This window comes from Allosphingosinicella sp. (assembly GCF_036402135.1).
In the GTDB taxonomy this organism is placed as follows: Bacteria; Pseudomonadota; Alphaproteobacteria; order Sphingomonadales; family Sphingomonadaceae; genus Allosphingosinicella.
Window position 1 is genome coordinate 1 of the sequence record NZ_DASWTN010000003.1, and the last position, 56,249, is coordinate 56,249.

The 56,249-nt window shown below is 63.7% G+C and carries 53 protein-coding genes; 25 read left to right on the forward strand and 28 right to left on the reverse strand.

Going from position 1 to position 56,249, the window contains the following annotated elements:
- On the forward strand, positions 1 to 1,485 hold a 1,485-nt coding region (locus tag VGD10_RS00945; RefSeq protein WP_331038914.1), incomplete at its 5' end, for an AAA family ATPase.
- On the opposite strand, the gene VGD10_RS00950 is transcribed toward VGD10_RS00945, so the two are convergent.
- Positions 1,448 to 2,782 (reverse strand): MFS transporter, encoded by a 1,335-nt coding sequence (locus VGD10_RS00950; protein WP_331038915.1) that lies wholly within the window; start codon positions 2,780 to 2,782, stop codon positions 1,448 to 1,450. The genes VGD10_RS00945 and VGD10_RS00950 overlap by 38 nt on opposite strands.
- A 98-nt stretch (positions 2,783 to 2,880) precedes the next feature.
- Between VGD10_RS00950 and VGD10_RS00955 the strand changes: the two genes are divergently transcribed.
- A complete protein-coding gene (locus VGD10_RS00955; protein ID WP_331038916.1) occupies positions 2,881 to 3,498 on the forward strand; it encodes a methyltransferase in 618 nt (205 codons plus the stop codon).
- Between the two features lie 3 nt (positions 3,499 to 3,501).
- Here the strand turns inward: VGD10_RS00955 and VGD10_RS00960 are convergent, their stop codons facing one another.
- Complete coding sequence (locus VGD10_RS00960) at positions 3,502 to 4,677, reverse strand: phosphatidylserine/phosphatidylglycerophosphate/cardiolipin synthase family protein (protein ID WP_331038917.1); 1,176 nt, start codon at positions 4,675 to 4,677, stop codon at positions 3,502 to 3,504.
- Between the two features lie 120 nt (positions 4,678 to 4,797).
- On the opposite strand from VGD10_RS00960, the gene rpoZ reads away from it, so the two are divergent.
- On the forward strand, positions 4,798 to 5,139 hold the full coding sequence (rpoZ, locus tag VGD10_RS00965; protein ID WP_331038918.1) for a DNA-directed RNA polymerase subunit omega: 342 nt from the start codon (positions 4,798 to 4,800) through the stop codon (positions 5,137 to 5,139).
- 18 nt (positions 5,140 to 5,157) lie between these two features.
- Positions 5,158 to 5,733: a methylated-DNA--[protein]-cysteine S-methyltransferase gene (locus VGD10_RS00970; RefSeq protein WP_331038919.1), complete on the forward strand. Its 576-nt coding sequence runs from the start codon at positions 5,158 to 5,160 to the stop codon at positions 5,731 to 5,733.
- Here the strand turns inward: VGD10_RS00970 and VGD10_RS00975 are convergent.
- Complete coding sequence (locus tag VGD10_RS00975; protein ID WP_331038920.1) at positions 5,730 to 6,191, reverse strand: helix-turn-helix domain-containing protein; 462 nt, start codon at positions 6,189 to 6,191, stop codon at positions 5,730 to 5,732. The two genes, VGD10_RS00970 and VGD10_RS00975, sit on opposite strands and share 4 nt — an antisense overlap.
- Positions 6,192 to 6,309: 118 nt before the next feature.
- Here VGD10_RS00975 and VGD10_RS00980 point away from each other — a divergent pair, with 118 nt between their 5' ends.
- The 3 genes from VGD10_RS00980 to VGD10_RS00990 are packed head-to-tail and all read left to right on the forward strand — an operon-like array spanning position 6,310 to position 9,554.
- On the forward strand, positions 6,310 to 6,597 hold the full coding sequence (locus VGD10_RS00980) for a CC_3452 family protein (RefSeq protein ID WP_331038921.1): 288 nt from the start codon (positions 6,310 to 6,312) through the stop codon (positions 6,595 to 6,597).
- Positions 6,598 to 6,646: 49 nt separating this feature from the next.
- Positions 6,647 to 8,737, forward strand: a complete 2,091-nt coding sequence (locus VGD10_RS00985; RefSeq protein ID WP_331038966.1) for a bifunctional (p)ppGpp synthetase/guanosine-3',5'-bis(diphosphate) 3'-pyrophosphohydrolase — start codon at positions 6,647 to 6,649, stop codon at positions 8,735 to 8,737.
- Between the two features lie 16 nt (positions 8,738 to 8,753).
- Positions 8,754 to 9,554: a tryptophan 2,3-dioxygenase gene (locus VGD10_RS00990; RefSeq protein WP_331038922.1), complete on the forward strand. Its 801-nt coding sequence runs from the start codon at positions 8,754 to 8,756 to the stop codon at positions 9,552 to 9,554.
- Here the strand turns inward: VGD10_RS00990 and VGD10_RS00995 are convergent.
- Positions 9,551 to 10,381 carry a class I mannose-6-phosphate isomerase gene (locus tag VGD10_RS00995; RefSeq protein WP_331038923.1) on the reverse strand — a complete coding sequence of 277 codons (831 nt, stop codon included), beginning with the start codon at positions 10,379 to 10,381 and terminating at the stop codon, positions 9,551 to 9,553. The genes VGD10_RS00990 and VGD10_RS00995 overlap by 4 nt on opposite strands.
- A gap of 291 nt (positions 10,382 to 10,672) precedes the next feature.
- Here VGD10_RS00995 and VGD10_RS01000 point away from each other — a divergent pair, with 291 nt between their 5' ends.
- Entirely contained in the window at positions 10,673 to 10,921 is a 249-nt protein-coding gene (locus tag VGD10_RS01000) for a hypothetical protein (protein ID WP_331038924.1), read from the forward strand.
- A 51-nt stretch (positions 10,922 to 10,972) separates the two neighbouring features.
- On the opposite strand, the gene VGD10_RS01005 is transcribed toward VGD10_RS01000, so the two are convergent.
- Positions 10,973 to 11,239, reverse strand: a complete 267-nt coding sequence (locus VGD10_RS01005) for a hypothetical protein (RefSeq protein WP_331038925.1) — start codon at positions 11,237 to 11,239, stop codon at positions 10,973 to 10,975.
- A gap of 170 nt (positions 11,240 to 11,409) precedes the next feature.
- Between VGD10_RS01005 and VGD10_RS01010 the strand changes: the two genes are divergently transcribed.
- The 9 genes from VGD10_RS01010 to VGD10_RS01050 are packed head-to-tail and all read left to right on the forward strand — an operon-like array spanning position 11,410 to position 21,567.
- Positions 11,410 to 12,513, forward strand: a complete 1,104-nt coding sequence (locus tag VGD10_RS01010) for a hypothetical protein (protein ID WP_331038926.1) — start codon at positions 11,410 to 11,412, stop codon at positions 12,511 to 12,513.
- A 6-nt stretch (positions 12,514 to 12,519) separates the two neighbouring features.
- Positions 12,520 to 13,842 carry a hypothetical protein gene (locus VGD10_RS01015; protein ID WP_331038927.1) on the forward strand — a complete coding sequence of 441 codons (1,323 nt, stop codon included), beginning with the start codon at positions 12,520 to 12,522 and terminating at the stop codon, positions 13,840 to 13,842.
- A gap of 19 nt (positions 13,843 to 13,861) precedes the next feature.
- The gene (locus VGD10_RS01020; RefSeq protein WP_331038928.1) at positions 13,862 to 15,829 is read left to right on the forward strand and encodes an acyltransferase family protein; all 1,968 of its coding nucleotides are present in this window, start codon (positions 13,862 to 13,864) and stop codon (positions 15,827 to 15,829) included.
- Positions 15,826 to 16,737 carry an NAD-dependent epimerase/dehydratase family protein gene (locus tag VGD10_RS01025; protein WP_331038929.1) on the forward strand — a complete coding sequence of 304 codons (912 nt, stop codon included), beginning with the start codon at positions 15,826 to 15,828 and terminating at the stop codon, positions 16,735 to 16,737. Before VGD10_RS01020 ends, VGD10_RS01025 begins: the two co-directional genes overlap by 4 nt.
- A 3-nt stretch (positions 16,738 to 16,740) precedes the next feature.
- Entirely contained in the window at positions 16,741 to 17,766 is a 1,026-nt protein-coding gene (neuB, locus tag VGD10_RS01030; RefSeq protein WP_331038930.1) for an N-acetylneuraminate synthase, read from the forward strand.
- Positions 17,693 to 18,901: a UDP-N-acetylglucosamine 2-epimerase gene (gene neuC, locus VGD10_RS01035; RefSeq protein WP_331038931.1), complete on the forward strand. Its 1,209-nt coding sequence runs from the start codon at positions 17,693 to 17,695 to the stop codon at positions 18,899 to 18,901. Before neuB ends, neuC begins: the two co-directional genes overlap by 74 nt.
- A 1-nt stretch (position 18,902) precedes the next feature.
- Complete coding sequence (locus VGD10_RS01040; RefSeq protein WP_331038932.1) at positions 18,903 to 19,532, forward strand: NeuD/PglB/VioB family sugar acetyltransferase; 630 nt, start codon at positions 18,903 to 18,905, stop codon at positions 19,530 to 19,532.
- The gene (locus VGD10_RS01045; protein WP_331038933.1) at positions 19,529 to 21,010 is read left to right on the forward strand and encodes an aminotransferase class I/II-fold pyridoxal phosphate-dependent enzyme; all 1,482 of its coding nucleotides are present in this window, start codon (positions 19,529 to 19,531) and stop codon (positions 21,008 to 21,010) included. Before VGD10_RS01040 ends, VGD10_RS01045 begins: the two co-directional genes overlap by 4 nt.
- Complete coding sequence (locus tag VGD10_RS01050) at positions 21,007 to 21,567, forward strand: sugar transferase (RefSeq protein WP_331038934.1); 561 nt, start codon at positions 21,007 to 21,009, stop codon at positions 21,565 to 21,567. Before VGD10_RS01045 ends, VGD10_RS01050 begins: the two co-directional genes overlap by 4 nt.
- 1 nt (position 21,568) lies before the next feature.
- On the opposite strand, the gene VGD10_RS01055 is transcribed toward VGD10_RS01050, so the two are convergent.
- Genes VGD10_RS01055 through hisH form a run of 10 tightly spaced genes read right to left on the reverse strand, consistent with a single transcriptional unit; the run spans position 21,569 to position 31,638 of the window.
- Complete coding sequence (locus tag VGD10_RS01055) at positions 21,569 to 22,993, reverse strand: hypothetical protein (RefSeq protein ID WP_331038935.1); 1,425 nt, start codon at positions 22,991 to 22,993, stop codon at positions 21,569 to 21,571.
- On the reverse strand, positions 22,990 to 23,961 hold the full coding sequence (locus VGD10_RS01060; RefSeq protein ID WP_331038936.1) for an NAD(P)-dependent oxidoreductase: 972 nt from the start codon (positions 23,959 to 23,961) through the stop codon (positions 22,990 to 22,992). The genes VGD10_RS01055 and VGD10_RS01060 overlap by 4 nt, the downstream gene beginning before the upstream one ends.
- Entirely contained in the window at positions 23,958 to 25,199 is a 1,242-nt protein-coding gene (locus VGD10_RS01065; RefSeq protein ID WP_331038937.1) for a hypothetical protein, read from the reverse strand. Before VGD10_RS01065 ends, VGD10_RS01060 begins: the two co-directional genes overlap by 4 nt.
- A gap of 10 nt (positions 25,200 to 25,209) precedes the next feature.
- A complete protein-coding gene (locus VGD10_RS01070; protein ID WP_331038938.1) occupies positions 25,210 to 26,010 on the reverse strand; it encodes an SDR family oxidoreductase in 801 nt (266 codons plus the stop codon).
- On the reverse strand, positions 26,010 to 27,419 hold the full coding sequence (locus VGD10_RS01075) for a glutamate-1-semialdehyde 2,1-aminomutase (protein ID WP_331038939.1): 1,410 nt from the start codon (positions 27,417 to 27,419) through the stop codon (positions 26,010 to 26,012). The genes VGD10_RS01070 and VGD10_RS01075 overlap by 1 nt, the downstream gene beginning before the upstream one ends.
- Positions 27,420 to 27,477: 58 nt before the next feature.
- A complete protein-coding gene (locus VGD10_RS01080; RefSeq protein WP_331038940.1) occupies positions 27,478 to 28,467 on the reverse strand; it encodes a polysaccharide deacetylase family protein in 990 nt (329 codons plus the stop codon).
- Complete coding sequence (locus tag VGD10_RS01085) at positions 28,464 to 29,555, reverse strand: GNAT family N-acetyltransferase (RefSeq protein ID WP_331038941.1); 1,092 nt, start codon at positions 29,553 to 29,555, stop codon at positions 28,464 to 28,466. The genes VGD10_RS01080 and VGD10_RS01085 overlap by 4 nt, the downstream gene beginning before the upstream one ends.
- 24 nt (positions 29,556 to 29,579) lie before the next feature.
- The gene (locus VGD10_RS01090; RefSeq protein WP_331038942.1) at positions 29,580 to 30,206 is read right to left on the reverse strand and encodes a hypothetical protein; all 627 of its coding nucleotides are present in this window, start codon (positions 30,204 to 30,206) and stop codon (positions 29,580 to 29,582) included.
- 35 nt (positions 30,207 to 30,241) lie between these two features.
- A complete protein-coding gene (locus tag VGD10_RS01095; protein WP_331038943.1) occupies positions 30,242 to 31,018 on the reverse strand; it encodes an imidazole glycerol phosphate synthase cyclase subunit in 777 nt (258 codons plus the stop codon).
- A complete protein-coding gene (hisH, locus tag VGD10_RS01100) occupies positions 31,012 to 31,638 on the reverse strand; it encodes an imidazole glycerol phosphate synthase subunit HisH (protein ID WP_331038944.1) in 627 nt (208 codons plus the stop codon). The genes VGD10_RS01095 and hisH overlap by 7 nt, the downstream gene beginning before the upstream one ends.
- A 215-nt stretch (positions 31,639 to 31,853) precedes the next feature.
- Between hisH and VGD10_RS01105 the strand changes: the two genes are divergently transcribed.
- Positions 31,854 to 33,368 carry a calcium-binding protein gene (locus tag VGD10_RS01105; RefSeq protein ID WP_331038945.1) on the forward strand — a complete coding sequence of 505 codons (1,515 nt, stop codon included), beginning with the start codon at positions 31,854 to 31,856 and terminating at the stop codon, positions 33,366 to 33,368.
- A 67-nt stretch (positions 33,369 to 33,435) separates the two neighbouring features.
- Here VGD10_RS01105 and VGD10_RS01110 read toward each other — a convergent pair whose 3' ends face one another.
- The 5 genes from VGD10_RS01110 to VGD10_RS01130 form a co-directional block, all read right to left on the reverse strand.
- Positions 33,436 to 34,926, reverse strand: a complete 1,491-nt coding sequence (locus tag VGD10_RS01110; protein ID WP_331038946.1) for a calcium-binding protein — start codon at positions 34,924 to 34,926, stop codon at positions 33,436 to 33,438.
- Positions 34,927 to 35,064: 138 nt separating this feature from the next.
- Positions 35,065 to 36,231, reverse strand: a complete 1,167-nt coding sequence (locus tag VGD10_RS01115; protein WP_331038947.1) for an N-acetyl sugar amidotransferase — start codon at positions 36,229 to 36,231, stop codon at positions 35,065 to 35,067.
- Between the two features lie 17 nt (positions 36,232 to 36,248).
- Positions 36,249 to 36,995, reverse strand: coding sequence for an acylneuraminate cytidylyltransferase family protein (locus VGD10_RS01120; RefSeq protein WP_331038948.1), 747 nt, complete (start codon positions 36,993 to 36,995; stop codon positions 36,249 to 36,251).
- A 12-nt stretch (positions 36,996 to 37,007) separates the two neighbouring features.
- Positions 37,008 to 37,784: a glycosyltransferase family 2 protein gene (locus VGD10_RS01125; RefSeq protein WP_331038949.1), complete on the reverse strand. Its 777-nt coding sequence runs from the start codon at positions 37,782 to 37,784 to the stop codon at positions 37,008 to 37,010.
- Positions 37,781 to 38,275, reverse strand: coding sequence for a dTDP-4-dehydrorhamnose 3,5-epimerase family protein (locus tag VGD10_RS01130; RefSeq protein ID WP_331038950.1), 495 nt, complete (start codon positions 38,273 to 38,275; stop codon positions 37,781 to 37,783). The genes VGD10_RS01125 and VGD10_RS01130 overlap by 4 nt, the downstream gene beginning before the upstream one ends.
- Positions 38,276 to 38,525: 250 nt before the next feature.
- Here VGD10_RS01130 and VGD10_RS01135 point away from each other — a divergent pair, with 250 nt between their 5' ends.
- Genes VGD10_RS01135 through VGD10_RS01145 form a run of 3 tightly spaced genes read left to right on the forward strand, consistent with a single transcriptional unit; the run spans position 38,526 to position 41,912 of the window.
- Positions 38,526 to 39,869 (forward strand): nucleotide sugar dehydrogenase, encoded by a 1,344-nt coding sequence (locus VGD10_RS01135; RefSeq protein ID WP_331038951.1) that lies wholly within the window; start codon positions 38,526 to 38,528, stop codon positions 39,867 to 39,869.
- The gene (locus VGD10_RS01140; protein WP_331038952.1) at positions 39,870 to 40,853 is read left to right on the forward strand and encodes an NAD-dependent epimerase/dehydratase family protein; all 984 of its coding nucleotides are present in this window, start codon (positions 39,870 to 39,872) and stop codon (positions 40,851 to 40,853) included.
- A gap of 33 nt (positions 40,854 to 40,886) precedes the next feature.
- The gene (locus VGD10_RS01145) at positions 40,887 to 41,912 is read left to right on the forward strand and encodes a Gfo/Idh/MocA family oxidoreductase (protein ID WP_331038953.1); all 1,026 of its coding nucleotides are present in this window, start codon (positions 40,887 to 40,889) and stop codon (positions 41,910 to 41,912) included.
- Between the two features lie 3 nt (positions 41,913 to 41,915).
- Here the strand turns inward: VGD10_RS01145 and VGD10_RS01150 are convergent, their stop codons facing one another.
- Positions 41,916 to 42,743, reverse strand: coding sequence for a carbon-nitrogen hydrolase family protein (locus VGD10_RS01150; RefSeq protein WP_331038954.1), 828 nt, complete (start codon positions 42,741 to 42,743; stop codon positions 41,916 to 41,918).
- Between the two features lie 90 nt (positions 42,744 to 42,833).
- Between VGD10_RS01150 and VGD10_RS01155 the strand changes: the two genes are divergently transcribed.
- Together VGD10_RS01155 and VGD10_RS01160 are read left to right on the forward strand one after the other, a co-directional pair.
- Positions 42,834 to 43,883: a mannose-1-phosphate guanylyltransferase gene (locus tag VGD10_RS01155; protein ID WP_331038955.1), complete on the forward strand. Its 1,050-nt coding sequence runs from the start codon at positions 42,834 to 42,836 to the stop codon at positions 43,881 to 43,883.
- A gap of 43 nt (positions 43,884 to 43,926) precedes the next feature.
- Positions 43,927 to 45,471, forward strand: a complete 1,545-nt coding sequence (locus VGD10_RS01160) for a glycosyl hydrolase family 28-related protein (protein ID WP_331038956.1) — start codon at positions 43,927 to 43,929, stop codon at positions 45,469 to 45,471.
- Between the two features lie 191 nt (positions 45,472 to 45,662).
- Here VGD10_RS01160 and VGD10_RS01165 read toward each other — a convergent pair whose 3' ends face one another.
- From VGD10_RS01165 to VGD10_RS01185, 5 genes are all read right to left on the reverse strand, one after another.
- Positions 45,663 to 45,932, reverse strand: coding sequence for a hypothetical protein (locus tag VGD10_RS01165; RefSeq protein ID WP_331038957.1), 270 nt, complete (start codon positions 45,930 to 45,932; stop codon positions 45,663 to 45,665).
- 63 nt (positions 45,933 to 45,995) lie between these two features.
- Complete coding sequence (locus tag VGD10_RS01170; RefSeq protein WP_331038958.1) at positions 45,996 to 47,213, reverse strand: hypothetical protein; 1,218 nt, start codon at positions 47,211 to 47,213, stop codon at positions 45,996 to 45,998.
- Positions 47,214 to 47,216: 3 nt separating this feature from the next.
- Positions 47,217 to 49,415, reverse strand: a complete 2,199-nt coding sequence (locus VGD10_RS01175; RefSeq protein WP_331038959.1) for a polysaccharide biosynthesis tyrosine autokinase — start codon at positions 49,413 to 49,415, stop codon at positions 47,217 to 47,219.
- 30 nt (positions 49,416 to 49,445) lie between these two features.
- The gene (locus tag VGD10_RS01180) at positions 49,446 to 50,066 is read right to left on the reverse strand and encodes a polysaccharide biosynthesis/export family protein (protein WP_331038960.1); all 621 of its coding nucleotides are present in this window, start codon (positions 50,064 to 50,066) and stop codon (positions 49,446 to 49,448) included.
- Between the two features lie 188 nt (positions 50,067 to 50,254).
- A complete protein-coding gene (locus VGD10_RS01185) occupies positions 50,255 to 51,658 on the reverse strand; it encodes an O-antigen ligase family protein (protein ID WP_331038961.1) in 1,404 nt (467 codons plus the stop codon).
- 212 nt (positions 51,659 to 51,870) lie between these two features.
- Between VGD10_RS01185 and VGD10_RS01190 the strand changes: the two genes are divergently transcribed.
- On the forward strand, positions 51,871 to 53,793 hold the full coding sequence (locus VGD10_RS01190) for a nucleoside-diphosphate sugar epimerase/dehydratase (protein ID WP_331038962.1): 1,923 nt from the start codon (positions 51,871 to 51,873) through the stop codon (positions 53,791 to 53,793).
- 7 nt (positions 53,794 to 53,800) lie between these two features.
- Here the strand turns inward: VGD10_RS01190 and VGD10_RS01195 are convergent, their stop codons facing one another.
- Both VGD10_RS01195 and VGD10_RS01200 read right to left on the reverse strand, forming a co-directional pair.
- Complete coding sequence (locus VGD10_RS01195; RefSeq protein ID WP_331038963.1) at positions 53,801 to 54,604, reverse strand: metallophosphoesterase family protein; 804 nt, start codon at positions 54,602 to 54,604, stop codon at positions 53,801 to 53,803.
- Between the two features lie 50 nt (positions 54,605 to 54,654).
- Positions 54,655 to 55,644 (reverse strand): NAD-dependent epimerase/dehydratase family protein, encoded by a 990-nt coding sequence (locus tag VGD10_RS01200; RefSeq protein ID WP_331038964.1) that lies wholly within the window; start codon positions 55,642 to 55,644, stop codon positions 54,655 to 54,657.
- A 224-nt stretch (positions 55,645 to 55,868) separates the two neighbouring features.
- On the opposite strand from VGD10_RS01200, the gene VGD10_RS01205 reads away from it, so the two are divergent.
- A complete protein-coding gene (locus VGD10_RS01205) occupies positions 55,869 to 56,117 on the forward strand; it encodes a hypothetical protein (protein WP_331038965.1) in 249 nt (82 codons plus the stop codon).
- Positions 56,118 to 56,249: the final 132 nt, after the last annotated feature.

The window sequence follows — 56,249 nt, forward strand, 5'->3', positions numbered from 1 at the left end:
ATGGGCTCTGCCTATGGCGAGAGCGAAAAGGCGCTTCGCGAAGTGTTCGAGAACGCGACTCAGAGTGCGCCCTCGATCATCTTCATCGACGAGGTGGACTCGATTGCGCCCAAACGAGGCCAGGTTTCGGGCGAAGCGGAAAAGCGCCTTGTCGCGCAGCTGCTGACCCTGATGGACGGGCTGGAACCTCGCGCGAACCTGGTCGTGATCGCCGCTACCAACCGGCCGGAGGCGATCGACGAGGCGCTGCGTCGACCGGGCCGCTTCGACCGGGAGATTGTGATCGGCGTTCCGGACGAGAATGGCCGGCGCGAGATCCTCGCCATCCACACACGCGGCATGCCGCTGGACGGCGGCGTCAGCCTGCCCGAGCTTGCTCGGCGGACCTACGGCTTCGTCGGCGCGGACCTTGCAGCGCTGACGCGTGAGGCGGCGATCGAAGCGGTGCGGCGCATCATGCCGAAGATCAACCTCGAAGAGGGAACCATCCCGCCGGAGGTGCTGGAGACACTGTCCGTCACCGGCGCCGATTTCGAGGAGGCGCTGAAGCGGGTGCAGCCGTCCGCCATGCGCGAAGTGATGGTGCAGGCTCCGAACGTTCGCTGGGAAGATGTGGGCGGCCTCGACGATGCGGCCGAGCGCCTGCGCGAAGGCGTCGAGCTGCCGCTGAAGGACCCGGACGCGTTCAAGCGGCTCGGCATCCGGCCCGCCAAGGGTTTCCTGCTCTACGGTCCGCCGGGGACGGGTAAGACCCTGCTCGCCAAGGCGACGGCGCGGGAGGCGGAGGCCAATTTCATCGCCACCAAATCATCCGACCTTTTGTCGAAGTGGTATGGGGAATCGGAGCAGCAGATTGCCCGCCTCTTCGCCCGCGCGCGTCAGGTGGCGCCGACCGTGATCTTCATCGACGAGCTGGACAGCCTCGTCCCAGCCCGCGGCGGCGGCATGGGCGAACCGCAGGTGACCGAACGGGTGGTGAACACCATCCTTGCGGAGATGGATGGGTTGGAAGAGCTCGGATCGGTGGTGGTGATCGGCGCCACCAACCGTCCGAACCTGATCGATCCCGCTCTGCTTCGGCCCGGCCGGTTCGACGAGCTCATCTACGTGTCCGTTCCCAATGCGGCCGGGCGGCGACGCATTCTCGATATCCAGACGCAGAAGATGCCGCTTGCCGAGGGTGTCGATCTGGATTCCCTTGCCGAGCGAACCCAGCGCTTCACGGGCGCGGACCTCGAGGATCTGGTCCGGCGGGCCGGCCTGTTCGCGCTACGGGACTCGCTAAGTGCCCAGACCGTCACTGCCGATCATTTCGAGCGGGCATTGAAGGAAACGCGCGCTTCGGTGACGGAGGAGATGGAGCGCGAATATGAGGCCATCCAGGCCCACATAAAGCAGGATGCGCGGGCAGCGAATGCCGGCATCGGCTTCATATCGCCCGGAATGCTTACGCCGCGGGGGACGAAGGGCGGAAGCGAAGACTGACCCAGAAAGCGAGCGCGACCATCAACGCGCCGGTCAGGAGAAACGGCAGCGGCATCCAGAGCCCGTAGAGCGCCACGCCTACGGCCGGCCCAACAATGTACGGGAGGCCGTTCACCGATGTGACCATTCCCGCGGCGGCATTCTGCTCGTGCGGAGCGACCGACAGCGACGCCCCGCCAGTAAATCCGGGCCGATAGAGGCCGAAGCCGAGCGACGCCAAGGCGAAGCTCATGGTGATACCGTAGACGCCGTCCACGACGCCCGTAAGCGCCGAGCCGACGGCCGCCAGCAGCGATCCCCAAAGCACGAGCGACGCCGGCGAGAGATGAAGCTGCGGGATCAGCCACCATTGAGCGAGCAGGGTAGCGACGGCGCCGGCCATCAGCACGATGGCGATCGACTGCTGCGCATGTTCGGGCTGCAGGGAAAGGCGGTCGATCACCAAGAAGCCGATCACGCCGAGTAATGCCGCGTAGCCATGCCCGCCGACGACGCCGATGATGTTCCAGGGAAGGATACGTCGGTCGTTCCAGCTAAGCTTGGCGGAGGCTTGCACCTCTTCCACGAGCGGCGCCTGCGTGTTGACGCCGCCCATCGTAGGATAGTCGACCACCTGTCCCCGGGCGGGGCGTTTCGGCGTGTCGTCCGGCAGATGGAGGATGAGGGCGGCGAGAACGACCATCCCGATGAGAGCGAAGACGATCAAAGGCCCGGCAAGTCCTAGCGGCTCGAACACGAACAGGGGAGCGATGGCCGGACCGATGATCGTTCCCAGCCCGAACGAGGAAGCGATCGCCGCCAGCGCATTCGTGCGCTGCTCGCCCTCCGTGCGGGCGGCGACATAGGCCTGGACGCCGGGTGGCGAGGCCGATCCCCACCAGCCGTAGATGCCGCGGCCGAGGCTGAAGATGATGAAGACGATACCGGGTGCCAGCCAGCCGTGAAGGCCCGCCGCCGCGACGATGCCGCAGATCAGCATCGAGGCGATAAAGCCGTAGAGACCCAGCCGCATCAGTGCGCGGCGGCCGCGATGATCTGCGCGGCGCGCCCAGTGCGGCGCCGCCACCACCCAGAGGACGGCGGAAAGGCTGAAGGCGACCGCGACCCAAAGGTCGGCAATGCCGAGATTGCGGCCGATGCTGGGCATCAGCGACTGCATGGCGGTATTGCCTGCCGCCGCCACCAGCATGACCGCGAAGAGCAGGGCGAAGCGATCCCGCGGCAGCGCGGACGCCGCTTCGTTGCTGCTTTTGTTCGCCTCGGCCATGGGAAAGGTCCCGGAAAAGATGCGGTCCATCCCGAAACTGCTGAGCCCCGGATGAACGCATGCCCCGCCCTTGCCATCGGGGCGTTGATTTGCCAACGCAGCTCAAACCTATTTTCACGGGATCGATAATGACCTTTTCGGCCGATCAAGCGCGACAGGACAGGGGATTCAGCCGCCGGTCCGCGGGCGGACCCGCCTGGCAGTTCCTTCGGGGCTTCATCAAACATCCAGTCATGGTCGGCTCGGTCATCCCGTCGTCGAAGATCCTGATCGATAAGATGCTCGCCCCGGTAGACTGGGCGAATTGCAAGCTCTTCGTCGAATATGGCCCGGGTGTCGGCACCTTCACGCAGCATATCCTGGAGCGGCTGGCGCCGGACGCGACCTTGCTGACCATCGATACCAATGCCGACTTCACCGATTATCTGAACAGCAAATTCCGGGATTCGCGCCTGATCGCGGTGACCGGATCGGCGGCCGACGTCGGCGAGATCATGGAGGCGGCCGGGCATCCGCAGGCGGATTACATCCTGTCGGGCCTGCCTTTCTCGACCCTGCCGCCGGGCGTAGGCCCGCGGATCGCGGAAGCGACGGCGGACACGCTCCGGCCGGGCGGCGCCTTCCTTGTCTATCAATTCTCGCCCAAGGTGCGGGACTTCATCGCGCCTCATTTCGAGCGAATCGACAAGGGCTTCGAGTGGCGGAATGTGCCGCCGGCGACGCTTTTCTGGGCCTGGAAGGACTAGCCGCTACCGGCCCTCGAGGCCGAAGTTGAGGCGGCGGGAGACGTTGTAGTCGAGCGTCGTCACAAGGAAGTGGGCGACGCTCCATTTCAACCGGTTGAACCAGCTTCTGTGCCGCGCATGTTCTTCGCGGCTTATCCGCCTGCTCTCGGCGATCTCGCCGTCGATGAAGCGGCGCATTTCGTCCGCGAAGGCGGCATCCTCGACGCGGAGCATCATTTCTAGGTTGAGATAGAGGCTCCGCATGTCGAAATTCGCTGACCCGATATGGACGACGTCGTCGATGACGATAAGTTTCGTGTGGAGCTTGGTCGGCTGATATTCGTAGACCTCCACCCGCCGCTTCAGGAGCCGCCAATAGGTATGGCGGGCGGCGCCGATCGTCGTGTTGTTGTCGGATTTAGAGGCGGTGACGATCCGCGCCCGGCCGCGGCTGGCGATGCCGTAGATGCGGCGGAGCATAGTACGGCTCGGTGAGAAGTAAGCGGCGATCATGTCGAGGCGCTTTGCGCGGAGCATGTCGCGCTTCACCGATTTCGCCCAAGGGCTGAGGCGGCGGGTCGGGCCGCCGAACAGCCAGCGCAGCGGCCCCGTATCCTCGCTATGGGTGCTCAGCATGCGGCGGAGTTCGCGGATGCGGGCATTCTTCTTTTTGGCCCAGCCGAACAGAGCGTCGAAATAGCCGGCGAGGCACTTAACGCTCGGCCCCTCGACCAGGAGGCCGAGATCTCGCCAGGCGCCGCTTTCGGCGGTGCCGAAATAATCGTCCTCGACATTGAAGCCGCCGGTCAGCACTGCCCGCTCGTCGGCGAGCGCAAGCTTCTGGTGGTTGCGGAGTAGATAACGCCGGCCGAGCTTCGGTTCGAAGCGGCAGAAGCCGCAATCGCTGTCGATCAGCGGCTGGAAGAAGCTGTCCTTGGCGGCGTCGCTGCCGAAGCCATCCACTAGGATGTCGACTTTCACGCCGCGCGCGCAGGCGGCGAGCATCGCGTCACGAACGCGGCGGCCGGAGGCGTCGTCCTTGAAGATATAATAGAGGACGCGGAGGCTTTCCTTGGCACTCTCAATCAGGTTGATCAGCGCCTCGAGCCGCTCTGGGCCGTCAGCGAAAAGCGTGAGGCGGTTTCCCGCCACGTCCGCCGTAACGGCGGGGGCTTTCTGGGGAGGGCTCGCGTCCGCCATCGGCACTGCATGTATGGCGGTGGCAGGCAAGCGCAACCCCTCGGAAAGATTGACATCGGGGGACCTAACGCTTAGGTGCCTCGCTCTTTCCCAAAGCTTTTAGCTCAAGCGGAGTGCTCCATGGCGCGCGTAACCGTCGAAGATTGCGTCGACAAGATCCCGAACCGGTTCGATCTGGTGCTGCTCGCGGCCCAGCGTGCGCGTCAGATCTCGGGCGGCGCCGACCTCACAATTGACCGTGATCGCGACAAGAACCCGGTCGTTGCGCTCCGCGAGATCGCCGAAGAGACGGTGCGTCCGAAGCATCTCGAAGAAGCCCTGGTCACCAATTTGCAGCGCGTCCAGCAGGACGACGATGACGAGGTGGATGAAGTGGGCAGCCTCAGCGCATCGGCCGAGGCGCTTCGCCTCACCGCCGCCGCGCCGCCGCGGAACACCAATCTCGCAGGCGACTACGAATAAGCTTTTAGATGAGGTAAGGTGGCAGGAGTGATCCAAGCCGCCTTTTCCTTGTTCGATACGCCGATCGGCCGCTGCGCCATTGTGTGGCGCGGCACGGCCGTGATCGGCAGCGCGCTTTCGGAGGTTTCGAATGAGCGGCTGCGCGCCTCTCTGCAGCGGCGGTTCCCGGAGGCGGAAGAAGCGCCGCCTCCTCCCGAGATCGAAGCCGTCATAGAAGCCGTTCGTCGCCTCCTTAACGGGGTGGCGGAGGATTTCGCAGGCATTGTGCTTCAGCTGGACGGCCTCAGCGACTTCGAGCGCGCAGTTCTGGAGGAGACGTTCCGCATCCCCGCCGGCGAGACCCGAACGTATGGGGAAATCGCGGCTGCCTTGGAGGCACCCGGCGCGGCGCGTGCCGTCGGCGCGGCATTGGGTCGCAATCCTATTCCGATCATCATCCCCTGCCACCGCGTGCTCGGCTCGAACGGGAAGAGCGGCGGCTTCTCCGCTCCGGGCGGCGCATCGACGAAGCTGAAGATGCTGGAGATAGAGCGGGCGAAACGCGGGAGCCAGCCGGAGCTGTTCGAGCACCTGCCTTGGCAGGCTAAGGCCTAGGCGGGCCGCACCTCGGAGCGGTCCACCCATTCCAGTTCCGGCAGCGACAGCAGCCGGCCCTCGGCGGAGCGGACGGCGATCGGCGCGATCGGGCGGCGATTCTCCCGGTCGACGAGAACCGGATTGCTTGGAACGCCGGACACCCAGCGCTCGCCCCATTGGCGGAGCGCTATGAGAACGGGGAGGAGCTCGCGGCCCTTGTCGGTCAGGCGATAGGCGATCTTTCGCCGGTCGCCGGGGTCGGGCTCGCGCTGGAGGATGTCGTGCTCGACGAGGCGCGCAAGCCGGTTCGACAGGATGTTCCGGGCGATGCCGAGCGTCGACTGGAATTCCTCGAAATGGGCGAGGCCGTTGAAGGCGGCGCGAAGGATCAGGAAGGACCAGCGCTCCCCTACCGCCTCCAGCGCCGCTGGGATCGCGCAGTCGGCAAGGAGCGCCTTCTTGAAATCGTTCTTCATCGAGGTCTGACCCTACGCCTATTTTCAAGAAACGCACAACGGCGGACAAAACATAGTTGCAAACAAAAACTGAACTGGATATAGGTTGCAATCAGAAACTGGATCAAGGAGGAAGATCATGTTTCGTGCAGCTATCGTTTCGCTCATCTTTGTCGCGACGCCTGCTCTTGCGACTTCTCACTATCATGCGCAGCCCATCGCCAAGCGGACCTCCGATCGGCTGATCGTTCGCGACATGCTGTGGAACTGTGATGATGCCGGATGTTCGGCAGCCAAGAATCACAGCCGTCCAGGCATCGTGTGCTCCGCACTCGCGAGGAAGGTCGGGCCGCTCGCCAGCTTCTCGGCTGGTGGAACTGCCTTGCCGCCGGACGAATTGCAAAAGTGCAACGCTCGCGCAGGCTGACACCCTTTTTGCATTGCAACGCCGCAGCACCGCACCCAATGTTGGTGCGGTGCTGAGGCAATATGAACTTCTGGAGAAGGTAAGGGCCTACGATCCGGACGCGGACGAGGCGATGATAAATCGCGCCTACGTCTTCTCAATGAAGGCGCATGGCGGCCAGAAGCGGGCATCGGGCGATCCTTATTACAGCCATCCGATCGAGGTGGCCGGCATCCTGACCGACCTCCGGCTCGACGACGAGACCATCGTCACCGCCATCCTCCACGACACCATCGAGGATACGGTCGCGACGCCGGAGGAGATCGAGAAGCATTTCGGCCCCAACGTCGCGCGCCTGGTCGACGGCGTCACCAAGCTGTCGAAGATCGAGGCCCAGTCCGAAAGTCAGCGTGCGGCGGAGAATCTCCGCAAATTCCTGCTCGCCATGTCGGGCGACATCCGCGTGCTGCTGGTGAAGCTTGCCGACCGGCTCCACAATATGCGGACGCTTCATTTCATCAAGAATGAGGAGAAGCGCCGCCGCATCGCGCGCGAGACAATGGATATCTACGCGCCGCTCGCCGAGCGGATCGGCATGTACGAGTTCATGACGGAGATGCAGACGCTCGCCTTCCGCGTGCTGGAACCCGACGCCTATGCGTCCATATCCAAACGGCTCGACCAGCTTCACAAAGGCGGCGGCGATGATCTGATCGAACGGATCGGCCGCGGGCTGAAGGCGCATCTGGAGGCGAACGGCATCGAAGCGCAGGTGCAGGGCCGCGAGAAGCATCCCTATTCGATCTGGCGCAAGATGGCGGAACGCCATGTGAGCTTCGAACAATTGTCGGATGTGATGGCGTTCCGCGCCGTCGTCGACTCAATCGAGGAATGCTACCGAACGCTCGGCATCATCCATCAGCGCTGGCCGATGGTGCCAGGCCGGTTCAAGGATTTCATCTCCACGCCGAAGCGGAACGGGTATCGCTCGCTCCACACCACCGTCATCCACGACGAGCAGATGCGAATTGAAATTCAGATCCGCACGAAAGAAATGCATGCGCAGGCCGAGCACGGCCTTGCAGCCCACTGGGCTTATAAGGAGGGCAAGGACGAGGCCGAGGACCAGCATCCCTGGATCAGCGACCTTGTCGAAATCCTCGACCATGCCGGGAGCGCGGAGGAGCTGCTCGAGCATACGCGCATGGCGATGTACCAGGACCGGATCTTCGCCTTCACGCCGAAGGGCGAGCTGATCCAGCTGCCTAAAGGCGCAACGCCGGTCGATTTCGCTTATGCGGTGCACACCGATCTTGGCGACCAGACGGTGGGGGCGAAGGTCAACGGCCGAGTGATGCCGCTCCGGACGCCGCTTGAGAATGGCGATCAGGTGGAGATTTTGGTTTCAAAGGCGCAGCATCCGCAACCGGCTTGGCTGAACTTCGTCGTCACCGGGAAGGCCCGGGCGAAGATCCGGCGCTTCGTGAAGTCGAAGGAGCGGGAGGAGACGATCGCGCTCGGCCGCAAAATTTACGACGAGATCGTCGCGCGGCTTCCGGCTCCGCTCGGGTGGGAGGCGATGGCCGAGGCGTTGCGACGCCTCAACCTCCATGATGACGATGCCCTGATGGAAGCGATCGCGCTGAAGCGGGTGGACGATGTCGCGGTCATGGAAGCGCTGATGCCCGGCTCCGCAATCAAGGAAGGCGTGAAGCCGCCGCCGCAGCGGCAGGCCATCTCCATTAAAGGACTCACGCCCGGCGTCGCATTCCAGCTTGCCGATTGTTGCCTGCCGATCCCGGGCGACCGAATCGTCGGCCTCCGCCGCGAGGGCGAAGGGATCGAGGTACACACGATCGGCTGCGAGCAGTTGGCGAGCGGCCAGGATGCCGACTGGGTGGACCTCGCCTGGGGCGACGAATCGGACGGCGGCGCGGCCCGGCTTTGCGTCGTCATCAAGAATCAGCCCGGCTCGCTCGCGATCATCGCCGGCGTGATGGGCAATCATGGCGCCAACATCGTCAGCATGGATCAGGTGAGCCGCGACGGCAGCTTCCACACCTTCCATTTCGACATCGAGGTGCACGACGTCGCCCACCTTATGCGAATCCTCGCTGCCCTCCGCGCCACCGACGTGGTATCGACGGCGGAGCGGCTCTAGCCTAGGCTGCCGGCCCATGACCGATACGCCTGCTTCGATGACCTATGGGGGCTATCTTGCCCTCGACCAGCTTCTCTCAGCACAGCACCCGATCTCCGACCTTCATGACGAGATGCTGTTCGTCATCATCCACCAGACGAAAGAGCTCTGGCTGAAGCAGATCATCCACGAGCTGAAGCTGTCGCGCGATCTGATCCGCGCCGACAAGTTGATCGAGGTCCATAAGAGCCTGTCGCGCGTGTCGCGCATACAGGCGGTGATGACGCTCAGCTGGGACGTGCTCGCGACGATGACGCCAGCGGATTATTCTCGATTCCGCGATGTGCTGGGCTCGAGCTCCGGGTTCCAGTCCGCACAGTTTCGGCAGATGGAATACCTGCTCGGCATCAAGGATGGCGCCCACCTCCGCTATCAGGACAAACAGTCGCAATGGTATGTGGCACTGGAAGAGGCGCTGCGCGCGCCGAGCGTCTGGGACGAAGCCAACGCCGCAATGGCACGGGCGGGCTTTGCGCTTCCCAGCCAACTGCTTGAGCGGGACTGGAGCCAGAAGTACGAGCCTGCGGAGGCGGTGGAGGCGGCCTGGGCTGAGGTTTACCTGAATACGGAGCGCTTGTGGCCCTTTTATCAACTCGCCGAAAAGCTGGTCGACATAGACGACGCTCTGGCCACTTGGCGCCACAAGCATTTGGTGACGGTGGAGCGCATTATTGGATTAAAGCGTGGGACAGGGGGGACGGCAGGATTAGCGTATCTGCAGTCTACGCTGCCGAAGCGAGCCTTTCCCGAGCTGTGGTCACTTCGCACAAGCCTCTAAACGTCCAATTCGATCAGCTCGCCGCCCGAATAGCCAACGAGCATCTGGCAGTCCCTGCTGAGCAATAGCGAGAATGGCTCGTCGGATTGCCAGACGCCGCCCGCTCGGAGCCGCATGCCGCCGCACGACGCCTCTCCCGCAAACGGAACGAGCGTGAGTTGCTGCCCCGACTTAAGATTCACCGATAAGTCGCGTTCGCCCTCCCACAGCTCCAACATGAAAGGCGGTCCTTTTGCAACGAGCTGTCTGCCTGGGCCGATCTCCTCGCGTTTGAAAGGCGGCGAATAGGGTGCACGATTAGCTACAGCGATTCCATCATCCAGATGTAACTCGCGCGGTCGGCCGTAATCGTAAAGACGATAGGTGAGGTCGGTGCTCTGCTGAATTTCGATAATTGTTAGGCCTGCCCCTATCGCGTGCACTGTCCCTGCCGGAGAATAGTAGATTTCCCCCCTTCGAGCTGGTTTCCAGTCGACGAGCTGCTCAATGCTTCCATCCAGCGCCGCATTCTTCAGAGCTGCGTCCGAGACATTATTGGTTAGGCCGAGGCCTATCACTGCGTCGGGCTCAGCCTGAAGGATCAGCCATGCCTCATCCTTGCCTTGGGGTAGGCCGCGAGCCTGTGCCTGTACGTCATTCGGATGAACTTGGATCGAGAGCGGCTCGGATGTGAATAGATATTTGACTAGGATCCTCGACGCTCCATCGCCTTCAAACCAAATTTCGCCGATTGGGTCGGCGGTTGGCCCGACGTCGAACCAAGGTTCGATGTTCCTGCGGCCCCACACCCGTGGCACAGGTTTCGGTTGCAGCGCAGTTATTGGCAAGCTCGTCTCCCGAACAGGTTTCTAACAGCCGGTGCGGACAGTTTGAAGGCACTTTGCCGGCAGCCATGATCGTTGCCGGCAGCCATGATCGATGCTTTCGTGCAACACTAGGCAATTTCGCTCCGAGCCGCCACTCTAGCCAATTGACGATCTGCCCGGCTGAATGCAATTAGGAAACGGAAACTTCCTGTGCCGGGGGTTTACATTAGCCAATGCCGACGATAAATGTTCGGCAGTAGGGGCGTGCTGCAGATTTGCAGCACATAAATATGAGTTTAAAGGGAGTGTAGAATGAGCGTTAGAAAGTTAGCACTCAAAGCAGCTTTGATGACATCGATCGTGGCGATGCCGACGCTCGTTCACGCTGCTGATGCGTCGAAGCTTTCGGTGGGCACGGCTACTGCTGCGCGCGCCGGTGCCGATCAGCAGGATGGGAGCAGCCTTGGTGGCGGAGTTATCATTCCGCTTTTGGCTCTCGCGGCTATCGTGGCAGGCATCCTCGTTGTTCTCGATAACGATGATGATCCAGACAGCCCCTGAGACCCTTGCCTTAGATCAATAAGAAAGGCGGCTTTACGGCCGCCTTTTTTGTTAATCTGCTGGCTTCCGCCGCAACTCGCAGTCTCCGACTGCCCACCGATATCTTAGCTTCAATTCTTCTAAAGCGTTCGTCAGCGTCCTATAACGCTTTTCTCCTATCACTGTGGGATAGCAGAGATAGGATGCGTCTTCGCCGGGCAGACATGGTTTCTCCCATAGCTCTGCCGTTTCAATGATGCCGAAACCGCAGCAATCTTCAAACACAAAGACGAACTGCAGCTCATCTGGTCGCATGAAGCTCTTTGCAGCGATGCTCATCAGTGACGCCCTCTCCAAATGTAACGCTTAGCACATCAGGCCAATAGGTGAGAACGGAAAGCGGGCTCGACCGTTTATCCTAATCGATCACTCGCTGGACGCGAAAGCTCCGCATCGTTAGGAAGAAAGAAATTATCTCACTTTTGTAAGCGGCGTTTGCAGAATCCAACATGAGATCGAAGGCCGACCTGTTCACCTTCAGCCCGGCGCCGGCTGACCTGGCGCGCTTTCGGGTCGATCGCGTTCCGGCGCCCCAGCGTATCTCCTATGCGGAGCATCCCGCTTACGCGGAATTCGCACGGAAGCCGCCGATGGGGGTCAGGGCCGCGGCCACGGCGCGCTTTCTCGGAAGTCTGCTCCCTTTGGCCGGAAAGCGGCTGATCAACTACGAACTTATTCCCAACGAAGTACGCATGCGGCGGGATATCAAGGGGCGCCTGCGCCTCGTGGCGGCGGGCCTCCGAAACATCTCGGTTCGCCCGCGCCGCCGCGGCAACGCGACATTGCCCGCGGCGCGGACGCTGTCGACGGACGGCTGCGTCGTCGCCGCCGCGTCCCCGGCCGCGCTCGCCCCCGTCGAAGCCGCGGCCGCCGGGGCATTCGCGAAGCTTCAGGAAGCGAGAGCGGCACGCGCCGGAGGCAAAAGGCACTTCGAGGAGTCGCGCTTCCATGCCGATCGCCGGGAGGAAGCTGCCTTGTTCGCGACGGTGGAAGCGTTCCTGAAGGATGCCGGCATAATGGCTGCCGCGTCCGAATATCTGGGCCGACAGGCAAGCCTCGTCGACGTCAATCCGCAGATCAACGATCCGAGCGACAGCTTCTGGCGGGACATATTCCCCGACATCTCCTCGAAGCGCCTGCCAAAGGCTGCCTATTTCCATAGGGACGCGTCGGGCGGAGACCTCAAGGCGATCATCTACATGTCGGACGTGGATGCGTCGAACGGCCCCTTCGGCTATGTGCTGGGGTCCCATCGGCTCCGCCTGTCGCGTCTCGACGACTTCATCTGCGAAGCGAACGATCATAACGGCCTTGCCCACACCGATGCGAAATCACGGCGCCATTTCGCTGCGCTGCCGACGCGCTTCAGGCAGAAAGGCGCGTTCGGCAACGACCTGCCGGACGAGCATCCGGCGAGCGACGAGATCGTCAAGGCGGCTTGGTCCATCACCGGCCCCAGGGGTTCGATCGTTCTGTTCGACACCAAGGGGATTCATCGGGGCGGCATGGTGGAGCGCGGCGAGCGGCGGGTCATCACTTGTGTGCTGGGCTAGGCTGACGTGAAGCGCCACCCCGCAATATCCATGCTGCAGGTCTGGACGGTCTGCATCCTTGCCTTCTTCGGGCTGCCCTTTGTCCTCGTCGGTCGGACCCTGACGGCGTGGGGGTTCTTCGCTCTCGCCTTGTTCATAGGCGCTTTCATCGTGGGAGCGACGTTCCGCACCCTGACTTGGCCGAGGCACGTTCAGGCGGTCCCGGCGCATACGAGGATCGACCTGGGCATGGTCGACAAGATATTGCCCGGCGTCGCCATACTCACGGTTTTCATCCTGGCATGGGAATTCGCACAGGGTAACTTCCTCGATCTGTCGCAGGCCTGGGAGATACGTGCGGAGCGGGCAGGCGACCTCCTCGGCGGGCAGGCATCGCAAAGCTCAGCTCTTTTCCAGATTGCCTTCATCCTCTACCCGGTCGGTTTCGCCATGCTGGTCCGCGAGACGCTGTTCCGAAAGGACATCATCCTGTGGCGGCTCGCGCTCTTTTCCGGCCTTCCGATCCTGATGATGTCGCTAATCATGGGCGGACGCGGACCGCTCCTTTACGCGATCCTGCTCGCCTTCGTCTCGTTCAGAACGCGGCAGCGCCTTTGGCAAGGAGACCGGGCTGTCGCGAGGCGGCGGGTCAGGACGAGCACGCTCATCTACGGAAGCCTCGCCGTCGTCGTCGGTCTCGCGGCGCTCAACTATTTCGTCGTCGTCTTCCTCGTCCGCGCGGAAAGCGCCGGCGGTGTCGAGGCGATGTTCGACCTCGTCAGCTCCATCTGGGGCGTCGATTTCGAAGGTCCTGTCGCCGATCTCATCATCGGCACGATTGGCTACGGCAATACCTATCTCGTCTTCGTCTTCGTCTGGTATCTGGTGCAGGGCCTGGTGATGTCGAACGTGATCTTCACCGATTTCACGACTTCGCCCCACTACGGTATTTACGGCCTCGAACTGCTGACCGCGCTGATGAGGCGGATCAATGGCGACTTCGTCGCCGACCGCTTCTATCCGCTTCTCGAGCTGAACCTCGCCGGCTTCCTTCCCTCGGCCTGGGGATCGCTTTACGTCGACTGGAAATTTTGGGGGCTGATCCCGGCCTTCCTGTGGGGCTATCTCGCGGCGCTTGTGTACCACCGTTGCCGCGAACGCATGGACCTTCGCTGGTTTTACCTAGCGCCGGTCGTAAGCCTCGGCATCTTCTTCAGCCTGATCAACACACCGCTGGGCTTCGGGAACGGGTTCGTCATTCACTTTTGGATGATCCTGGCCTTCATGCTGATGCGCGTCGTGCCGGCCCCGGCCCGGCAGCCGGCCGTGGCCCTGCAACCCGCTGAATAGCGAAGGATCAGGGGGCGATTTGAGCAGCGGGGCGGCCTTTAGCTCCCATTATCGTGCGGAGATCGACGGTATCCGTGCGATCGCCGTCGTCCCCGTGATCCTCTATCATGCGGGGCTCGGCCCCTTCACCGGCGGCTATGTCGGCGTCGACATCTTCTTCGTGATCAGCGGCTATCTCATCACCTCGATTATCCTCGGCGATCTGGCGAAGGGCCGCTTAACCTTCGGCGATTTCTACGAGCGGCGTATCCGCCGCATCTTTCCGGCACTGTTCCTCGTCACGGCGGTCACCAGCCTGCTTGCCTGGTTCGTGCTGCTTCCCCAGGAGATGCGCGATTTCGGCCAGAGCGTGGTCGCCACGATGTTGTTCGTCGCGAACATCTTCTTCTACCTGAAGAGCGGCTATTTCGCACCCGACGTCGATACGTTTCCGCTGATCCACATGTGGAGTCTTGCGGTCGAAGAGCAATTCTACATCGTCTTCCCTGTCATCCTGCTCCTGATCGTCGGGTCGGGCCGCACGAAATGGCTGAGACCCGTCTTGCTGCTCGCAATCGCCTCCTCCTTCCTCGCCAGTATCTGGATGCAGGAGCGGAACCCGAGCGCCAACTTCTTCCTCCCTCTGTTTCGCGCCTGGGAGCTCGGCCTCGGCGCCTTGCTCGCTGCAACGGGCGGAGTCATTCGGCCCTTCTTCGAGCGGAAGCGCGCTCTGGCCAGCATTGCGGAGATCGCCGGTCTCGCCATCATCCTGGCCGCGATCGTCCTGATGGACCGGTCCACTCCTTTCCCTGGCTGGTTCGCCCTTCCGCCGGTGATCGGAACCGCTTTGATCATCGCCGCCAGCTCCGGCACCACGCCTGTCGGGCGGCTCCTGTCGCTGCCGCTGTTCGTCGGTATCGGCCTCATCTCCTACAGTGCCTATCTGTGGCATCAGCCGCTGTTTGCGCTGGCGCGGTCCCTCAATGGCTTCCCGCTTCACCGGGGCTTCTATGTCGCCCTGATCGCCGTCACCTTCCTGCTCGCCTTCCTGTCGTGGAAATATGTGGAGCAACCGTTCCGCAACCGCGCGTTCATTGGGCGCAAGACCTTGTTCGGGCTTTCCGCGCTGCTGGCCTTGCTCCTCGTGGCCTTCGGCCTGCTCGCGCACGTCACCCGCGGTTTTCCCGACCGCTTCGGTGCCGAACGTATCGCCATCGCGGAGACGATGACGCTCAGCCCGAAGCGGGACGCGTGCCACACGGACGGCACCGACTACCGGCCGCCGAGCGCAGCCTGCGCCTATGGCGGAGCGCAAACGAGCTGGGCGATCCTGGGCGACAGTCACGGTATCGAGATCGGCTATGCCCTAGCCGAGCGGCTTGCGAAGCAGGGACAGGGGCTGCTGCATCTGACCTTCAGCGCCTGTCCGGCCGCACTCAGCTTTGATCCGGCTAATCCGGGGTGCGGCGCATGGACCGAAGAGGCGGTGCGCCGCCTCGAAGGCGACAGTCGAATTCGCAGCGTGGTCATCGCCTATCGCCACGGTCTCTACCTCTACGGCGATCAACGGGAGCATTATCCGTCGGCGGCGCAACTCCCTCCGGCCTTCATGACCGATCGTTCACCGGAGGCAGCGCGAAGCATTTACTGGCGGGACTTCGACCGCCTCGTGTCCCGACTGCGGAAGGCAGGCAAGCGCGTCCACGTTCTTGGGCCGGTGCCCGAGCTTCCGGTAACGGCGGAATGGTTCGTGTTCCGCCAGGGTGAAAAGGCGCACCTTTCCGCCAGCTTCTATACCGGGCGGCAAGGCGCGATTCTCGATCGGCTGAGGGGGATGGAGCGTGCAGGGCATATCCGCCTGATCGAACCTGGGCCGGCCCTATGCGATCGTCAGAACTGCCGCGTGGTGATCGGCGGACAGTCCATGTATTTCGACGATAACCATCTCAGCATGCCGGGCGCGCGCCGGGTGCTCGCCCGCGAAGCCGCGGAAGGACCGCTCGAATGAGCGCCGTGCTGGTGACGGGCGCCGACGGCTTTGTCGGAAGCGCCGTAGCCGAAGCGCTGCGGGCAGCGGGCCACCGGGTCCAGCCGGTGGTACGGGCGTTAAGGCCCGAGAGTTCGACCGACGCCCGGGCGGTGGGCGATATCTCCGCGTCGGTCGCCTGGCCGTCGCTGCTGAAGGGCATTGAAGTTGTCGTGCACTGCGCTGGTCGCGCACACGTCCTGCGGGAGGAAGCTGCCGAACCGCTGGAGGCGTTTCGGACCGTGAACCGGGATGCGAGCGTAACCCTCGCGCGCGCGGCCGCCGGTTCCGGCGTGAGGCGCTTCATCTTCCTCTCCTCGATCGGCGTGCTCGGCGGCGAGACCGGGGCGAGACCCTTCCGCGCGGATGACCCGGTTGAGCCGCACTCCGCCTACGCCGTCGCGAAGGCCGAGGCGGAGGCGGGACTTGCTTCCATTGCCGCCGAAACCGGCATGGAGCTCGTGGTCATCCGGCCGCCGCTTGTGCTGGGTCGGGGGGCAAAGGGAAATCTCGGCGCCTTGGCGAACGTCATGCGCAAGGGGGTTCTGCTGCCGTTCGGCCGCGTCACCTCGAACCGGCGCGACCTCGTCTCCCTCGAGACGCTGGCGGACCTCATCTCCATCTGCGTCGATCATCCGACGGCGGCGGGACAGACCTTCCTCGTTGCTGATGGCGCCCCTCTGTCGACGCGCGGAATCGTGGAACGGATCGCCACGCTGGAGGGGCTGCGCCCGCATTTCCTGCCGGTGCCGCCTGCCTTGCTCGGAGCGGGGCTCCGTCTCCTGGGCCGCGGCGCCCTCGCCTCTCAGTTGCTGGGAAATCTGGAAGTCGATATAGCGCCCACACGCGAGCGGCTAGGCTGGAGCCCGCCGCCGCTCAGCAGGGGCTAGGCCGTGGGTGTCTTCATCATCGCCGAAGCAGGCGTCAATCATAACGGCGACGCCGACCGCGCGCTGCGGATGATCGACGTCGCCGCGGAAGCTGGCGCGGACGCTATCAAGTTCCAGACCTTCAGTGCCGACCGGCTGGCGGGGCCGACCGCCGCCAAGGCCGACTATCAGGCGCGCGAGACCGGCGGCGGCGGCCAGCACGAGATGCTGAAGGCGCTGGAGATGTCGGACGAGCTGCACCGCCGCCTGTTCGCGCGCTGCACCGAGGCGGGCATAGAATTCATGTCGACTCCGTTCGACGAAGAGGCCGCCGACTTCCTTGCCGCATTGGGGATGCGGCGGCTTAAGGTGCCGTCGGGCGAAGTGGTCAACCACCCCTTCCTGCGCCATCTCGCCGCCAAGGGCCTGCCCATGATCGTCTCCACCGGCATGGCGACGATGGACGAGGTAAGGGAGGCGGCGGATGTCGTGCGGGAAGGGTGGGGCGGCCATCCTCCGGAGGACCCTGCCCCGCTCAGCATCCTCCATTGCACCTCCAACTACCCCGCCGCGCCGGAAGACGTGAACCTCCGCGCGATGACCAGCATCGCCGACACGCTGGGCGTGCCCGTCGGCTATTCGGATCACACGCTCGGCGCTGCGGTTTCGATCGCCGCGGTCGCGCGCGGCGCCGTCGTGATCGAGAAGCACTTCACGCTCGACCGTGCGCTGCCCGGTCCCGATCATCGGGCCTCCCTCACGCCGGAAGAGTTGAAGGACATGGTGATGGCGATCCGCGCCGTGGAAGCCGCGCTCGGCTCGGACGTGAAGGCGCCGACCGAAGCCGAGCTGGCCGTGCGGCAGGTGGCGCGGCGGTCGGTGACGGCGATGCGCAGCCTTGCCGCCGGCGCTGTGATCGAGCGGGAGGACGTGGCATTGCTCCGCCCCGCCACGGGCATCCCGCCAAAGCATCTCGATGAGGTGGTGGGTCGTCGCTTGGCACGGCCAGTCGAGGCGGGAACGCCGCTCCAGTGGGACGATCTTGCCTGAGGCGATGCGACACGTCTGCTACGTCAGCGGTACCCGCGCCGACTTCGGGTTGATGCGCTCGACGCTGGAGGCGATCGCCGCCGCGCCGGATCTTCGCCTGTCGGTGCTTGCGACCGGCATGCATTTGTCGCCGCTCTATGGCGAGACGGTGCGCGAGATCGAGGAGGCGGGCCTCGCCATCCTCGCGCGGGTGCCGGTACCGCTTGATCCGCCAACCGGCGCGACCATGGGCCGCAACATCGGCACGATGGTGGCCGCCTTCACCGATGCGCTGGAGCAGGCGAGGCCCGACCTGGCACTGCTGCTCGGCGACCGCGGCGAAATGCTCGCTGGAGCCCTCGCTGCGATCCACCTCAACATCCCCGTCGCCCACATCCATGGCGGCGAGCGTTCGGGGACGGTGGACGAGCCGATCCGCCACGCCATCTCGAAGCTGTCGCACCTCCACTTCACCGCTACGGATGAGGCGCGCGAACGCCTGATCCGGATGGGCGAGCGGGAGGACCGCATCTTCGTGACGGGTGCCCCGGGCCTCGATTCTCTGACGGACGCGCCTCTTCCGGATCGTGCGGCATTCATGGCGGATCATGGCCTCGACGCTGGCCAGCCTTTCGCGCTCTTCGTCTTCCACCCCGTCCTGCAGGAGGCGGACCGCGCCCGTGCCGACACCGAAGCCGTTCTTGACGCGCTCTGCGGCGCAGGACTCCAGATACTGGCGCTGATGCCGAATTCAGATGCCGGCAGCGCGGGCGTCCGCGAGGCGCTGCAACAGGCCGAGGGACGGAAAGGCATTGTCGTCCTCACACACATGCCGCGGCCGGAGTTCGTCGCCGCCATGGCCCATGCCGATCTGATGGCGGGAAACAGCAGCGCCGGCATCATCGAGGCTGCGAGCTTCGGCACGCCGGTGCTGAACGTCGGACGGCGTCAGACTCTGCGAGGGCGCAATGCCAATGTCTGCGACGTGCCGGCCGACGCCGGCGCCATGCGCGAGGCCGTCGACGCTCTGCTGAGCGGCGGACGTTTCCCGGCGGCGAATGTCTATGGGGACGGGAAGGCGGGCGAAAGGATCGTGCGGCTCCTGGTCCAATTGCCGCTGGACGCGGATTTGCTCCACAAGGTCAATGGATATTGAGATGCTGGTGCTGATCGGAAGCGGCGGACATGGGAAGGTGGTGCTGGAGGCCCTGCTGGCGAGCGGCGTCGCCGCGGCATCTGTCCGGGTCCGCGACGGCAGTCCGGACAGATGGGGCTCGGACCTGCTCGGCGTGAAGATCGAGGGGCCGGAACTCGACGCCGGGGTCGCGGACGCGGAGGTGCATGTGGCGATCGGCTCCGCCGAGGCGCGGCGCCGCCTCTACGGCGAAGCGGAGCCGCTTGGGGCGCGGGCACGCACGATCGTACATCCTTCGGCAAGGGTTTCGGCCTTCGCAACGATCGAGGCAGGCGTGTTCGCCGCTGCCGGCGCGGTTGTCGGTCCGGCGGCGCGAGTCGGGCGGGGGGCCATACTCAACCACAATTCGGTGGTCGATCACGATTGCGAGATCGGCGCCTGGTGCCACATCGCGCCTGGCACGATATTGGGCGGCGGCGTCCGCTTGGGCGAGGGCGTCTTGATCGGCGCGGGGGCCGCTGTCCTCCCGGGAGTGAGCATCGGGAAGGATGCGGTGATCGGGGCTGGCGCGGTCGTGACGAGAGCGGTAGGAGCCGGCGAGACCTGGGTGGGGGTCCCGGCGGCCAAGACGATCGGATCGGGGAAGAATTGACGGACCTAAAGGCAATCAGCGTCACGCGCGATACGCCGCTGCGCGACGCCCTCACCGCGCTTGACAGGTCGGGCGTCGGCATCCTGCTCGTGCTGGACGCGGATGGGCGTTTCGAGCGCACCGCGACGGACGGCGATCTCCGGCGGCTGCTGCTGAAGGGCAAGCAGATGGAGGATACGCTCGCCGACCTGCCGCGTATCACCTCGCTCGTGCTGCCGGAGCGCGCCTCGCGGAAGGACGCGCTCGCCCTTATGGACGAAAGGCAGGTCGATCACCTGCCGGTGCTCGACGCGGAGGGCCGGGTACAGCGCCTGATCGACCGGCGCGACATCGACAAGCAGATCCTGCTCTCGACTCCCCATATGGGGACGAGCGAGATGGAGTTCGTCGAGGAGGCGTTCCGGACCAACTGGATCGCGCCGCTCGGCCCAAATGTCGACGCCTTTGAGAAGGAGGTGGCTGCGCTCACGGGCGTTTCCCATGCGGCGGCCTTGTCGTCGGGAACCGCCGCGATCCACCTGGCCCTCCGCCTGCTCGGCGTGGGCGCGGGAGACCGCGTCTTCTGTTCGAGCTTCACCTTTGCCGCCAGCGCCAATCCGATCGTCTATCAGAATGCGGAGCCGGTCTTCATCGACTGCGAGCCCGACAGCTGGAACATGTCTCCGCGCGCCCTCGAACGGGCGTTCGAGCAGGCGCGGTCCGAAGGGTGGAAGCCGGCGGCCGTAATCGTCGTCAACCTCTACGGCCAGAGCGCGGACATGGACCCGCTGATGGAGATTTGCGGCCGCTACGACGTGCCGATCGTCGAAGATGCCGCGGAATCGATGGGCGCGACCTACAAGGGGCGCCCGAGCGGCAGCTTTGGCAAGCTTTCCGCCCTTTCGTTCAACGGCAACAAGATCATCACCACCTCGGGCGGTGGCATGCTCCTCTCCGAAGACGAGGAGCTGATCCGCAAGGCCCGCTTCCTCTCGACCCAGGCGCGCGAGCCGGTGCTCCATTACGAGCATAAGGAGATCGGCTACAATTACCGGATGAGTAACCTGCTCGCTGGCGTCGGCCGCGGCCAGCTCCAGGTGCTGGAGAAGCGCATTCTCGCCCGCAGGCAGGTGTTCGATTCCTATCGCGAGGGTCTGGCCGACATTCCGGGCATCGAGTGGATGCCGGAGCCCGAATGGAGCTATTCGACCCACTGGCTCAGCACCTGCACCATCGATGCGGAGGCGGCGGGAATCGATGCCCGCGAGCTGCTCCGGCGGCTTGCAGGCGAGCTGATCGAGACGCGGCCGCTATGGAAGCCCATGCACCGGCAGCCGGTGTTCGAAGGCTGCCGCTATTTCGAGCATGGCAATGAATCGGTGGCCGACCGGCTGTTCGAAACCGGCCTCTGCCTTCCCTCCGGCTCCAACATGAGCAAGGAGGAAGTGGCGCGGATCATCGACACCATCCGCGACGTGGTGCGGCGCGCGGGATCGTGAAACGCGCGTTCGACGTGGTGCTGGCCCTGCTGCTCGGGCTTGTCCTCGCCTTGCCGATGATCGTGACCGCAGTGGCGGTGAAGCTGACTTCGAAGGGCCCCGTCCTCTATTGGTCGGACCGGGTAGGGAGAGACAGCGTCCTCTTCTCGATGCCGAAGTTCCGGTCGATGCGGGTCGATACGCCGGCCATCCCGACGCATCTCATGACGGACGGCCGTGCTTATCTGACGTCGATCGGAGGCCTCCTCCGCCGGTTGAGCCTCGACGAATTCCCGCAGCTCTGGAGCATCCTCAAGGGGGACATGAGCTTCGTCGGGCCCCGGCCGGCTCTGTTCAATCAGGATGACCTGATGGCGCTCCGGCGGGAGAAGGGCGTTGATCGCTTGACGCCTGGCCTCACCGGCTGGGCGCAGGTCAACGGCCGTGATGAATTGTCGATCCCGGACAAGGTGGCGCTGGAGGCGGACTATCTCGCCCGCCGTTCCTTCCTGTTCGACCTTTATATATTGTGGCTGACCGGTCTGAAGGTGCTCCGCGCCAGCGGCATTTCACACTGAGTCAGGCGGCGAGTTCGCCGCTGCTGCTTCCCATCCCGGTTTTCCGCTCCGCTTCCAGCTGCAGGATGTGGGCGCCGAGCCCTTGGCCGAGTTCCGCCGCGCGGGGGTTTGGACGGGCCCGGTCGAACTTCTGGAACGAGAGGATGTCCGCCTCGAAGCTGCCGCGCAGCAGCTTGGCGACGATCCGCCGGTGCCGCGCCGCCAGCATGTCGAGCGTCGGCTCCGGCATATTGAGCACACGGCGGGGAAGCTCCGCAGTGTCGGCGCGGCTGCGCAGCAGGATGAAATCCTCGTCGGTCGTCGTGTAGTAATTGGGCGTCGCAACTGACTTCAGCCCGAGGATCGCGCTCTGCAACCCTGGCGTGCCGGTCGTCGTCAGGCAGGCGCCGACCATCCCGAGCAGGTCGTTGCTGCGGACCTCGTATGGGACGATGGAAAGGTTCGGCAGCGCGCGCAGCCGGTCGATCAGCTCGATCTGGCGGAAGCCGAACTGGAGCGGATGGTCCTTCACCATCACATGGAAGCCCGCCTCGGCGAAGGCGGAGGCGGCTTCGACCAGAATGTCCTCATACTGGACAAGGCCTAGGTCCGGGACCCAATAGTCGATCGAGGCTTCGGGGAAGAGCTGCAGCGGAAACAGCACCCGCCGCTCCTTCGGGAACGCGTCCATCTTCTTGCGCCAGTAGCGGTCGATCCGGCTAACGATGCCGACGTCGCCGTAGCGCGGCTTGTGGCCGAGCACCGGCTGCGCATCGAGATAATGGAGGTTGAGCGGGTCCCGCCGGTACCAAGAATAGGCCTTGAAGAAGGCGGCGCGGGTCCGGAAATAGCTAATGATCCGCAGGAAGCGGAGCCGCGTGAAGGTGGGCGGGGGCGGGAAGATGGTCGGCTTGTAGAGCGGGTCCACCATTTCATGGACTTTCGCCTCGAGAAGCTCCGGGTCGGGATCGGAGCGAAGCGTGCAGAGGACGCCGCGCTGCGCCACCATGACCATGTCCGGAAGCGCGCTCGAGGTCAGTTCGTAATGCTGGACGCCTCGCGCCGCGGCCCGGCGGCAGAGAATGTCCGACACATAGCTGTCGATGGTGAAGCTGATGACGATGGTCGGCCGGATATCGTCCAGCGCTTTCTCCATCGCCTCGGCCATCGCCAGGGCCATGGCGACCGCCTTCCGCCGCGGCATCCAGCGCAGCACCCGGCACCGGGCGATCACGTCGCTGATCTCGGCGGGTCCCAGCAGCGGCGATGCCTCGACACCCTCGCGATAAAGACGGCGATACGCACGGTAGAAATCGTCCGTCACCCAGCGGTCGCCCTGCCCGCGCCGGTCGGTCAGCACAATTGCCGGAAAGCCGAGATGGTCGCCGACGAACCGCCACCAATCCTGGGTGCGGTGGATCGCGTAGATGAGTGCCTTGTCGCTCATGCACCGGCCTTCTGCGACAGCGGACCGGCCGCGTCGAGGCTTTTCAGCCATTCGGCCGTGCGGCGGACGCCCTCTTCGTTGGAGATGGCGGTGGGGCCGTGCACTGCCTCAATGTCACGGACATCGTGGAGATATTCGGTCAGCATGTTGGAGAGGCGATGGCTCGTGATCGGGGAGCGGATGCCGATGAATCCGGCCGCATCGCCGGCAAGTGCCGCCAGCCGGGCCAGCGGCAGCGGCACAGTTGGGATGCAGCGGCCGAAGGCGGCGGCGAACCGATCGTGCCAGTGCCGCAGCTCCACCGGCTCGCTGTCGGCGAGGTAGAAGGTGCGGCCATGGACCCTCGCGGCCGGCGCTTCGCCGAGTGTGGTAAGCTGCGCCGCGAGGTTTTCGATATAGGAATAGGATTTGCGCAGCGGCCTGCGCCCGATGTGAAAATAGCGGCCCCGCCGGATCATCCTCAGGATGTTGGCATAATGGTGGCTCATGCCCGGGCCCCAGATGGTGGTGGAACGGAAGATCACCCATTCCTTGCCGCCACCATCCCGTTCCCGGACGAGCCGCTCCCCTTCCGCCTTGCTCGCTCCGTAGGCGCAGCCTGGGTCGCAGTGGGTGAAGGACGTGGGCTTTGGCCCGGGCCGGTTCACGAGCTGCGAGGAGGCCCAAACGACGCGTCGCACTGAGGGCGCGGCCGCGACCGCGTCGAGGAGGTTGGCGACACCTTCGACATTTGCAGCATAGCTGGAGGCAGGCCCCTTGAGGTCCGTCTGGCCGGCCAGATTGTAGACGATCTCCGGCTCGAGGCTTTGCAAGGCTGTCGAAAGAGAGGAGGGGTCGAGTAGGTCGCCCTGGAGTGAGCCGGCGCGCACCGCCCGGCTCAGGCCCCGCACGTCATGGCCGCGCTCTTGCAGCGCCGCGACGAGCGCCTTGCCGACGAAGCCGGAGCTGCCGGTGACCAGGATTTTCATGCCGCGACTGCCGCCGGCGCGCTCTCGCGGAGCAGGCGCGCGACTCCCTGCCTGTTCAGAAGATAATAGAGGCTGGAGGTTGCGAGCATAGCCGCGGCTGCGCCGAACATGCCGAAGGCGAGCGTCAGGCCGACCAGCAGGACCGATCCCAGCCCGAGCGCCGCGACCTGCCGCCGGAACACCCAGGTCTCGCGCATCCGCGAGTTGAGGATGAGCGCGCAATAATCGGCCATGATGCGAATGAGCGCGCCGGCGACGAGCAGCCCCGCAAGGTCGAAGCGAATCGAGAAGCGGCTCGTCCACATGCCGCCGGTCGCGCGGTCCAGCAGCCAGAGAAGGGCGAAGCCCGCCGCGACGGCGAGCAGCACCTTTACCTGCTCCACGCGGACGATCCGCTGGGCATCGGCGACGTCATGGGTGCGCGCGCGTCCGAAGATCAGCGGTACGTTCCTGTTGTAGGAGGCGATGTTGAAGAACTGATAGGCGAACGAGACCAGCAGCACGTGGCGGAAATAGATGCCGACCTCCTCGAGCGGGAGCAGGCTGCCGACCGCGAGCCGGTCGACCTGGAGGCTGAGGATCGCGAGCAGGCCGAGGCCGAAATGGCTGAGCGAGGCGCGGTGCTGCGCGAAAATGCCGGTCGCGGTCGGCAGGGGGGCGTCCGGTAGACGGCGGTCGAGGCACGCGAGCCAGAGCGGCAGGATGAGCAGCGAGGAGACGGCCGAGACCGCCGCCCATGCGCCGAGGATATAGTCGAGCGTCGCATTCTGAGGTGCGAGGAGGACCGGGTAGGCGATCAGCGGCAGCAGCAGGAGGTTGCGCGCCGCGATCCAGCCGACCAGCGGGCGGTAGCGGTGCTCGACCACCGCCAGATTGTAGATCTGGTTGGAAAGATGCTCCGAAACGAGGATGAGGACGCAGAGGAGCAGAGGCCAGGGCTCGATTTCGGCCCAGAGGCCCGTCAGCAGCAGGAACAAGGGGAGCATGACGAGGTAGTTGAAGCCCCACAGCCGGGAGGCGTGGAGCACCGCGCGGTCAAAGACCTGCGGCTCGGCCCCAACCAACCGCCGCTGGAGATCGATATACCGCTCCCAGCCGATGCCGAAGGCGAACAGCCCGACGAGCGTGACGATGATCCCGAACCGCCCCGCCCCTTCGACCGGCAGCGCAAACGTCGCCGCAACCGTGAACCCCGCACGTGCGAGAACTTCGATAAGTTTGGCAATGATGAGGAACATCGAAAGCGGTTTACCAGGCGGTCCAGCCGCCATCGGCCGCGAGCACCTGGCCTGTGACGTAGCTCGACGCCTGACTGGCGAGGAACAGCATCGGCCCCACCATTTCGTCTGCTTCGGCCATGCGGCCCATCGGGACCCGTGCCGAATAGCGCTCGGAGAAGGTGGAATTCTGCCCGCTCGACACGCCGCCCGGGACAAGACAGTTCACGCGAATGCCCTTGTCCGCCCAGTATGTCGCAAGCCAGCGGGTGAGGCCGACCACCGCCGCCTTCGACGCGGAATAGACGGCGGGGGTGTTGATCGGTCCGCCTAGATAATCCGAACCTTCGTAGATGCGTGCATCGGGGCCGACCAAGCCGTAAATGGAGGCGGTCTGCACGATCCGGCCGCCGCCCGACTTCAGCACCTCGCGACCGACGGCCTGCGCCATCAGGAACATGCCGTCGATATTCACCGACATGACCTCGCGCCACGTCTCCAGCCGATATTCCTCAAACGGCGTGAAGAAATCGCAGACATCCGCCGTCTTCGTCGCCGCATTGTTGAGAAGGACGTCGATCCGGCCAAACCGCTCCATCACGGCGGCGACACAGGAGTGCACGGATGCCGGATCGGCGATGTCGCAGGAGAAGCCGGCGGCAGCGGGGCCGATCTGCGCGGCGGCATCCTCGGCGCCAGTCAGATCCACGACCGCCACATTCGCGCCGGCCGCCGCAAGGCCGGCGCAGAATTTCCGCCCCAGGATACCGGCACCGCCGGTCACCAGCGCCACCTCGCCGTCGAGGCGGAAGCCGTCCTGCGGCGCCGCCATCAATTGTGGGTCCGGAACACCGGCTTCACGGCCGGTCCGGCGAGATGACGCTCGACCCCGTCCTCGAGCGCACGGGCATAGACGGCGAGGGTCCCATCGAGCGCATCGGCGGTGATCGACAGCTCCTCCTCGCCATGCGCCTGCGAGAAGGCGATCCACGGCATCATTACGCCGCGCTTCAGCATCTCCTGCAAGAAGAGGGTCCGCATCTCCATGCTGGGTTGCCCGTCCGCCCCCCTGGTGACGTAATTGAGCGCGACTGACGGCCCCTGCACCACGAAGCGGTCGGCAAGCCCGTGCCGCGCCGCGAGCTGTCGGATTAGTTCTCGTAGCCTCGCGCCGTAGGACCACAGGTGCCCGGGCACATTCTCCTCCCGGTTGATCCGTGTCGCCTCGAGGAAGGCGCCGAGCGGTGGCATCTCGCCGCCATGGGTGGTGGACAGGAGGAAGGTCCGCTCCATGCCAGGCTTGTCGATCGAGCCGACTTCCATGACCTCACGGCGCCCGGCTACCGCCGCAAGCGAGAAGCCGTTCGCCATCGCCTTGCCGAAGGTGGAAAGGTCGGGCTCCACACCGAAATAGGTCTGCGCGCCCTGAAGGTGCCAGCGGAAGCCGGTGATCATCTCGTCGAGGATCAAGAGGGCGCCCTCGGCGCGCGTGAGGTCCCGCACCTCGTGCAGAAAGGTGCGCTCGCCGGCCTGCCGCCGGGTCCAGGGCGTCTCGTCGAGCTCTTGGGCCGGGCACGGCGTAATATGCGTTGCCGGCTCCATCATCACGGCCGCAATCTCGCCCGGATGCTCCTCGAATAGGCGCTTCAGCGAGGCGAGGTCGTTATAATCGAACACCAGCGTCGAAGCCGCCTGCTCCATCGCAACGCCACGCTTGACCGGAGTCGTGCCGATGAACCAGTCGTCGAAGCTGAAGAAGGGGTGCTGGCGCGGAATGCATACATAGCGCCGGCCGGTGTAGGCGCGGGCGATCTTCACCGCAGCAGTCGTGACGTTCGACCCGTTCTTGCCGAACTTCACCATCTCGGCAGAGGGAATGGTGCTGCAGAGGAACTCGGCCGCCTCCAATTCGATCGCCGAGGCACGGGTGAGGTTCACGCCCTTCTCGATCTCGGCAATCGCCGCCGCGTTCACGCGCGGGTCGGCATAGCCGATCGTGATCGCGCGGAGTGCCATGCCGTAATCGAGATAACGGCTGCCGTGGGTGTCGAACACATAGGCGCCCTTGCCGCGCTCCAGCAGCGGCGGCGCGATGCTCGGGAACTGGTCGTCCCCCCTGGAATAGGTATGGGCGCCGCCCGGAATGACGCGGTGCAGGCGCTCGCGAAGCACGGCGAAATCCGCTTCCGTATTGCTGGCGGAGGTTTCATTTTCAGGCGGTAGAGGCTTTGCGGCGTTCATCCTGCCGCGGATAGCGGCTTTCGGCTTGAGTGACCATAGCCGGGGCGGTCATAGCTCATCAGGCTGCGAGCGTCCATTTATTGGGCGATGCGCCGGCGTCCCTGGGAAGGTCGATCGTGTCGAGCCTCGGCAGCGTCAGCGGGCTGTCGGCCGCCAAATCCGCGATAGCGGCCCTGGTCGTGACGGCGGCGCGAAAGCCGTTCTGCGCCAATATCCGCTCGGACGGTGGATCATGGTCCCCATAAGGATAGCAGAAGGTGAGCCTGTCCGCGGCCATGCCGATATCGAGCAACAGTGCCTTCGACCGCTCCACCTCAACTGTCTTGCGGTCGTTGGGAAGACGCGACAGCCAGTAATGGCGGTCGCCATGCCCACCGAAATGCATTCCGGCTTCGATCATTTCCCCGGCCTCTGCCTCCGTCATGTAGAGCTCGTTTGCGAAATCGGTTTCGTCGGCCGAGACATAAGCGGTGAACAAGCGATGGACGATCTCCTGCCGCACATCTTCGGCCAGTGCATATTGCAGCAGATGTTTGATGTAGACGACCTCGGCGCTGTCGAGATGGTCAGCCACCTTATACTGCGCCTTCAGACGCCCGAGCCCGGCCTCGTCGGCGCCCCCCATCTCGCGCAGCGCTTCGTCGAGGCTGGCTTCGATCCTGCCTGGGTCCGACGCATTGGCGAGGATGAAGTGGATCTTGTTGACGTCGAGGAGCCGCCGGTCACGGATCGTCGCGCGCGGCGGATAGAAGGCGCCGCTCAATCCTTCCTTGACGAGGATCGGAAAGACGTGCCGATAATGATCGCTATAGCTGTCGTCGAACGTGAGCAAGCAGGCGCGGGGCGGCAGGGATTCATCTCCTGCGATCGAGGCGAGCAGATCCTCCATGCCGATCATCACGTAATGGCGTTTGAGGTATGCGAGCTGTTCGCGGAAGAGCTCGACCTCCAGCCCCTTGATGCGCGGCCAGCGGCTGTCCGCGATGGGGCGGACATAATGGTACATGACGATCGTCACCCGGGAGCCGGGAAGGCTGTCGGTCGTCACCTTTGCTCCAGTCCTCGCGCTTCGTAATAGGCGCCAGTCGGCCGATCGAGATCGAGATCCGCCTTCACGACATGCATACGGCCAAGGTCAGCAAGCGCCGCTTGGCGCCCCCTCGCCCAGTAGATGAGCGAGGTCGTCTGCGGGTCGCGTAATTCGGGCGGGTGGAAGAGGCTGAGGAAGGCGAACATCGGCTCGTCCACAGAGGAGAACCAGCCCGAGGCGATGAAATGGCCCACCAGTTCCGATGAGGTGCAGGTGAAATCGATCGCCGCGAGGCCTTGCTCCTGCGCATAGCCATCGAGGAAGGAGAGAACGTGCGGCATGTCCTCGGGCCGGGCAAGCAGTTCCGCCACATGGGCGAAGGACATGCCGGGAATCTCGTCGCGTCGGAGGATCACATAGGCGGAGTTGCCGACCGCATAAGTTTCGTATGCGAAGACCGGATGCCGGTCGAAGCGCCATTCGAAATAGTCCCGGTCGCGGACATAGGCGTTCTTGCCTTGGAGCGCAGCATGCGGATCGGCAATGTCGGCTGCTGCGATTCGGCGCGCGGAGCTGGTATCGGGCCCGATCGCGTTCATGCGATGCATGGCGAGCTTCCGGCCCAGCGGATCGATACGGCTATAAGGCTCAACCGCCTTCAAATCGAAGATGCGGAAGACGCGCGGGATGTACCGCCAATAGTTGAAGCCCTTGCGGAGATAGACGTTGAGGGCCTCGTCGCTGATCCCGCTGCCGAGCAGCACCTCGTACCGTTCCTGAAGGAAGTCCAGCATGCGGGGGCCGATGCCCTTGCCCTTGGCGGCAGGTGCCACGATCCACGTCGTGAGCTCCGCCGCCGGAGCCTCTCGCCCCTCGAGCGAGAAGCGGTGCTCATGGAGGCCCATGGCGCCGATCAGCTCGGATCCTGCGACGGAGACGCAGACGGAGCAGCGCCCCTGCTGCTCGGGCGCATCCACGAACTGCCACTTTGCGAAGGACGGGAGGCCGAGGGCGATCTTCCGCGGCCAATGCCGGTCGTAGAAGGCCGCGATGTCCTCTATCGGGATGCCGATCTCGTCGGCCGAGCCGGTTCGGATGCTCTTCAAGACGCCTTCCCTCCTCTGCGCTCGTCAGGTCCGCCAGAGCGGGTAGATGCTTTCCTGCCGCTTCACCACCGCCGTCTTCGGGTTGCCGATATAAAGGCTGTAGTCGGGCAAGTCGCGGTCGATCACCAGCGATTCCGCGGCGATCTGGCAGTGATTCCCGATCCGGCTGTTGCCGAGCACGGCGCTGCCGGGGCGGAGCGTCACATGCTCGCCGAAGGTCGGATAGATGTCGCGATTGCTGCCGACGCCGCAGCGTTGATAGCTGACGAAATAGTCGCTGTAGTTGCCGCGCCCGAGCACCGTGCCCAGCGGGTGGACGAGAAGGAAGATGTCCGGAAGCGCGACTTCGTAGAAGATATCGCAGCCGTGCAGCGCCTTGTTCAGAAGGAAGAGCTTGCTGCAGATCGCTGCTGGCGCACCCTGCCGGAAGAGCTCGTTCGACAGGAAATAGAGCCACATCGCATATTGGTCGCCATGGAGGTGGCTGAACACAGCGCTGGTACCGTCGAAGAAATATTTATTGTCGACCTTGGAGAAGCAATGTTCGAGCCGCTCCAGGGCACGAGGGACGGCCGCCATGATCGTGTCCGGTGCCGCTTCCTCCTCATCCGGAAAGAGGCCGGCGAGCTGGCGGGCCGCATATCGCGCCATGGCGTCCGGCGCGAGTGAAGACCTGATGCGCGTGCTCAGCTTCGGCTCCCCTGCTGACTGCGGACGTGGACACCGTTAGTGGCGAGATAGCTTCGGACCTTGATTGGGCTGTGGTCGGTGAAGATGAACATCGAGGAGATGGTGATCGCGGACGCCCCTGCCTCCAGCGCCTGCATGCAATGGGCCAAGCTGCCGGCGCCGCTAGAGGCGATGAGCGGGATGTCGAGCTTCCCGGAAAGCTCGTGGATGATGTCGAGGTCATAGCCTGACATAGCTCCGTCGCGGTCGATCGAGGTCAACAGGATCTCGCCCGCATGGGCATCCTGCATGCGGAGCGCGAACTCCACCGGATCCAACCCGGTCGCTTCGTTCCCGCAGTGGCTGTAGACTTCACGACGACCGCCGCCGAGCTCACGATAGTCGATCGAAACGACAATGCATTGGTCGCCGAAGCGCGAAGCGGCCTTGATAACGAAGGGAGGGTCGGAGACGGCGGCGCTGTTGATCGAGACCTTGTCGGCGCCGCTTTTCAGCAACTGCTCGATCTCCGCGAGCGTCCGGATGCCGCCGCCGACGGTAAAAGGCATAAATACCTCTTCCGAGACCCGCTCAATGATCGAGCCTGTGATCACGCGTCCTTCCGGTGTTGCGTCGATGTCAACGAAGATCATCTCATCGACGCCGTAGCTGTCATAGACCTTTGCGGTGGAGACGGGATTGCCCGCCTCGCGCACATTGTCGAAGAAGCGCACGGCTTTGACCAGCCGACCGCCACGCACGAGGAATTTGGGAATGATCCGCTTCTTCAGCACGCGAAGTCGTGCGCCATCCAGTTCTGAAGCATCTGGAGCCCGTTATCCTGACTCTTCTCCGGATGGAACTGAGCTGCCACCAAGTTGTCGCGCCGGACCACGGCGGTGATCTGGCCGCCATGGTCGGAGGTGGCGACGACATCCGCCGGATCGCGGCAGACCATGTGGAAGCTGTGGACGAAATAGAAGTCGGTCTGCTTCGCCGGGATGTCCTCGAAGAGCCAGTCATCCGAATCGAAGCTGAGCCCGTTCCAGCCGACATGCGGCACCTTGGCCGGCGCCTCGACCTCTAGCGGCACGACCTCTGCGTCAAGCCAACTGAGGCCTTCGTGATTGCCATGCTCGCGGCTGGACTTTGCAAAGAGCTGCATACCGAGGCACACGCCGAGCACAGGCTTTTTTTCCTCCATGGCGAGCCGGGTTAGCGGCTCCTGAAGTCCGGTGGCGCGGATTGCCGCCATCGCGTCCCCGAACGCGCCCACGCCTGGCAGGACGAGCCGGTCGGCGTCTTCAAGTTCGCCTACATCGCAGGTGACGATGGCGTCCTCGCCGATGAATTGAAAAGCGTTCATCAGCGAGCGGACATTGCCCATCCCATAATCAACGATAGCAATGGTCATGTTTATAGCTCTTAACGGCAGCTTCGAAGGAAATGAAGCCGTCCCGCTGCCGAGGGAACTGGCATTCGGTGATTGAATCCGTCACGCCGCCCGGGGGTAGATGATCCTTTGAGCCCATAAGACACGACTTCGTGCCTTGATCGAGAGTGGCGCCACAAAATCTAGCCTTTATAAGAGAGGGCGCTTGGGCGGGGTTTGGATGGAGAATGAGTGCCATGGCTACGATCATTGGAACAGATGCCCCCGAGACCTTGGTTGGTACGGAGGGCAATGACGAGATTGCGGGTCGCGGCGGAGCCGACGGCATTAACGCGCTTGGCGGCAACGACAATATCTACTGGACCTATGGCGATGGTCTCGACGGTGTCGACGGCGGCGCCGGAATCGACGTCCAGTGGGCGTTCATTACCTCCGGCCAAGGCGGCCCTCGCCGTTTTTCGCTCGGAACGAATGTGCTCGATCCGACGCGGGTTGATCTCCGCGAGGGTTCCGGATCAATCGGCGACCCGCAGATCGTCCGGTTGACGGTCGACAATGTTGAAGCCTTGACACTTGTCGTCAACATGGGAGCCGGCGGCGAATTCATCGTAACCGACCTTAGCGGTACCGACCTGACCGGCCGCATTACGGTAAACGGCCTCAACACTAGTGGCACGGCATTGAGTGGGCTCATCTTTCGAGCGGCCACACAGGCGCTCGTAAACCAGCTAGTCGGGTTCGGCACGAACCTCACCGACAGCTTCGAGGGTGCCCTCGGCAACGATATTTTTTACGGCTATGACGGCGACGACCTTCTTCAGGGCGGCAGCGGCGGCATCGACGAATTAGTCGGCGGGCGCGGGAACGACACCTATGTCGCAGACAATCAGGACGCGATCCTGGAGCTTCAGGGCGAGGGCCGCGACCGCGTCCTCATGACCTCCAGCTTCTACAATGTCGGCGCCAATATCGAAGAAGTCTTCTTCCACGGGTCCGGCGACTTCACTGCCATCGGCAACGGTGTTAACAACTTCATCGTCGGCGGCACCGGCAACGACTATCTGATCGGTCAGAGCGGCAACGACACGCTCTACGGCGGCGGCGGCAACAACACGCTGCAAGGCGGCACCGGCAACGACCTTTACCTCGTCGAAAGCCCAGGCGACACGTTGGTCGAATTCGTGAATGAAGGGTTCGACACGGTCCAAACCCCGCTCGCGACCTTCACTCTTGCGCCGAATGTGGAGAATCTGACCTATACGGGCTTCGGGAACTTCAAGGGCATCGGCAACGAAGACAATAACGTCATAACCGGCGGAGTGGGCAGCGACTATCTGATTGGTGGCCTCGGGTCCGATACACTTCAGGGAGGCGCTGGCGGCGACATTCTGGATGGCGGCGCAGGCTATGATGTTTTGATCGGAGGAGCCGGCGGTGATGAAATGACGGGCGGCGAGTTCGCCGATATGTTCGTGACCAGCGTATATGGTGACGGCGTGGACATGATACACGACTTTAGCCGCGCCGAAGGTGATGGGATCGACGTTCGGGCATTGACGGCGTCGCTCGGCACACAGGGCCAAGACCCGTTCGCCTCGGGACACCTCTCTTTCCAGCAGGGGGTTGTGGGCGGCAGGCAAGCAACCTTGGTCATGTTTGATCCGGACGGCAGCGCGGGCCCGCAGGGCAGCGTTCATTACCTCACGGTGATTGGTACCCAGCCGCTGAGCAGCAGCGACTTCATCTTTTAAGGCGACACGGAGCAGGCAACAAACAGGCCCGGCCCGTCAGAGCCGGACCTGTTTTCACGTCAGGCGATCATACGATGAAGTCGGAGGGCTGCAGCGGGGCGTCGCCGTACACCGTGGCCAGTACGAACTCGCCCTCCGGGGTCGAGGAATCGGGATCGACGAATATACGGGTTGCCTGCTGACCGTTGATCGTTACCTGCTCCATCCGGATATTGCCCGAGGCGAATGGATCGTCGGTGCCAAAGCTGTTCGCAAGGTTCGAAACATCGATCTTGTCGCCTTCCTCGCGATCAAAATCAAGGATGAGGTCGCCAAAGTCTCCGACCTGATCGTATTGGAAGCGATCCGCTCCCGTGCCGCCGATCAGCTCGTCTGGACCTGCCCCGCCGATCAGCGCGTCGTCGCCGGCCCCGCCGTTCAGAATGTCAGCGCCGTTGTTGCCAGACAGCCGGTCATTGCCGGAAAACCCATATAGCGTATCCCCTCCCGTTCCGCCGCCAAGCTCATTGTTGGCATTGTTGCCGTAGCCGCTGAAGGCCGCAGAACCCGAATAACGAAGATTTTCGAAATTCTCCTTCAGGATGTAGCTGTTGAGGCTGGTGAGGACAGTATCGTTGCCCTCGCCACCCATTTCTACGAGAGTGTCGCCGTTGCTCTCGACAACATAGGTATCATCGCCAGCACCGCCTACCAGTTCGTTATTGCCGCCGCGGCCATAAAGCGTGTCATTGCCATCAAGGCCGTAGAGCTGGTCGTTTCCGTTGCCGCCTTCGATGTAATTGTTAAGTTCGTTGCCGATGCCGACAAAATTGCCTGTGCCATTGAAGAACAGGTTTTCGACGTTAGCCTCATACAGGCGATACCAATTCTCCGCGGTGACGATGGCGTCGGTTCCGGCGCCTGCCTCCTCTATAACCGTGTCACCGGCATTGGCGAAGTAGGTGTCGTTGCCGGTGCCGCCCAGAAGCGTGTCGTTGCCCGAGCCGCCATTCAGGATGTCGTCGCCGCCGAAGGTGGAGATCTGGTCGACTCCGGATCCGCCATAGATACTGTCCCTGCCGTCTCCGGTGATGACGCGCAGGCTATTTGTAATGCCGCTGGCGAAAATAGCGGTGTCCCCCTCCGATAGCTGAATCACCTCTATGGTGCCGCTGACCGCGTTGCTGATCGAGCTGTCGATTCTGATGGTCGGGCTTAGCGTTATCGATTCGGAAAACCGGATTTGAACGTCCTCCACCGCATTCATGCTAGTGACGGTCATTAAGGGGTTTACTGTGCTCGAATCCGGGTTGCCGTACTGGAGCAAGCCAGTGGCGCCTTGACCAGTGAGGAAGAAAGTCTGGTTCGCAACCCCGGTGTTGTTGATGAACGTGAAGGAAGCCCGGTCTCGACCGTCGCCGCCGTTGATAGTGTCGTTACCTTCATTCGAGAACCACCTGAATTCATCATTGCCGCCAAGGCCATTCAGGGTATCGTCGCCGCCAAGCCCTGCGAGTTCGTCATTCCCTTCGGTTCCGTTTAAGGTCTCCGATGCTGCGGTTCCTACTATGACTGCCACGCTGATTTCCTTCCATCTGCTAAAGCGCAGCCCCTACCCGCGCCCGTACCCAACAGATGCTGAAGTTCAGTGTTGCCCGTACGTATAACCGTTCATCGCATTTGTGCGACGGGCTATCGCGTTGTATTGAAAAATAAATTAGCGCTTGTCAGGCCCAAGCGGAACATCACTCAAGTCCGTCCTGTCCCATACTGCAAAGTCCGGTACCGGCTCACCCGACTGAACTTGTGAAGGATCGAAATTCCAGGGATGGACCTGGTGCGGCTTCAGGTAGGAATAATATTCCTCCTCGCTCATCTTCAGAATGTCGAGGAACCAGGCCATCGAGGCCGGGCGCTTGCCATCATATTGAAATTCGATCTCCGCCGCTTCCTCGCGCGTCTTGCGGCCGTTGCGGATGTCGATCGACAGCAAGTGGTTGGCGCGGCCGTAACCCCGCTTCACGAACTTCGAATAATCGCGCATCCCCTGGAAAGTGCACTCGATCTTCTCATAATCATATTCGGGCGGAACGCCCTCGACCTGCTGGCCCTTCCAGCCGAGTTCCCGCTTGATCAGTTCGACATTCGCCTTGGTGTCCCAGGGAATGTAGTTGCCGAGGCAGATCGAGCGGACCTTGAGGCGCATCAGGTCCTTGCGCTTGGGATAATCGAACATCCAGAGGTCGCGGCGCTCGACGCGACCTTCGAGGAACTCGTACATGTCGTCGGCGGTCATGCCCTGGTTCATGAGGCGGTTGAAGCGCTTCTCGTCGACTTCCTCCATCTCCTCGAACGTGTACCAGCTATGATATTCGGCAGTGCTCTCGCCCCAGAAGAGCAGGGGCACTTCGAAGCGCACCGCCATGTGCATGACGCCCGCATAGATGCCGGTGTGGCAGTGCCAGCAGAAATCGCCGCGGCGCTTGAAGCTTTCGAGCATCAGTTCGCGCACGACATGGAAATTAGGGGTGAACTCGACCACATCCACGCCGAGCTGCTTGAACACCGACGTGTTGTTCTCTTCGACCAGCGGCCGGTAGCCCCAGTGGTTGAAGCGCACCACCAGCGGCTTCAGCTTCAGGACCCGGACAATGTAATAGAGCTGGAAGACGCTGTCCTTGCCGCCGGAATAGGGCACGATGCAGTCGTAGAGACCCTTGCCCTGATATTCGGCGATGATCGCGTCGAGCTGGCGCTGCCGGTCGGCCCAGTCGATCTGCTCCTGCTTGAACTCGACCTGGCGGCAGACGCTGCACACGCCCGCTTCGTCGTAGCTGATCGTGTCGACGGTCTCAGGGGTCAGGCACTTGGTACATTTACGCATGGGATTTCGCTTCTGGCTCAATGATTTGGATCGGGCTCGCCCCCGCGAATGGCCTCGAGGTTCCGCCATATCGCGTCGATGCAGATAAAGTCCACCAAATCATCCACTTCGAACGACTTGTAGCGCGGCATCGGGAAGCCGATCGTCCGCGCGTGGCAGAAGCCCTGCTCGCGCCGGACCCCCTCCACGGTCGAGATATAGATGCTGCCGTCGAGGCTGTAGACCGGCTCCAGGTCCTGTCGCCGCGGCAGGACGCCGAAGCTTTCGGACTGCAAGGGCGTGATGATGCCGTTCTCGTCCCGCTTCACCATGAAGACCGGGTGGATCGTTTCCAGCGCAGTGATTCCGACCAGCGAATCGGCCGAATCCCGCGCCGCGTCGAGCGCTCGGAGGGCGGCGTCGATATCGTCGGCGTCGGTGAGCGGCGAGGTGGGCTCTAGGATCACAACATAATGGTAGGAATCGCCCGCCTGCTCCAGCGTGTCGATGGCATGGAGGATGTAGCCGAGGCTGGGCGCGGTATCCGACGCGAGCTCGGCCGGCCGCAGGAAGGGCGCGTCGGCGCCGTGCCGCTTCGCGATCTCCGCGAACTCGCCGTCGTCTGTGGAAACGATCACCCGGTCGACGAGCGTCGAGGCGCATGCCGCCTCGACCGGCCAGGCGAGCAGCGGCTTGCCGCCGAGCGGGCGGATGTTCTTGAGCGGCAGCCCCTTCGATCCCCGCCGGGCAGGGACGATCGCGAGGGCTCGACGGCCGTCGATCATCGACCGCTCCTCTCAGCCCGGCACGTTCACGAACGGCGCCCGCAGCCGCTGCATCGTCCGGTCGGCGATCTTGCGCGCCCAGAAAAGCGGCTTGGGATAATGGAGGCCGTGCGAGCGGCGCGAGGCGAGGATCTCGTCATTCTGCCGCTTGAGGCTCGCCGCCGCACCGCCAGTCGCGCCGCCGGTCCGCATGCGAACCCAGATGCGCGGCAGGTGCACGGCCCGGATGCGGTGGACGTAGAAGGCGCGGAGGAGGAAGTCGTAATCGGCGGCAAGCTTGTAGCTTGTGTCGTAGCCGCCGACCCGCTCATAGGCCTTACGGGTCAGGAACACGGTCGGATGAGCGGGGATGAGGCCGCGCCGATAATCCTTTTCGGTAAAGTCCCGGGCCCTCCAGTGGCGCTTCACCTTCGACGTATCGTCCGGATCGACATAGACGAGATCGGCGTGGACGCCCTCGATCTCCGGATCGTCGAACACGGCCATCGCCTCGGCGATCACATCGGGCGAGCAGTAGAAGTCGTCGGTGTTGATGAAGCCGATGACGTCGCCCGTCGCTTGCGCGAGGCCCTTGTTATACGCGTCGTAGAAGCCCTTGTCCGGCTCCGACACCGCATAGCTCACCCGCTTCGCCTCGGCTCTCAAGATATCCATTGAGCCATCCGTGGAGGCTCCGTCGATCACGATATGATCGATCCTGGGATAAGTCTGGATGTTCACGGACCGGATCGTGTCGCGGATCGTGTGCGCGCGATTGTAGGAGGCCGTGATCAGGGACAGGGTCTTCATCGGGCGCCTTCCCGTACCGCTTCGAGCGGCGCCGCCGCCTGGTCCTTGGGGGAGAGGATCACCTCGTCAACGCCGAGCACCTTCTTGATATGATCGGTAATCGAGAAGGCCTTTTCGGACGCTTCGTCATAGCCGCCGTCGCAGAAATATTCGAAGATCGCGTCCTCAATCGCATAGAGGCCGTGGGCGAGATTGGCATCGACACGGATCCAGCCGTCCTCGGGACGGACGATGCTGTAGTGGATCGGCTTCGCCGGATCGTCCATCGGAACGGCGAAGTCGGCGATCGCGCCGCTGACGATGCGGAAGATCTTCACCTGCGGGGCCGTCTCGTCCTGCCAGTGCAGGCCGCGGAAGCAGCCCTTGCGCGTGAAGGAGCGCTTCAGGACGGCGGTCGGGCTCTCGTACAGGATCTCCAGATAGCCGCGGTCGTCCTCGCGCCGTAACGCGGTTCCTTCGATCCGCGGAAAGAATTTCGCTTCGTCGGACATGCGTCCCGCTTGCTCCTGATCGTCTTGGCAGGGCGTGAAATTTGGGGGGCGAGCCACGTCGCATCGTCCCTTTTCCCCGGCCGGAGCGCCCTATTGAGCGGGCGTCGAAAAGTCCAGCCCCGCCCTCTCTTCAAGCGCTATCCGTTTGAAGGTTGAGGCGCCGGAACTTTGTGGCTAGAAGCCATGCCGCCCGAGAGGACCCTCTCTCGCGAGCGCTTCTGGCCTCTCATAAAGCTCCCAAGGGACTACAATGCCTCTTCCTACCCGCATTCTCGACCAGAATGTCTGCATCCTCGGCCTCGGCTATGTCGGTCTGACGCTCGGCGTTGCCATGGCCGATGCTGGCTTCAGGGTGCACGGCATCGAGCGGCGGCAGGACGTCGTCGACCTGCTTAAGGAGGGGAAGGCGCATTTCTGGGAGCCGCGGCTCGACGACAAGCTGAAGCGCGTAGTAGAGAAGGGCAGCTTCACCTTCTCGACCGACGTCGATCCCGGTTTCCCCGCCACCGTCTACATCCTTACCGTCGGCACGCCGCTTGGGAAGGACGGCAAGGCGTCGCTCGAGGCGGTGGAACGTGCCTCCCGGCAGGTCGCATCGGTGATGCCGGAGGATGCGCTCGTCATCCTTCGCTCGACCGTGAAGCTCGGCACCGCCCGCAATGTGGTGGCGCCGGTGCTTGCAGAGCGAGGCCGCCGCTACGAGATCGCGGTTTGTCCGGAGCGGACGCTGGAGGGGAAGGCGCTCATCGAGCTCAACGAGCTTCCGCAGATCATCGGCTCCGACGATGCCGACACGCGCCAGCGCTGCGTTCAGCTGTTCGGAGCGCTCACGCCGACCACCATCGCGCTGTCGTCGCTCGAGGCGGCCGAGCTCACCAAGCTGGTCGACAACACCTATCGGGACGTGATGTTCGCTTTTGCCAACGAGATCGCGCAGCTCTGCGGTCATGCCGGCCTTTCGGCGCACGAGATCATAAGCGCGGGGCGGCTCGGCTATCCCCGCACCAACGTCGCACTTCCGGGGCCAGTCGGCGGTCCCTGCCTCGAAAAGGACCCGCACATCCTCGTCGAGTCCGCCCGCTCCTATGGCGTCACGATGGGCATCACCGCCGCCGCTCGCCAGATGAACGAGGTCCAGCCCGCCGAGACGGTGCGGCTGATGAAGGAAGCGTTCGAAGCGGCCGGCGGCGGGGCTTCGCCCAAGATCGCCTTGTGCGGGCTCGCCTTCAAGGGCGTGCCGCCGACGGACGATCTGCGCGGCACCATGGCCACCCCGATCCTCGAGGCGCTGAGGGCGGCGTTCCCGGACGGCAGCTTCGTCGGCTACGATCCGGTCGTGCCGGAGCCCGCCGCGCGGGGATTCTTCGGCATCGACACCGCGCCGACACTACAGGACGCCTGCGAAGGCGCCTCGATCGCTGTCATCGCCAACAACCATCCCACCTTCCAGCGCATGGAGCTTCCGGCGCTGGCGGCGATCATGGCGACGCCGGGGATCGTCTACGATTATTGGAACATGCACAATCGCGAGACGGAGGGCCTTCCGACAGGCGTCCGCTACCTCTCGCTCGGCAGCGAACGGAAAGAGGCTTAAGTGACCACACGCTCCATCCTCGTCACCGGCGGCACCGGCTTCATCGGATCTGCCGTCGTCCGGCGCCTCGTCAACGACGGGCACCGCATCCGCGTCGTCGACAACGACCTTCGCGGCAGCGCGGCCCGTCTCGCCGACCTCGAAGGGCGGTTCGAGCTCGCCGCGTGTGATGTCCGCGACGTCGAGGCGATGACCAGCGCCGCCGAAGGCATGGAGATGCTGCTCCACCTCGCAGCGCTCAACGGCACAGAGAATTTCTACAACCGGCCTGACCTCGTCCTCGATGTCGGTGTGCGGGGCATGTATGCCGCGCTCGACGCGGCCCGCGCGGCGGGGGTCAAGGAATTCGTTCTCGCTTCCTCCTCCGAAGCCTATCAGACCGCGCCAGTCATTCCGACCCCGGAAGACGTGCCGCTGATGATCCCCGATCCGTGGAACCCGCGCTTCTCCTATGGCGGGTCGAAGCTCATCTCCGAGATCATGCTCGCAAATTATCACCGCGACTTCTTCGAGCGGGCGATCTCCTTCCGGCCGCACAATGTCTACGGTCCGGACATGGGCTGGGAGCATGTGATTCCACAGTTCGCGCTTCGCATCCATGACGAGGGGCAGGCGCAGCCCGACGGCGTGCTGCCGATCAAAATCCAGGGTGACGGCTCGCAGACCCGTGCCTTCATCCACATCGACGACTTCCTCGACGGCCTGATGCTCGTCATGTTCAAGGGCGAGCATCGCAACACTTACCATATTGGCACGATGGCGGAGGTCACGATGGGCGATCTCGTCCGGCTGGTCGGCGCGAGCCTCGGACGGGAGATCGACGTGGTCGGGGCCCCGCTCCTCGAAGGCTCCACCGAGCGGCGCTGCCCGGACATCGGCAAGCTTTCGAACCTCGGCTTCGCGCCGCAGACGAGCCTCAGGGACGGCGTTGCCGAAACGGCGCGCTGGTATGCCGACAATGCGGACCGCCGGCCCAGCGCCTGACCGGAGTTCGGGCTTCCTCTAAAGGAGGACGAGATGGGCAATGAGATCGAAGTGGGGCTGATCGGCTTCGGCCTCGGCGGCGAGGTGTTCCACGCACCGCTGATCCGGTCGGTTCCCCGCCTTTCGCTGAGGCGCGTGGCGACCTCCAAGACCGAAGCGGCGGCGAAGGCCGGGCTCGAGGCGACGCGTGCGGAGACGCTGATCGCCGATCCTTCAATCGACCTGATCGTGATCGCCTCGCCCAATGCAACGCATTATCCGCTTACCGAGGCCGCCCTCCGCGCCGGCAAGCATGTGGTGGTCGACAAGCCCTTCGCGACGAGCGCCGCCCAAGCGGAGCGGCTGACCGAGCTAGCGCGGGAGCGGGAGCTCGGCCTGACGGTCTTCCACAACCGGCGATGGGACGGCGACTTCCTCACCGTCCGGAAGCTGATCGAGGACCGGCAGCTCGGCGACGTCATGCTCTACGAGGCCTGTTGGGACCGTTTCCGTCCCGGCGTGAACGCCCACTGGAAGGAAGCGCCCGAACCGGGGGCCGGGCTTCTCAACGACCTCGGCCCGCACCTCATCGATCAGGCGCTCGTCCTGTTCGGCTGGCCCGAAGCCGTCACCGCCGACATGGGGCCCCAGCGCGAGGGCGCCGCGGTCGACGATTATTTCGACCTGCTCCTCCATTATGGGAAGACACGCGTTCGTCTTGGCGCATCACAGCTCGTGGCAATGTCGCGGCCCCGGTTCCAGATCCATGGCACGGGCGGCAGCTTCGTGAAGCATGGGCTCGATCCGCAGCAGGGGCAGCTTAAGTCGGGAGTGCCCAGAGACGCCGAACGATACGGGGCGGAGCTCGAGGACCAGTTCGGCATCCTCACCCCGTCATCGGGAGGCGCGTCGAGAGTTCCGACCGAGAAAGGTCGCTACCACCTCTTCTACGAAGGGGTTGCCGACATGGTGGGGGGCGGCGCGGCTCCGGTCGATCCGGCCGATGCCGAACGGGGCCTGGCGCTGATGGAAGCTGCGCGGGTCAGTTCGGCCGAGCGGCGGACCGTCCCGCTTTCCTGAAGTTCAGCCGAGTTCGATATCGGCGGGGATTGGGCGCCGGTTGGCCAGTGCCGGCACCCGCGAGCGGACCTCCTGCACCCGGTTCAGGTCGAGCTCCGCGACGCCGAGGCCGGGCTCCGGCCCCAGGTCGAGCAGGATCTCGCCCCAGGGGTCTATTACAAGCGAATGGCCATAGGTTTCGCGGCCGTCCTCGTGCCGTCCCGCCTGCGCCGCGGCGACGACGAAGCAGCTTGCCTCGATCGCCCGGGCGCGCAGCAGGACGTGCCAATGCGCCTTGCCCGTGGGTACGGTGAAGGCGGCCGGAACCGCGAAAATGACCGCGCCCGCATTACTCATTGCGCGAAAAAGATCCGGAAAGCGAAGGTCGTAGCAGATGGCAAGGCCAAGCCGTCCCCACGGGGTGTCGACCGCGACGACCCGTTCGCCCGGTTGGTAGGTCGACGATTCCCGCCAGCTCTCGCCGGCCGCCAGGTCAACATCGAACAGGTGGATCTTATCGTAGCGCGCCTTAATTTCGCCGGTGCCGTCGATGACAAAGCTCCGGTTTACCCATCGGTCGCCGCGCTCGCTTTTCAGCGGCAGCGAACCGAGATGAACCCAAATACCGCGCTTGGCCGCCGCCTCGCGGGCAAGGGCGAGCACCGGATTGTCCACTTCTGCGGTGACCTTGGTCGCCGCCCGCTCCCGCGACTGATCGAGCTGGCCCGACATTTCAGGCGCGAAGAGCATGTCGGCGCCGCGCGCGGCCGCTTCCTTGATCGCTTGCTCCAAGGCTCTGGCATTTGCGGCGGGGTCGATCCCGCTGTTCATCTGGAAAACGGCTGCTTTCATACCAGAACCCTAGTCGGAGAGGATGATCGGCGAAAGGTCTTCCGGAGCGGAGGATTTGCCGCGCTCTTCGCCCCCCGCTAAGACCCTCTCATGAGCGGCGACAAACTCACTCCAGTCATTCTGTCCGGCGGCTCCGGAACCCGGCTCTGGCCGCTCTCTACATCCGAGCGGCCGAAGCAATTTCTGCCGCTGGTCGGTGAGGAACCGCTGATCCGGCAGACCGCGGAGCGCTGCTCCAATCCCGAATTGTTCGAGCCGCCGCTGATCGTGAGTGGTGCGACGCATGAGCCGCTGGTCGAAGAAGCGCTGGCGTGGATCGATTATCGCGCCATCCTGGAGCCCGCACCGCGAAATACGGCGCCTGCCATCGCATTGGCCGCGCTCGCCTGCGCTCCCGATGAGATCCTGCTCGTCATGCCGAGCGATCATTATATCGGCGGGCCACTAGGCTTTGTGGATGCAGCGCGGCGGGCCGCTCGCCTGGCAGCCGAGGGGCGTCTCGTCACCTTCGGCCTCCGGCCGACCGCGCCGGAAACGGGCTACGGCTATGTGAAGCGGGGGGAGCGGATCGACGAGTGCGGCTTCGCCGTCGAGCGCTTCGTCGAAAAGCCGGATCTGCCAACGGCCGAACGTTTCCTCGCCGATGGCAGCTATTACTGGAACGGAGGGTTGTTCGCCTTCCGAGCGATCGTTTACCTCGAGGCGCTGGCGGCGTTCGAGCCTGCCATGCTTGAGGCGGCGGTCGCGGCGATGCAGGGGGCTCGCAGCGAGGGAAGGATCATCCGCCCGGACCAGGTCAGCTTCGAGCGCTCTCCGTCCAATTCGATCGACTATGCGGTCATGGAAAAGGCGGCAAACGTCGCCGTCGTCGAGGCGGACATGCTCTGGTCGGACGTAGGCAATTGGAACGCGCTCCATCAGGTGTCCACCCACCACGGCGACAACAGTGTCGGCGGGGATGCGCTTCTTATCGAGTGCACCGGCACGATGGCGAGGAGCGACGGGCTTCGCATCTCCGCACTGGGCGTCCGCGACCTGGTTATCGTTGCAAGCGGTTCGGACGTGATTGTTTTGCCGAGGGCCCGCGCCGAGGAGGTGAAGAAGCTTTGGGAAGCGCGGGAGCGTGGGCGTGCCGGCTGACCCGTTCACGCGCGGCTCAGCTCCGGCGTAGTTAGCGCAGGATATGGACCGAAGATCCCCTTCTCCGCCTGCCAGCCGGCGCGACTTCCTTCGTGCTTCGGCCACTGGAGCCGCAGCCACCCAATTGCTTCAATCCAGTCCGGCTCTCGCCGCCGAACCGCCTGCCGAGGCGGTTTCGCTTCGTGACTTCGGCGCGGCCGGCGATGGATCGGCCGACGATGCAGCGGCGCTCCAGAGAGCCTTGGCCCAATCCATGTCCTCCGGCCAGCCGCTCTGGATTCCCGCCGGGCGCTACCGCATTGGTCGGCCGGTCGTAATCAGGGCCGGCGATTACCCTGCTCATGCGCCCACTTTTGCACTGGGGCCCCGGATCATTGGCGCTGGAGCAGGCCGTACGATTTTCCAGGGGCTGGCGAACGCGCCGCTCTTCGACCTCGACAGCAATGCCGATCACCGAGCCCGTTTCCAGGGCGTGTTCGGCAGCCTCTTCCAAGGCTTCACCATCGCCGGAGGGGGCGACGGCATCCGGCTCCGGACGGCGCTCAACGTCACACTGAGGGACCTCCACATCCTCGGCCTCTCCGGCACGGGCGTGGAGATAGTCTGCCTCTTTGGGGACAATGACGGGTCCAACATGGTCGCGCTTGAGCAGCTGCGGGTTGAAAATTGCCGAGGCTGGGGAATCGATGCCGCGGCGGCTCCGGGCGCCAACGAAATTTCCTTCCTTCATCTCCGGCACGTCTTCGTTCAGGGTTGCGGGACAGCCTCGAGCGCCGGAGCTCCGCCGAGCGGCGGTATGAAGTGGAAGGGGCAGGTCTGTACCCTCGATCAGTGCGCCTTCACTCTCAATGAGAATTGCGCGTTTTATATACCGGGCGAGGCCGGCCTCGCGCAGACGTTGGACGTGCAGAGCACGGCTTTCGAAAACAACAAGCGGCGCCAGATCCTCTGCACGGGCATCAGCGCGTTCAAGGCGCGCAATATCCAGCTCTACAATAACGACGCTTATCCCGCGGAGGTCGGATGCGATTTCGAGGGCAGCCGGAACACCATCCGGTTCGTGGATATAGATGGTGTTGTCGTGCGGGCGACGGCGGGGAATGGCCGCTATACGGCCTTCCGCATTGGCGGGACGCATGCGGAGACCGGCAGCGCCCGCGTCCGTAACGTCGTTTGGGAAAATTTCGACTATCCCGGTCAGACTCGTTTTCAGGGCTGGCAATTCGAGCATGTCGATCAATGCTGCGACTTGCAGGCGGCGGCGGGAGGCCTGACCTTCGGCCCCGTCGGCCTGGGCAACAAGGTGCCTTTACGGCTTCGCGGCATTGGGCCGGCACCCTCCACCAGCGGCGAGTGGACGGAAGCCCACATCGAGAGCCCACTGGTCCTGAACGAGAGGCTCTCAGCGGGGCGGCACCATATCTATCTGTTCGACGACAGAAACGTGAAGCGGCTGGAGGCATCCACCACGAACCCTGCGCTCGATCCGGCGAGCGGGTATCTCGTCAAAGCGAACGACGCCAGCAAGCTTTTCGTAGGAAGCGTCGAGACTGACGGGGCCGGCCAAGTCCGAGTGGTCCGAAGCTGAGGCGGGCGGTACCCGTTTCCTACTTTTTCCGGCGAGCAAGAGCGGCTTGGCGCCTCCGCTCGCGACGGCACTGTAATGCAAAACCGAAGACGGCGGCGCCCGAGGTGATGGCGACGAGGGAAAGCAGGAAGAGAGGGGCGTTCATGACGCTTTCCTAATGGTGTGGACGCTCCGCCTCAATAGCGGGTTCGCTAGCGGCCGGAACGCAGCGCCGTGAGGATGATGCCGGTAAGGAGCATCGACACGCCCGAGGTGAACGAGGCGGCGCCGAAGATCGCGAGGAGCAGCCGCTTTCCTTCCAGGGTCGCTTCTCCCCGCATTTCAGCCGCTCCCACGGACGCCGGGACTTCCCGGACAAGGATGTTGAGATCCGGCGCGACGGTGAAGAAGCTTAGCAGGCCCAACAGCCCTCCGAGCAGGATCAGGCATATGCCAGCGATCTTCAGTGCGTCCGAAATCATGGTTCCCCTCCACTTTTCTCGCAGGCTGCCATGAAGCTAGGCGCCCGGCAACAGCGTCGCGGATCAGATGCGGCGGAGGCGTATTGAATCGAACTCGCCATCAATTCGGCTGCCTTCGCCGCCGGAGCCGATCTCAAGGTTAATCCACTGCCGCGGGCATCCCGCCGGCACGGTTATGCGTTGCGCCAGCCGCCGTCCTTGCGCGCCCACCCGAATGCCGCCGAGGCTGCGTCCGCCGATGCAGCCCACGCTCCATAAGGCCGATCCCTCACCCGATTCGGAGCGAACCGCTCCTGCAACTTCGAGTTGATAAGCGCCTGGTGCGAGTGCCAGAATCTGACGGGCGACAGTGCCGGCGCCGCCGTTGCGGGAATAAATCAGCAGGGCCCCCTGCTCGGGCGCGAGATCGGCTCCGTAGTCGGCGCCCGAGATCAGCGACCAGTCGAACGGCGGCCAAACGCTTGGTGAGGAAAAGTCGCCGTTGCGTATGGCTGCGGCCGGGGCGGAACCGCTTAGGCGAAGATACAGCCGCTCGGCCACGTTCAGTTCGCCCTTGTCGACCAATTTCGTCAGCAGCGCCGCCCGGTAATCGGGCGGGAGGTGGTTCAGCGAGGTGGGCCGTGCCAGCAGAGCCTTTGCGAAGCCGCCCGGCTGCTTCCCATCCTTGATCATATATTCGGCGAAGGGCGGCACCCATTCATGCCCCCGCGCCAGAAGACCGCCGATCGACGAGACCAGCTCATCATCGCCCAAGGCTCCGTCCAGGACCGGAAACAATATGCCTTGCGAGGAGCGCGAGGTGCGAAGGGCGATCTCATATTGGCGAAGAACCCCCGGAATGTCGTTCCGGGATACCGCTTCCTCGAGGAACCAGAGGGTGGTGATGAGGTCGCGCTTGCTCAAGTCGCGGGAGAGCTGGAACTGTCGCTTCGCCGCGGCGCGATCGCCGGCGACCTCCGCGCCGATCGCCGCGACGCGGACCCCCTTCACCGCCATAGGCTCAGATCGCAGGGCATCCAGGGCGAGTTGCCGCGCTTGCGCCACCTCCTCCTTGCGAACGTCCGCCGTGATCATGAGGCTGGCCTTGGCTGCCTTGGCGAAGCCGTCGATCGGCCAGAAGCGGAGCGCAAGCTCGGGATGACGCTCCCTCGCGGCGCCCGCCAGGCTCACCGCGACGCTGAGCCAAAGAAGGAAAAGGGCGGCAAGGACGATCAGCGCCAGGCGAACGATCTGGCGCCGCTGCCACCTCGGCCGGGCTGTGATGGAGCGTCCGCCGGACAAGCTTTAAGCGGCCTCCTCCGTCCTGCCGTAGCCATAGCCGTAACCATAACCGTAGCCGTAGGAAGCGTTCCGCTCGTCGAGCTTGGTCATGATCGCGCCGACCACGTGGGCGTTCGCCGCCCGGATCCGGTCGATCGCCGCCCGAATGCCGCGCGCCCGGACGCCATTGGCTTCCACGACGTAGATGGTGCCTTCGACGGCGGCCCCGATCAGCGGCGCGTCGGCGAGGCCGAGCACCGGCGGCGCGTCGACGATCACATTGTCGAAGTCCTGGAGCAGGCGCTCGACGAGCAGCTTCAGGCGCGTTCCGCTGAGCAGTTCGGCGGCGTTGGGGGGCTGCGGACCCGTCGTGAGGGCGAGCACGCCATCGTGCGGCGTAGCCGTCAGCAGGCCGCGCAGATCGTCCTCGCCGGCGAGGAAATTGCTGAGACCGCGGTCGTTGGACAACCCAAGCCGCCCGTGGAGCGAGGGCGAGCGCATATCGCCGTCGACCAGCACGACCTTGCGTCCGATCCGTCCCAGGATGCGCGCAAGCGCGATGCTGGACGTGGATTTGCCTTCCGCGGCGCGGGTGCTCGTCACCATGAGAGAGCGGGGCACACCATGGCTGGTGGAGAAGGCGAGGTTGGTCTGGACCGACAGATAAGCCTCGAACACCGCCGACTTCTGATCGTTGAGGTCCTGGTCGAGCGTGTCGCCTTCCACCGAGGGCACCGTTCCGAGCAGCGGAACGCCGAGGGTGGGGCTGACCTCGCTCGGATCCTTGATGCCTTCGTCGATCTGATCGAGGACGAGGGCGGCGAGCACGGCGAGCACGATGCCTGCGGCCAGAGCAAGCAACAGGTTCAGCGGCAGGTTCGGGCTGGACGGATTGTCCGGGACTTCGGCCGCGTCCACGATCGCCACCGTGTTGGAGCCGACGCCGGCGACGCCGATCTCCTTGTAGCGCTGGAGGAGGCCGTCATAGAGCTGCCGGTTCGTGTCCACTTCGCGCTGATAGATATTGTACTGGATGCTGTCGCGGCGCTGATCGACGAAGCCCTGCTTAAGCCCTTCCACCCGGGCGCGAAGCGCGTTCTCGCGCTGCACCGCCTGTGCATATTCGGCCGAGGTGCCGCCCTGGACGCGCGACTCCTCCCGGGCGATCGCCTGATCGAGCGAAGCGATCTGAGAAGCGAGCGCCCTCGCCGACGGATATTCCGGCTCGAACTGAACGAGCAGCTTTGCATATTCGCTGGCCGCCTGGGCGCGCTGCTCGCGCAGCGCATTGATCGCCGGGTTGGAGAGCACTGCGCCGCTCGCGCGTCCGGAAGCCCGCATCCGCGCCTCGGCCGCGATTCGAGCCGCCGTCGCCTCGGCCAAAGCTCTGTTCAGCGCCTCCAGATTTTCCTCGACCAGCGTCCGCTGGCTCGTGGTCCTGCCATCCGGGCTCTCGGTGCTGCCGAGCGTGATGATTTCCTTGTTCGATGCATAGCCGACAAGATCGCGCTCCGACTGCTCCAGCCGGGCGCGGAGCTGCCTCAGCCGGTCCTCGAGGAACCGCCGCGCATCGGCCGTCGAGGCGAACCGCCGCGCCAGGTTCGATTCCATGAACTGCGTGGTCCATGTGTTCGCGATCAACGCCGACATGCCCGGATCGGGGCTGGTATAGCCCACGTCCACCAGACTCGAGCCGCGGATCGGAGCGATGGTCAAGTGCTGGAGCAGGATGTCAGCGGCGCGCTGGATCCTTTGCTCGCGCTGCTGCGCCGTCACGCGGCGGGCGGGGCTGTCCTCAAGGATCGACGCATTGTCCGGATCGACATCGTAAAGGGCGAAGAATTCGGTGTTGTCACCGAGATTGAGGCTCCGCGCCACCCGCTCGGCCAGCGAGCGCGCCTTCAGCAGCGCATATTGCGTCTGGTAGAATTCCTGATCGGGAATGGGATCGTCCCGCACCACCCCCTCGACATTGGTGACGTTGTCTTCCGCTCGGCTGATCTCGATCCGGGCGGTCGCCGTATATTGCGGCGTCATCAAGAGCGTCAAGACAAGCCCTGCCAGCACCGCCAGAGTGACGATCGTCGCCATCACCCATTTCCGGCGCATGGCGATCCGCCAATATTGCACCAGCACCGGGACCTCCTGGCGCGGCTCCACGGCGATCATTGCGGGCAGGGCGGCGGGCTGCGGCCGGCCCTCGTTGATGTCGAGAAAAGTCATGCGTCTAGTGCCAGCCTTGGATCATTGCCGTTATTGGAAAACCGCGACGAGCGGAGCGCTCAGGATCGGAGACGCCTGGAGCACGTCCTTGAAAATCCGGCGTGCCTGGGAGTCGCTGACGATCACCACGTCGTTCGCGAACACTTCGGGGTCCGCATAATTGCCCTGGCGGATGGCCTTGAGGTTGTAAAGGCCGGCCATCCGCTGCCCGTTGACCGTCCTGAAGACGAGCACATTGTCGGTCTTAGCGAGCTCCGTGAGCCCCCGCGCCCGCGCAATTGCGCGCATCAGCGTCATCTTGCCGATGACGGGGTAGAGCCCGGGCTCCTTCACCTCGCCGTCGACCGTCACCACCTGGCTGACGGTCTCCTTCAGATTCACGGTCACCTGAGGATGGCGGACGTGCCGCGCGCGCAGCCGGTCCTCGATGACGGCGGCGATCTCCGACGGAGTCTTTCCCGCCGCCTCGATCGTCCCCGCAACGGGAATCGATATGCGGCCGCTCGCGTCGGTCTGGACTTCATTCTGGCTGAGATCCTCGAGGCCGAAGACGCTTACCGACAGCTTGTCGAAGGGGCCGATGAGGTACGGGCGCGTCTCGCCGTAAAGGTCCGCTCCGGTCGGCGGCGGCAAGGCGCTGTTATTCGCCATGACGATGTCCGAGCTCTCGCCGTAACGAGGCGTCGAGCACCCGGTGGCCAGGACGGCGGCCAGCGCCAGAGAAAACGCAATTCTCACAACAAAATCCAATCCGTTCGCGAAACGTGGCGGGAGTCCTAGAGGACAAGCGGCCCGAGGTAAAGAATGCAATTCGGGAGCGGCCCGGCCGCTACAGCACCTTACCTGCTTGAGACCTCTCCCTTTTTCGGCGCCATTCGGGCCGGCGATCCAAGCCAGGCGCAGGCGATGGCGAACAGGATCATGAGGAACGGCGTCCGCAGCGGGTAATCGACGAGGCTCGCCAGGAGGAGGAGCAATGTAATGACGCTGCCGAGGCGGGCGAAGCGGATGCGGCGATCCGGGGCGGCGCGCCAGGCGGATATCGACTTCACGGCCCACCAGAGAAGAAAGGCGAGGAGCAGCAGGCTGCCCGCAAGCCCGCCCTCGATCATCAGCTCGAGGAGGTCGTTGTGAGCGTGGTTCAGGTAGGACAGGCGCAGATGCTCGAACGGCTCGATCCGGCGATAGGCATGTTCGAACGAGCCGAAGCCGGTTCCGAAGGGGAAATATTCCCTCATCATGTCGGTGAGCGAGCCGAACACCCGGAAGCGAAGATCCTCGGCCAGCTTCAGGTCGAACAGCCTGTAAAAGGCGTCCGCGCGCGACAGGAACAGGGTGGCAGCAATGGCAGCTGCGACCGCGCTTCCCGCTGCAAGCAAAGCGACGATTTGGCCCCGTCGCGGCCCGCGGGCCTGGCGCGGCGGCCGCTGGTAAAAGAGCAGGCTGGTCGCAACGCCGAGCGCCGCCAGCACGACGCCGGAGCGCGAGCCGGTAACCAGGATCAGCGGCACGAGCAGGATGGCGACCCCGATGCACGCCCAGAAACGGAACCTGTGCAGGCCGGGATTGTCGGTCGGTGCCGAGGCGAGCAGCGCCAGCATTGGAAAGAGGCAGGCGAGAAGCGCCGCCTGATGATTCCGGTTCGCGAAGAAGCCGACCGCGGAGCCGTTGTTGGTCGTGCGGTAGAGATAGAGCGGTCCTTCCGGCGAGCCGATGACCTGGGCGAGCCCCATCAAGGCGCTCAGCACGGCCAGCCCAGCGAGCGCCGTCAGAACGATATAGCTTCGCTCGCTCGAAACGGCGGCGACGAGGAGCAGCGCGGCGAGCGGCGGGAGCAGAGAGACGAGGCCGTTCCACGTCCCCGAAGGAGAGAGCGTGAGCGGCCGCCATGGCTGCTCCATCCCCATTACGTTTGCGATGTCGGCGTAGAAGGCGCGGCCGGGCAGGGCCGTCCATACGGACGGCGGAAGCGGGATCAGCTGCAGGAGCATGATGCCGCCCAGCGCCAGCAGGAAGGTTAGCGGCGCGCGGATTTTTCGGAGCTGGTCGGGGAGGAGCAGAAAGACGGCGGCCGCTCCGAACAGCACGGACAGCGGCCGGATGAGGATCTGCGACTGGGCATCGGCCCGCGAAGCGCCCCCGGTCAGAAGCGCCAGCGCCAGGAACGCGCACAGCAGCGCGAGCGGGAGAAGCTCGCGCCCTTGGGAAGCGGTCTTCGGCCTCCCCGACCGGCTGTCTCTCATGGTGCGCGTCATACTGGTATCGGGTTCGTGCCTGCTGTAAGGAAGACTAACCTCGGGAGCCGAGGCCGCTCTAGGGATAGAGCCGCAAATTGATTTTGACGAGCCTTGGTGATTTTCGTAGTTTCTTCAACATTCAAGGCTGTCGGCGCCGCGTCCTTTGACGCCGATGGGCGGGGGCTCACACCCCGATCAGGGTCGATTCCGGGGATCAGATGACGATGGACCAGACAGCATCGGCGATACTGGCCTTGCCGCGCCCTGCGAAGCGCGCCATCGCCGTGGCGCTCGACGCCTTTCTTTGCGCAGTCACGGTCTGGATGGCCTTTTCGCTGCGGCTGGACGAGTGGGCGACGCTCGCGGGGGTGCAGTGGTTTGCCGTCCTCGGCTCGCTCGGCCTTGCCATCCCTATCTTCCTGAAGAGCGGTCTCTACCGCGCCATCTTCCGCTATACGGGATGGTCGGCGCTCGTCGCCATTGCCCGCGCGGTCAGCATTTACGGCGGTCTTTACGCGGCGATCTTCACGCTCTTCTCGATAGACGGGATTCCGCGTTCGGTCGGTATCATCCAGCCGATCCTGCTCTTCATCTTCGTCGCCATCTCTCGCGTCGCCGCAGGCTATTGGCTCGGCGGCGCCTATTCGGAGCTGTTCAACGGCCGCGCCCGGCAAAATGTCATGGTCTACGGGGCGGGGCTGGCGGGACGCCAGCTTGCGTCCGCTCTGACCCGAAGCGAATTGAAGGTGGTCGGTTTCCTGGACGACGATCCGGCACTCCAGGGACGCCTTCTGCTCGGCCTGCCCGTTTACGATCCCGCCACGCTTCCCTCGCTCGTTCAACGCCACGGGCTCACCGACATCCTGCTCGCCATACCGTCCGCAAGCCGTAAGCGGCGGAACGAGATATTGGACCTGGTCCGCGAACTGCCGGTGGCGGTACGAACCTTGCCGGGCCTCTCGGATCTCGCCCAAGGCCGCGTGCAGACGACGGACATCCGCGAGCTCGACGTGGACGATCTCCTGGGCCGGGAGCCGGTGCCGCCCGACGAGGCGCTGCTCCAGCAGAATGTGCGCGGCAAGACGGTTCTCATCACCGGTGCGGGCGGATCGATCGGCAGCGAGCTTTGCCGCCAGATTCTGATGGCGCACCCGGCGACGATGCTCCTCATCGAGATCAGCGAGCCCGCGCTTTATTCGATCCATCAGGAGCTTTGCGGACGGCTGGAGGACGAGGGCCTTGCGGGGACGCGGCTCGTGCCCCTCCTCGCCTCTGCGGGCGATCCGGAGCGGATGCGCGGTATCATGGCGGCCTGGCGGCCCGATACCGTTTATCACGCCGCGGCCTATAAGCACGTCCCCCTGGTGGAGCATAATCCCTGCGTCGGTGTGGCGAACAACGTTTTCGGCACGCTCACCACCGCCGTGGCCGCGCGGGAGACGGGCGTCAGCGACTTCGTCCTGATCAGCACCGACAAGGCGGTTCGGCCGACGAACATCATGGGGACCAGCAAGCGGCTTGCCGAGCAGGTGCTGCAGGCGATGGCCGCGTCCTCGTCCAAAACCCGATTCTCGATGGTGCGGTTCGGCAACGTCCTCGATTCGAGCGGATCGGTGGTGCCTCTGTTCCGCCGGCAGATCAGGAACGGCGGACCGATCACTATCACGCATCCCGACATCACTCGCTTCTTCATGACGATTCCCGAGGCAGCGCAGTTGGTGATCCAGGCAGGAGCGATGGCCGAAGGAGGCGAGGTGTTCGTCCTCGACATGGGCGAGCCTGTCAGAATAATCGACCTTGCTCGTAAGATGGTAGAGCTGTCAGGTCTGAGGGTGAAGGATGACCATAGTGCCGATGGCGACATAGCCATCGAGGTCATAGGCTTGAGACCGGGAGAAAAGCTCTATGAGGAGCTCTTGATAGGCGACAACCCGTCCGGAACAAGCCACTCTCGAATTATGAAGGCGAACGAGCATTTCTTGCCTTGGTCGAAGCTTAGCAAGGAGTTGGATTGCTTAAAGAAGGCGATAGACATCAATGATGTCGCAGAGGTGCTGAAGATATTGCTTCGCCTTGTTCCGGAATACAAACCGGAGGGGAACGTCGTCGATTGGATTCACCTTGAGCGGCTGGCGAGCTAGGATTTGATTAGCTGGTAAGATACCAGCGCTCTGCTCTTTCCAAACCGATTGCGGTCAGTGTGCCCGAAAAGAAAGCGCCGGTGTCGATCCCGATGCGGCTTACCTGCTCGTCAACGTCGTCGCTGATGCTGTGGCCATGAACTACAACATGGGAATGCGGGCCGGGATGGGTCAGGAAGGCGCTCCTGATCCACCTGAGGTCGCTGCCGTTCTGCTCCTCTATACAAAGACCCGGCCGGATGCCGGCATGAACGAAAAGATAGTCGCCCTCCTCATGCCAATTTGTGAATGCGTCGAGAAAGGCAATATGCTCTTCAGGTACATTATGCTTCACTAGCTTCGTCAGTCCATCGATGTCTGCGGCGTCATACTCCTCCTCGGTTACGCCGTAGCTCAGCAGCGTCTCCCGACCGCCGACGCGGTTAAGTAGCGTGGCGGCGCGCCGATCCCCCTCCCAAGTCCTGATAAGTATTTCCTCGTGATTCCCCTTAAGAAACACAGCAGCTGCGCCGGACGCTTTCAGCGTCATGAGTCGTTTGACAACGCCGCACGAATCTGGCCCGCGGTCGACAAGGTCGCCTAAGAAAATGAGCTGCGTTTCAGCTGGCGTCCGCCCGCGATCATCTTCCCTGATCCGCGTCAGCAAGCGATCAAGCAGATCTAGGCAACCATGAATATCGCCGATCGCATAAACGCGCCGTCCGCTTGGTATGGCGCGGACACTCGGCTGAGGGGCCGCTCTCCGCAAGATGCGCCTCAGGAGCATGGTGGGAGAGTTCCGTTCGTCTGAAGATATGACATGAAGCGCCATATAGGAGGCATTATCAACTGTGCCAGTATCGGGCAGATCTCGCGTGCAGGTCAGGGTTTCTTAAAACTGAGAAACCATTCCACAAAGCGCGGTATTCCCTCATCTATGCTCGTCTTAGGCTTGAAACCTAGTTCGGTCTGAATGGCGGTGATATCTGCGTAGGTTTCAGTGACATCACCGGGCTGCATCGGGAGTAGCTGACGAAGAGCAGGCCTGCCGCATGCCTGTTCCAATAGCTCGATCAACCGCTCCAGCTCCTCGCTCCTGTTGTTGCCAATATTGTAGAGACGGTGCGGCGAACGACTACCCCCCGCTTTCTCTTCACCATCATCGAGCGGAGGATCGTCGAGCGCCGCCATCACCCCGTCCACGACGTCGTCGATGTAAGTGAAGTCTCGCCGCATCCTGCCTTGGCCGAAAAGCTGGATTGGCTTTCCTGTAAGAACAGCTTCAGTGAAGCGCCACACTGCCATGTCGGGGCGGCCCCAAGGCCCATATACCGTGAAGAACCGCAATCCGGTCTGCGGCAGCCGATAAAGATGAGCATAACTCTCGCTCATGAGTTCGTCTGCTCTCTTCGTGGCCGCGTAGAGCGACAGCGGGTGATCGGCCCGATCTTCAACACGGAAGGGCAGCGACTGATTGCCGCCATACACCGACGATGAGGAAGCGTAGACGAGATGAGAAGAGCCTCGACGCCGGGCCAACTCCAAGATGTTCAGGTGACCCATCAGGTTCGAACGAAGATAGGCGTCGGGATTCTCGATTGAGTAACGAACTCCCGCCTGAGCTCCAAGGTGAATGATCCTATCGTAGATTTCACCCGCTTTGGACGCAAATGCTGAGTCTGCGAGATCGGCGTGGAGAAAGCGGAACCTGTCGCCAAATCGCCTGAGCTCAGAGAGCCGCCGTTCCTTAAGTGCAACACTATAGTAGTCGTTAAGGTTGTCTACGCCCACTACCCTGTCGCCGCGGGCGAGAAGCTTTTCGCAACAATGGTAGCCGATGAATCCACCTGCTCCCGTCACTAAAACTTCCATCTTCCTTCCTCCGCCACCGCCCATCGCACCGCAACGTTTCCGTGGCAACGGGTCTTCCCGAGATGTTGCGGATTAGGAACAGCCGCGTGAAAACTGCAATCTTAGCGGCGAAAGACACTAAGCCCTGCTCTAATCGAGAATTGGCGGGTTGACGATTTAGAAACAAAGGGGGCATTAGGGGCACTCCTGACGGCCCCGAATAACTGGCTTCAGAGGAGGAATGAATGTTTTCTAAAAAGTTAGGAGCGCTTGTTGCCGCGTCTCTCGTGGTTGCAACGACTCCCGCGGCTGCGCAGACTTCTGCTCGTTCGCTCAGCCTGAACGAGGATGTTCGCGCCTCGACCTCGGTGAGCAACGAGAGTGAGCTCGGCGGCGGTGGGGTGTGGGCTGCCATCCTGGGCGTTGCCCTTCTCGCCGCTTTCGTTCTCGTGGTGATTGAAGACGATGACGTGGATCTTCCCGACAGCCCGTAAATAACGCAGCTCTCGCAAGAAAAACGCCCCTGAGTAGCCTCTGGGGCGTTTTTTTTGCCTTCACCTTTCAATGCTGGTGTTTGGCGGCGAGGCTCCCGTAAGTCGATTACTCTCGTATTCGCTCCATGCTCG

Excerpts from the sequence above, each read along its gene's own strand:
- VGD10_RS00950 (WP_331038915.1), bottom strand. The coding sequence starts at position 2,782 with ATGGACCGCATCTTTTCCGGGACCTTTCCCATGGCCGAGGCGAACAAA.
- VGD10_RS00955 (WP_331038916.1), top strand. The coding sequence starts at position 2,881 with ATGACCTTTTCGGCCGATCAAGCGCGACAGGACAGGGGATTCAGCCGC.
- VGD10_RS00960 (WP_331038917.1), bottom strand. The coding sequence starts at position 4,677 with ATGGCGGACGCGAGCCCTCCCCAGAAAGCCCCCGCCGTTACGGCGGAC.
- rpoZ (WP_331038918.1), top strand. The coding sequence starts at position 4,798 with ATGGCGCGCGTAACCGTCGAAGATTGCGTCGACAAGATCCCGAACCGG.
- VGD10_RS00975 (WP_331038920.1), bottom strand. The coding sequence starts at position 6,191 with ATGAAGAACGATTTCAAGAAGGCGCTCCTTGCCGACTGCGCGATCCCA.
- VGD10_RS00980 (WP_331038921.1), top strand. The coding sequence starts at position 6,310 with ATGTTTCGTGCAGCTATCGTTTCGCTCATCTTTGTCGCGACGCCTGCT.
- VGD10_RS00990 (WP_331038922.1), top strand. The coding sequence starts at position 8,754 with ATGACCGATACGCCTGCTTCGATGACCTATGGGGGCTATCTTGCCCTC.
- VGD10_RS01000 (WP_331038924.1), top strand. The coding sequence starts at position 10,673 with ATGAGCGTTAGAAAGTTAGCACTCAAAGCAGCTTTGATGACATCGATC.
- VGD10_RS01005 (WP_331038925.1), bottom strand. The coding sequence starts at position 11,239 with ATGAGCATCGCTGCAAAGAGCTTCATGCGACCAGATGAGCTGCAGTTC.
- VGD10_RS01010 (WP_331038926.1), top strand. The coding sequence starts at position 11,410 with ATGAGATCGAAGGCCGACCTGTTCACCTTCAGCCCGGCGCCGGCTGAC.
- VGD10_RS01025 (WP_331038929.1), top strand. The coding sequence starts at position 15,826 with ATGAGCGCCGTGCTGGTGACGGGCGCCGACGGCTTTGTCGGAAGCGCC.
- neuC (WP_331038931.1), top strand. The coding sequence starts at position 17,693 with ATGAGGTGGTGGGTCGTCGCTTGGCACGGCCAGTCGAGGCGGGAACGC.
- VGD10_RS01040 (WP_331038932.1), top strand. The coding sequence starts at position 18,903 with ATGCTGGTGCTGATCGGAAGCGGCGGACATGGGAAGGTGGTGCTGGAG.
- VGD10_RS01055 (WP_331038935.1), bottom strand. The coding sequence starts at position 22,993 with ATGAGCGACAAGGCACTCATCTACGCGATCCACCGCACCCAGGATTGG.
- VGD10_RS01060 (WP_331038936.1), bottom strand. The coding sequence starts at position 23,961 with ATGAAAATCCTGGTCACCGGCAGCTCCGGCTTCGTCGGCAAGGCGCTC.
- VGD10_RS01065 (WP_331038937.1), bottom strand. The coding sequence starts at position 25,199 with ATGTTCCTCATCATTGCCAAACTTATCGAAGTTCTCGCACGTGCGGGG.
- VGD10_RS01070 (WP_331038938.1), bottom strand. The coding sequence starts at position 26,010 with ATGGCGGCGCCGCAGGACGGCTTCCGCCTCGACGGCGAGGTGGCGCTG.
- VGD10_RS01075 (WP_331038939.1), bottom strand. The coding sequence starts at position 27,419 with ATGAACGCCGCAAAGCCTCTACCGCCTGAAAATGAAACCTCCGCCAGC.
- VGD10_RS01090 (WP_331038942.1), bottom strand. The coding sequence starts at position 30,206 with ATGGCGCGATATGCGGCCCGCCAGCTCGCCGGCCTCTTTCCGGATGAG.
- hisH (WP_331038944.1), bottom strand. The coding sequence starts at position 31,638 with ATGACCATTGCTATCGTTGATTATGGGATGGGCAATGTCCGCTCGCTG.
- VGD10_RS01105 (WP_331038945.1), top strand. The coding sequence starts at position 31,854 with ATGGCTACGATCATTGGAACAGATGCCCCCGAGACCTTGGTTGGTACG.
- VGD10_RS01115 (WP_331038947.1), bottom strand. The coding sequence starts at position 36,231 with ATGCGTAAATGTACCAAGTGCCTGACCCCTGAGACCGTCGACACGATC.
- VGD10_RS01120 (WP_331038948.1), bottom strand. The coding sequence starts at position 36,995 with ATGATCGACGGCCGTCGAGCCCTCGCGATCGTCCCTGCCCGGCGGGGA.
- VGD10_RS01125 (WP_331038949.1), bottom strand. The coding sequence starts at position 37,784 with ATGAAGACCCTGTCCCTGATCACGGCCTCCTACAATCGCGCGCACACG.
- VGD10_RS01130 (WP_331038950.1), bottom strand. The coding sequence starts at position 38,275 with ATGTCCGACGAAGCGAAATTCTTTCCGCGGATCGAAGGAACCGCGTTA.
- VGD10_RS01135 (WP_331038951.1), top strand. The coding sequence starts at position 38,526 with ATGCCTCTTCCTACCCGCATTCTCGACCAGAATGTCTGCATCCTCGGC.
- VGD10_RS01145 (WP_331038953.1), top strand. The coding sequence starts at position 40,887 with ATGGGCAATGAGATCGAAGTGGGGCTGATCGGCTTCGGCCTCGGCGGC.
- VGD10_RS01150 (WP_331038954.1), bottom strand. The coding sequence starts at position 42,743 with ATGAAAGCAGCCGTTTTCCAGATGAACAGCGGGATCGACCCCGCCGCA.
- VGD10_RS01155 (WP_331038955.1), top strand. The coding sequence starts at position 42,834 with ATGAGCGGCGACAAACTCACTCCAGTCATTCTGTCCGGCGGCTCCGGA.
- VGD10_RS01160 (WP_331038956.1), top strand. The coding sequence starts at position 43,927 with ATGGACCGAAGATCCCCTTCTCCGCCTGCCAGCCGGCGCGACTTCCTT.
- VGD10_RS01165 (WP_331038957.1), bottom strand. The coding sequence starts at position 45,932 with ATGATTTCGGACGCACTGAAGATCGCTGGCATATGCCTGATCCTGCTC.
- VGD10_RS01175 (WP_331038959.1), bottom strand. The coding sequence starts at position 49,415 with ATGACTTTTCTCGACATCAACGAGGGCCGGCCGCAGCCCGCCGCCCTG.
- VGD10_RS01180 (WP_331038960.1), bottom strand. The coding sequence starts at position 50,066 with ATGGCGAATAACAGCGCCTTGCCGCCGCCGACCGGAGCGGACCTTTAC.
- VGD10_RS01185 (WP_331038961.1), bottom strand. The coding sequence starts at position 51,658 with ATGAGAGACAGCCGGTCGGGGAGGCCGAAGACCGCTTCCCAAGGGCGC.
- VGD10_RS01190 (WP_331038962.1), top strand. The coding sequence starts at position 51,871 with ATGACGATGGACCAGACAGCATCGGCGATACTGGCCTTGCCGCGCCCT.
- VGD10_RS01195 (WP_331038963.1), bottom strand. The coding sequence starts at position 54,604 with ATGGCGCTTCATGTCATATCTTCAGACGAACGGAACTCTCCCACCATG.
- VGD10_RS01200 (WP_331038964.1), bottom strand. The coding sequence starts at position 55,644 with ATGGAAGTTTTAGTGACGGGAGCAGGTGGATTCATCGGCTACCATTGT.
- VGD10_RS01205 (WP_331038965.1), top strand. The coding sequence starts at position 55,869 with ATGTTTTCTAAAAAGTTAGGAGCGCTTGTTGCCGCGTCTCTCGTGGTT.